Genomic DNA, 57,671 nt, shown 5'->3' on the forward strand with positions numbered 1-57,671 from the left:
GGTAGGGCTGCAGCCACGGCACCTCGCCGCCGGTCGCGGGCTCCGGGCGGCACTTGGCGAGCAGGTCCAGGCAGGCGTTGGTGGCGATCCGGTACAGCCAGGCGCGGAACGTCGAGCGCCCCTCGAAGGTCTCCCGCCGCCGCCAGGCACGCAGGAACGTCTCCTGAACGGTGTCCTCGGCGTCCTCGAACGACCCGAGCATCCGGTAGCAGTGCACGTGCAGCTCCCGCCGGTGCCGCTCCGCCAGCCCCGCGAAGGCCGGCTCGTCGACCTCGCCCAGCTCCTCCAGCTTTGTCCCCGCACTCATCACGTCATCCTTCCGCCTCGTCGTGTCCCGTCGTAGATGTGACGGGGGCGGGCGCGAGAACTCATCACTGACGGTCAGTCAGGGGCGGCCGGGCCGTCGCGGTCGAGCGTGGCCCGGAGCCGGCCGAGCCACTCCGTGCCCAGCCGGCGGCCGTCCGGGAGGTCGTCGTCCCGGTCCCAGCGCCACGTCGTGACCATCGCCAGCATGAGCAGCCGGCACTCGCGCAGCAGAGCCCGGTCGAGACCCGGATAGTGCTCGGCGACCTCGTCGGGCGCGTGGGCGAGGTCGAACTCGACGGGCCCCCGGCAGCACGTCTCGAAGTCGATGAACAGCGGCCCGTGCTCCGTGGCGAGCAGGTTGCCCGGGTGCGGCTCGCCGTGCAGCAACTGCTCGGCGGCGCCGCGTCCGGTGACGGCGCGTCTCAGGTCGCGCAACGTGTCGCCGAGCAGCTTCCGGTCCGCGTCCGCGAGCGCCGGGGTGCGGTCGTGGCCGGCCACGAGTCGCTGCGCCTGCTCGACCCGGTCGGTGAAGTGCGGCGCCGGGACGTCGATCGCGCGCATGCCGGCGTGCAGCCGCCGGAGCGCCTCGGCGTAGCCGGCCGGCGCGATCTCCTGAGCCGTCGCGGGTTCGTAGTAGGTCCACAGCGTGATCGCGAACCCGTCACGCTCGTGGACGCGCGGCTCCACCCGAGGTTCGAGGGCGGCCACGGGGCTCCCGGCCGCGGCCAGCCGCCCGGCCAGCTCGATCTCGAACCGCGCGCCCTGCTGCCCATCGGGCGCCACCCGGGCCATGACGTCACCCGGCAGCAGCCGCAGCGCGAGCTTGTTGGAGTCGTGCAGCACGATCGCGTCGTCGGCCGGCAGGCCGAGCGCCGAGGCTACCGACCGCGCCGCGGCCACCGCTCGCCGGACCTCTGACACCCGCATCGCCGCCCGCCTCCCCGCCGCCGTACGCTCCGGGCGGCACCCTAGCAAGCCGCCGGTCGTGCCGGCCTCCGGTTTATCGGGCGCTCCAGTGGACGCTCCAGGACGCGCCGGGAGTGAACTCGGCCAGCGTGCGCACCGTCCGGCCGGTGAGGTCGATCGCCTGCAGCCTGGGCGGGCTGCTCTGCTCGGTGTAGACGCCCAGATGGTCCTGGCCGAACCAGAACCAGATCACCCCGCCGGGAGGGAGCGGCACGGTGGTCGACCGGCGGCCGGTGCCGCCGTCGAGCACGCAGGCGGTGTCGGCCGCGCCGGGGCAGCGGGTGGCCAGGCGGCCGTCGGCGGAGAAGGCGGGGATCGCGTCGTCGGGCTGGTTCACCTGGTCGATCGTCCGGCGTGGGGTGCCGTCCACCTCGTAGAGGCGGATCCGCCTGCCGGTGGCGTCGGCGGTCCTGGCGACGGTGCCGTCCGGGCCCCAGACGTAGTCCGCCTTCCCCGCGCCGGAATCGGCGGCGCGGACGAACGTGGCGGTGCGCCGTTCGGCGTCGGCGATGGCGAACCCCATCGTGCGGTCGTCGTCGCCGGTGTCGTAGACGGTCACCAGGACGCGCCTGCCGTCCTCGGCCCAGGACGGCCGCCGCAGCGCGAGGGGCGGGTCCACGACGGGGACCCAGAACTCGCCGCCGAGGTCGCGCCGGGTGACGCGGATCGCGCCGGCGTTCTCCAGGGCCACGCCGGGGTTCTCGTGGACGTGGGCGGCGCGGGCCCCGTCGGGCGACACCACGGGCAGCATGCGGGTCGTGACCGGCTGGAAGCCGTCGCCGTCCGCGGCACGCAGTCCCGCGCTGAAGGCCAGGCCCTGGCTGAGATCGGTGCTGCCGCGCAGGAACGAGGTCAGCCGCAGCGGGTCGGTGGGGTGCTCGTGCAGGGTAGCCCCCAGCTCCGGCACGGTGACGGTACGGGCGTCGGCCGCCAGCGCCCCCTTCGTCGCGAGCGCGACGGTGACCGGCCCGGACGGGACCGCCGTGAGCGCCGCGGTCGCGGCGAGCAGCGCGACCGCGGTGACGACCGCGCCGGTCAGCAGCCGTCTCCTGGACGGCGTCGGGGCCAACGTGGCGAGCAGCTTCCGCGGCCCCCTGGCGGGCCGGGCCGCCGCGTGGCCCGCCGCCAGGGTCTCGGCCGGGGCGGCACCGTCCGGCGGCCGGCCGAGCAGGCGCAGGAGCACCTCGCGGGCGGCCGGACGCCCGGCGGGGTCCTTGGCCAGGCAGGCGGCGACCACGTCACGCAGATCGCCGGGCAACGGCCCGAGGTCCGGCTCGGCCGCCAGGATCCGGTTGACGATCGCGGGCAGGCTGTCCGCCCCGAACGGCGGCGTCCCCGAGGCGGCGAACAGCACGGTGGAGGCCCAGGCGAACACGTCGGCGGCGGGACCGATCGGGCCCTGGCGGAAGTGCTCGGGGGCCATGTAGGCCGGGGTGCCCATGACCGCCTCGCCGGTGGTCTCGAGGACGCCGGCGGGGCGGGCGATGCCGAAGTCGATGACCCGCGGCCCCTGCGGGCTGATCAGGACGTTGCCCGGCTTGAAGTCCCGGTGCACGACCCCGGCCCGGTGGATGGCGGCCAGCGCGGTGATCGTGCCCACGGCCAGCCGGCGCAACTCGTGCTCGCGCACGGGGCCGCGCTCCGTGACCTCCTGCTGCAGGGTGGGCCCCGTGACGTACTCGCTGACCACGTACGGCAGGGCGTCGGCCGTCCCGACCTCGATGACCTGCGCGGTGCAGAAGGCCGCCACCCGCGGGAGCACCTCGGCCTCGCGGCGCAGCGCTTCGGCGGCCTCCTCGTCGGCCGCGTGCAGCATCTTGACGGCCACCGGGGCGCCGTCGGGCGTCTCCGCCAGGTACACCACGCCCTGACCTCCGGCGCCGAGCCTGCCGCGGACGAGATAGCGGCCGACGCGCGTGGGATCGCCGGGGGACAGCGGGCTGCCGGGCATCCGGATCACCCTCGCGCGTAACGCAGGTCGACCACCGCGTCGGCCGGCGCCCGCACCTCGGCCAGCACCCGTACGGTCTTGCCCGACAGGTTCAGCAGGACCACCCGGCGACGGTCCTTCGCGGCGGACACGAGCCCGATCAGGTGGGCGTCGTCGTACCAGCCGATCACGGCCGCCTCCCGCCGGCCGGGGACGGTGGCCACCCGCTTGCCGGTCTCCGCCTGCCACACGCACGTGACCAGGGCGTCGGCGCAGCCGCTGGTGACGAACCTGTCCCCGGCGGGGGAGAACCAGTCGGCGTTGCCCTGCAGCAGCCCGACCCAGTGCAGGATGCGCGTCGTCCGGCCGGTGTCCGGGTCGAGCAGCCGCATCCCCGAGCCCCATTCCGCGGTCAGGAAGCGGGCGGCCACCGACCGTCCGTCGGGGGTCCACCGGTAGTTCGCGTAGAACCGGATCGGATCGACCCGCCCGCCGGCGGCCTCGGCGGCCTGTTTGATCTGCTCCCCGTCGTCGGTGGGGACGAACCGCGCGGTGCGCCGGGCCACGTCGATGAGCACGTAGCCCACGGTGAGCGGCCGGGTGGCGCCGTTGATCCGCTCGTACCGGTGCGCCGACAGCAGCACCCGGTCGCTCTGCCGCGACCAGGCCAGCGACATGCTCTGGAACGGCGGGCGCAGCACCGGCACGCTGAAACGCTCGCCGGTCAGGTGGTCGGTGAAGAAGACGGCCAGGTGATTCTCGGTGGCCCCGTACAGGGTGTTGAAGGTGGCCAGCCAGCGCCCGTCGGGGGAGGGCTCGGCCATCATCGAGTGCGGGCCCGCGTCGACGAACCCCCCGGTACGGGGGTCGCGGACGTACCGGCGGCTCGTGCCCACCTGGATGGAGGCGAGGCGTACCGGATCGGACGGGCGCTCGTAGGCGACGCCCAGCCCTCCCGGCAGCGGGCGCTCCGCCGCCGGGCCCGGCGAGGCGGTCACCGGCGGCACCGCGCGCGGCGTCCACCCGGCGGCGAGTGACGGGCCGGGAGCGGGCGTGGCGGCGGGGGCGTCCCGGCTCGCCGCGGCGGCCGTCACCGCGACCGTCACGGCGGCCGACCCGCCCGCGGCCACGAGGGCGATCGCCACCCCGGCGGCGGCGACGCGGAACGTCCTGCCGGTGACGGGCCGGGTCCGACGGGGTGAGCCGGTCAGGCCGGTGTGCTCGATCAGCCGCAGCAGCGCCTGTTCGGCGGTCGGCCGGACGTCGGGACGGTCGGCCAGGCAGGCGGCCAGCAGGTCGCGCAACGCCCCTGCGGTCGCAGGCGGGTCCGCCGGCCCGCCGCCCGGCCGGAACCCGTCGTGCCCCGTGGCGGCGAACATCATGGTCAGGGCCCAGCGGTAGACCTCGGCCGGGTGCCCGGCCGGTTCGCCGCGGGTCTGCTCGGGAGCCTCCCAGCGCAGGATGTGGCGCGCCGGAGTCGTCTCGCCGGGCGGCCGATCATGCGTCTCCGGCGGCACGCAGAGCAGCACGGGCCCGTGGTCCGCCGACAGGACCCGGCTCGGCCGGATCCGCGCGGGAGGCAGGCCGGCCCGCCGCACCGCGGCCAGCGCCGTCATGGTGGGGATCGCCAGGCGGTGCAGTTCGGTTCCGGTCAGCGGGCCGTCCGCGGCGACCCGGTCCGCCAGCGAACCGCCCGGGACGTACTCGGTGACCAGGTAGCCGGCGTCCCCGTCCAGCACGGGGACCGTGCCCACGGGCGCGGCCTGCCGCATCCGCTCGGCCCACCCGGGCTCGCTCGGCCGCCGCAGGGACGGCGTGGTGTAGTGGCGCAGCACCACGCGTCGGCCCGACGGCGCCGTGGCCAGGCTGGTGAGCACGCCGCAACAGCCCGTGTGGAGCCTCTCGTCCGGCGGGTAACCGGGCACGCTCGCCTCGTTCATCGGGCCGCCCTGACCAACCGCAGGCCGGGGGTGTTGTCGGCCGGCGCCAAGGTGGCCAGCAACCGCCGTGTCCGCTCCCTGAAGTCGATCGCGACGAACTCGTTCGGCGTTCTGGTGGCGTCCAGGATCATCAGGTGGTCGTCGTCGAACCACCCCCACATCTCCGCGCCCTTGATCGAGTTCACGTACGTGTCCACCCGCGCGCCGGTGCCGGCGTCCCACGCGCACAGCGAACCGCCGCTGGGGCAGTGGGTCAGGATCAGCCGGCCGGACGGTGAGAACGGGTTGCGGCCCACGCTCGTTCCCGTCCACGGCATCGTCCGCACCTCGCGGCCCGTCAGGTCGCGGACGCGCAACCCCGTGCCGCTCGTACCGCGGTAGGAGACGACGACCGCGTCACCCGCCGGTGACCAGGCGAAGGGGCCCAGACCCCGGTGCCGTTCCTCGTCGGTGTCGACCTGCCGCACCTGCCGCGAGGCCACCTCCACCACCACCCATCCCGTGGGCGGACGGTCCTCGCCCGGCCCGGTCAGCGTGAGCAGCAGCCGCGACGACGCGCGGTCCCAGACCGGGAAGGCGGCCGACGCCGGCACCTGTACGGCGAATCGTTCTCCGGTCGGCCGGGCCACGAACGTGACCTCACCCGGACGGTGCAGCGCGAACCGGGAGCCGTCCGGGGCCGCCGCCAGGTCCTCGGCCGGCACCCCGGCCGCGGCGAACCCGCCGTCCGCGCCGGTACGCAGCCACGCGCCGCGCTCGCTCGTGTACCCCACGATCCGCTGGGGGTCGGCGGTGTTCTCGTGCAGGGTCAGCGCGAGTCCGGGCGCTCGCAGCGTGCCGGCCGGCCGGGGGAGCGGGGCGGGACCGGCCGTCGTCGCCAGCAGGTCGGGCACGGACGGGGCGGCGGGGACGCCGGCGGACGGCTCGGCTGTCACGCGCAGGCCCACCAGGTGCCCGGCCGCCGAGGCCAGCACCGCCACCGCCACTCCGCCCGCCACGAGCGCGCCCCGGATCCGCCGCCCGGTCCTCTCCGGCGGGCCGCCGTGCAGCGCCATGATCGTCTGTGTCGAGTGGCCGACCAGCCGCAGCAGCAGTTCGGCCGCCTCCGGGCGTTGTCCGGGGGCCAGGCACGCCGCCACCAGAGGTCGGAGATGGTCGTCCAGCACCCGGAGGTCGGGCTCTGGTCCGGCGTCGGTCCCGGTGGCCGCGAAGAGCAGGGTGACCGCCCAGCCGAGCAGGTCCGCCTCCTGGCGCGCGCGCGATGTCACGGTGGAGGGCCGCATGTGCGCCGTGGCCAGGTCGTCGAGGCCGTGGCCGAGCACGCGGATGCCGTCCGAGCCCGCCAGCACGGTGCCCGGACGCAGGTCTCCGTGCGTGAGCCCCTGCTGGTGCAGGCTCATCAAAGCCGACGCCATCGCGATGCCCAGCCGGTGCAGCGCCGGTCCTGCCCAGGGGCCGCCCCGGGCCACCTGGTCCTCCAGGGACGTGCCCGTCACCTGCTCGCACACCGCGTACGGCCGTCCCTCATGGAGGCCGGCGGCCGTCACGCGGGCAAGCGAGGGAGCGTGCAGGGCGGTCAGCGCCTCGGTGACCCGCTGCACGGCCGGGCCGTCGGGGACCTGCCCGCGCAACCAGGTGATCTCCACCTGGTCGCCGTCGGGATCCTGCCCCAGATACACCTGTGACCGCTCATCATCACGTAAGCGACCTAATATCTCATTTCCGCCGATAGTGGGCGGATCGGGGAATCGGTCAGGAATGGTTGCCGTCCACAAATAGCTCGACAATCGACAGCGCAATTATCGGGCATCGGGCCCGGAAGGAGAAGATCTCGCAGGGCGGGAGGTTCGCCCCCTCGTCCGGTTTCCGACCGGAAATCTGTTGATCTTTTCGTTATTGTTGCCGATACTCCCTCTTGCGGACCGAGCCCGCAGCGTTGATCGCTTTCCCCGCACGAGTCGATCTCGGGAGGCGTGGTCATGACGATGACGGTGCCGCCTCCGGTGCGGCGCGGGGAGTCGGTCTCCAGGCGGGTGCGTACGCTGGCCGGGCTGTCCCTGCTGGCCCTGGCCGTGCTGCTGGGCGCGATCCTGGCCGGCGCGGCGAGCACGGGCGCCAGCCTGCGCACCATCGGGCACGTCGCCGGGCCGCAGGTGCTGGCCACCGCGAGCCTCTACCGTCAGATGTCGGAGATGGACGCGCTGGTCGCCGAGACCCTGCTGCTGGGCAGGGAGTACGGCCCGCAACGGCAGACCGACCTGGCCGGCTACGACCGGTTACGGCTGGAGACCTCCGAGACCCTGCTCAACGCCTACCGGCTGGCCCTCGACGACCCCGTCCAGCAGCGCACGGTCGGCTCGCTGATCGAGGGGCTGGGCCGCTACGAGCGGCTGGCCGCGCAGGCCCGGCTGCTGGACATCCGCTCCCGGCACACCGCCGGACCGCCGCCGGACGACGTGGTCGAGGCGTATCAGCAGGCCACCGACCTGATGCGGCGCGAGCTGCTGCCCCGGGCCTACAACCTGACCCTGGAGACCGGCACGATCGTCAGGCGCGCGCACGCCGCCGAGCGCTCGACCACCTCGACGGCCCGGGTCGCCGTCGGCGTCGCCGGGCTGCTCGCGCTGGCCTGCCTGCTGGGCCTGCAGGTCTACCTGACCGGCAGGTTCCGCCGGATCTTCGCACCGGCCCTGGTGGTCGCCACCGTGCTCGCCGGCGCCGCTCTGATCGGCGGCACCGCCCTGCTCGACCGGCAGGGCCAGGCGCTGGCGGAGGCCAAAGAGCGTGGCTTCGACTCGGTGCTCACCCTGACCAGAGCACGCGCGATCAGCAAGAGCATGCACGGGGACCAGAGCCGCTACCTGCTCGACCGCTTCCGCAGGGACACCTACGAGCACACCTTCCTGGACCAGTCGCAGACGATCGCCGCCGTCGACTCCACCAGCCTGCCCGACTACCAGACCAAGCTGCACCCGGACTTCCAAGGACTGCTCGGCAGCCTGACGAGCCAGGACCGGCAGCGGCTCTTCCCCGTCTACCAGAGGTTCCAGCAGGCCGACGCGCGCATGCGGACCATGCCGGCCGAAGCGGCGATCAAATTCTGGGACGGAGAGCTGACCCGGACCTACGAGAGCTACGACAAGGTGGTGGAGCAACTGGTCCGGCAGCACGAGACGGGCTTCGAGCGGGCCATCGGCAGCGGCGACCGAGCCCTGGAGGCGCTCTGGCGATCGGTTCCCGCCGGGCTGGCCGTCGGCGCGCTGCTCGTCCTGGCCGGAGTCTGGCCACGGCTGCGGGAGTACCGGTGAGAAGACTGCTGATCTGCCTGATCCTGCTGCTCACCGCCTGCGGCACGGCCCGGCCGGGCTCCCTCGTGGACAAGGACGAGCTGATCGTCGCCATCCGCCCCGACGTCCCGCTGATCAGCTTCCGGGGGCAGGACGGGGCCTACGCCGGATTCAACATCGACGTGGCCGGATACCTCGTCTCCCGGCTGGGCAAGCGGATCCGCTGGCTGGAGATCAAGGCCGACGACCAGCTCACCGTGCTCACCGACGGCCGCGCCGACCTGGTCTTCGCCCACATGTCGGTCACCCCGGAGCGGAAGAAGGTGATCGACTTCGCCGGGCCGTACCACGTCGACTTCCAGGACATCGCGGTCCGGCCGGCCGACAAGGGCGCCATCCGCGACGTCCGCGACCTGGAGGGCCGCAAGATCTGCTGGGTGCGTGGCACGAACATCGCGCAGCGGATCATCGACGAGCGCCGGGTCAAGGCGATCGCCGTCCCGGCGCCCGACTACAACGTCTGCCTGGAGATGATCGAGGACGGCAGGATCGACGCCATCTCCACCAACAGCCAGATCCTGGCCGGGCTGCTCACCAAGCCGGGCGTCGATCTGCACCTGGTCGGCGCGGCCTTCAACGAGCAACGCACGTCGATCGGCCTTCGCAAGGGCGACGTCGACGGTTGCGAGGAGCTCAACCGGGCCATCACCCGGATGTACCAGGACGGCACGGCCCGCAGGCTGCTGGACAAGTGGTTCGGGGAGTCGGGCATCGACCTGTCGGTGGTCTCGGTGCCGCAGTTCGAGGGGTGCTCCTGAGCGGTCCCCGTCCGTGGCCGGCGGGCGGGGACCGCTCAGGATCGAGCGTTGATCACGTGGGCAGGCCGGTCAGCGGGGCGTCGTCCGATCCGACCGCCCCGCGGGTCGGAGGGCTGACGACCCACAGGACCTCGGCGTCGAGCGAGCTGGAGTTCGTGACCTTGTGCAGGACGCTGGAGCGGTACTCGATGCTGTCGCCCGTGACGAGCGTGTGCGAACTGTCGCCGAGTTTGAGTTCCACCGTGCCCGACATGACGAGGATGACCTCGCTGGAATCGCCATGCTGGTACGCCTCGTCGCCGGTCGAACTGCCGGGCGGAAACACGGCCACGAAAACGTCGACGTCGCTGTCGGCACGGCGCGTGATCAGGGTTTTTCTCGCGCCTTTTCCCCAAGTCAGGTGCAGCCGGTCGCTTTCGTGCAGCACCGGGTCGCGCGGTTCCGGTTCCTCCGCGGCGAACAGGTCCGCCAACGGCACGCCCAGCGCGTTGGCGATCCGGTAGAGGGAGGCGACACTCGGTGCCGAGCGCCCGCGCTCGATCTGACTGATGAAACTCTCGCTTAATTCGGATCGGCCGGCCAGTTCGCGCAGGGTCATCCTGAGTGCACTCCGGATGCTGCGGATCCGCTCGCCCATCTCCTGGTGGCTGTTCGCACGAATGGGACTCACCCGAGCTTCACTTGCAGTCGGGTCGGCCGCAGGCCGGCCACGGGACGCGGTCAATGGTGGGCGCGACGCATGCTCCGGCGCAGAGTGGGTCAGCACTCATGTCGGTGACCCGAGTTTTACTGAACGTGGAATTCCGCATGCTCGATGTGATTCCTGATGAGTTGGTTGCCAAGGTTTTCCGGCCGTTTGTCGCCGCCGAACGGCATCTCGTAGGAGCCTATTGCACCGTTGCGGGGAAATCTGCCCCGACCGCAACCGTCATGCGCCCGCCCCGGCGGGGCGTACGGACGACGTGGCGGACGCCTCACCCGTCATCCATGCCGTCCCCCTCGGGGCATCGAGCGCAGCCGCCGGCGCAGGGCGGTCGACACACACTAGTGCTTCAGCCGTCTGAAGTAAACGAGAAGATCATAGCCGACCTCCGCCCGGGTCTCGTTCGCGTCACGACGGTGCGGAAACTTCCGTCCACCCTTTGACATCGGGGGGACGGGTGCCTACATTCTCCGTTACTACGACTTCAGAGAACTTTAGCGCCAGTTCAGTACCTGTGATCCTCCATGACGGAGTGCCCCGGGCCCTGGCTCGTCCGCTGGAGGAGAAGGACCCCCCTATGACCACTCTCCCCACCGCCCGTCACGATCCGACCAGCCCCCAAGAAGCAGTGACCCGGCCTGGCAGCACCCTCCTGCGGGGCCGCTTTCTCGACCCGAAACGCGAGCGGCTGCTCGACGCCGTCCTCGTGGCGGAGGGAACGATCCAGGAGGTGACCGAGCGGGGAGCGCGGCCCGGCCCTCTGTCGGACCGGGCCGGAGCGGTCGTCGACCTCCGCGCGCACGGCGACGTCGTGCCCGGCTTCGTGGACGCGCACACCCACCTCGAGATCGGGGCGAAGGTCCTCGGCCTGAACGTCCCGGTGCACAGCCCGCCGATGACGTCGATCGACGACATCGTCGAGGCGCTGCGCGGCGCCGACCGGGCGAAACCGGGACCCGGATGGCTGGAGGCGCAGGGAAACCTCGGGCAGAGCTACCGGCTGCCCGAGCGTCGTTACCCGACCCGGCACGACCTCGACCGGGTGAGCGCCGAACGGCCGGTCATCGTGCGGTTCGGCGCCCACGTCTGGTGCTTCAACTCCGCGGGCCTGCGCCGGCTGGGCATCGACCGCACGACCTCGCTGCCCGACCCCGCGCACCTGGACTTCGACGCCGACGGCGAGCCCACCGGCATCACGAACGACCTCATCATGATCCGCAGGCAGCGCCCGGATCTGGCACTCCCGCAACCTGACGCCGACAGCTTCCGTGCCGCGCTCGTGGACGCGGCTCGTACGTACTTCACGTCCAGGGGAGTGACGACGATCGGGGAGATGAGCGACGGCGTCGGCGAACTCACCGAACTGCGCGCGCGGCTGGACGACGGCGCGATCCCGCTGCGCGTGGTGCTCTACGCCATCGATCCGGCGGTGACCGAGTTGCTCGCCGCCGGCCGGCTGGACGACTTCCGCACCGCCACCGACCGGCTGCTCGTCGGCGGCTACAAGCTCGCCGCCGACGGAGGGATCTCCGCACGTGAGGCCGCGGTGTGGCAGCCCTACCCCGACCGTCCGGGGCACCGGGGCAAGCTGGGCCTCACGCTGGAGCAGATCGCCGAGGTCGTCCGCCGGGCGGAGGAGCAAGGGCTCCAGGTGCTCGTGCACGCCGCCGGCGACCGTGCCATGGACCTGGCCCTCGACGCCTTCGAACAGGTCCGCGGCGAGCTCGGCTCATGGCGGAGCCGGCACCGGATCGAGCACCTGGGCAACGTGTTCGCCACCGACGAGCGGCTCGCACGGTGCCGTGACCTGGGCATCCTGCCGGTCGCCAACATCGGGTTCCTGCACGGGATCGGTGACTCCATGCGAGGCGTCGTGGGCGAGGGATTCGAGAACGCCCCGCTCTACCGCCTGCGCGCCATCCTGGATCACCGGATGCCGGCGGTGGGGGCCAGCGACTTCGCGGGCGGCCTGCCCGAGATCTCCGACCCGCTGTTCCTCATGCGGGTGATGCGCGAGCGCCGCACCTTCGGGGGCGTGCTGCTGGGCCCCGGCGAAGCGCTGACGCCGTGGGAGGCGCTGCGCTCGGTGACGACCGACGCCGCGTCCGGGCTCCAGCTCGACGACCGGGTCGGCACCTTCGAGCCCGGCGCGCACGCCGACTTCGCGGTGCTCTCCGGCAGCCTCCTGGACGCCTCTCCCGAGCAGTTGACGGACGGCGCCATCCGCGTCGAGCAGACCTGGCTGGCCGGCAACCCGGTCTGGCGAGGTGAGACAGCGTGAGGCGGGCCCGCACACGTCACCGGTGCTGCGCAGCAACGATCATCCGCGGCGTCCGCCGCCAAACCGACAGGGAGTCCATGTGACAGTCAACGGCGACGTGTCCTTCTGGTACCGGGAGCCGGGGCTGCCGACGCCCCGTCCCGCGCTCGCCGGCTCCGTCGAGGCCGATGTGTGCATCGTGGGCGCCGGCTTCACCGGGCTGTGGACCGCCTACTACCTGAAGAAGGCCGATCCCGGGCTGGACATCGCGGTGGTCGAGCGGCGGTTCGCCGGGTTCGGCGCGTCGGGCCGCAACGGCGGCTGGCTGACCGCCGCGCTGGCGGGATCGCCGCGCCGGTTCGCCGAGACCCACGGCAGGCCGGGCGTACAGGCGCTCCAGCAGGCCATGAACGCGACCATCGACGAGGTGATCGGGGTCGCCGCGGCCGAGGGGATCGACGCCGACATCGTCAAGGGCGGGATTCTCCGCGTCGCGCACGTTCCCTCCCAGGTGCCCAGGCTGCGGGAGGGCGTGGACAGCGCCCGCGCGTGGGGCGACGAGGACGTCGAACTGCTCGACGCCGCGCAGACCAGGAAGCGCATCGGCATCCCCGCGGCCCTGGGCGCCTCGTTCAACCCGCACTGTGCCCGGATCCAGCCGGCCAAGCTCGTCCAGGGGCTGGCGAGGGTGGTGGAGGAACTGGGGGTGCGGATCTACGAGTCCACACCCGTCACCGAGATCGTGCCGCACGAGGCGCGTACGCCGTCCGGCACGGTACGGGCGAAGTACGTGCTGCGCGCGACGGAAGGCTTCACCGCCGGTCTGAACGGCGAACGCCGGACGTGGCTGCCGATGAACTCGTCGCTGATCGTCACGGAACGGCTGCCGGAGGCGGTCTGGGACGAGATCGGCTGGGAGGGCAGGGAACTGCTCGGCGACCTGTCGCACACCTACATCTACGCGCAGCGGACCGCCGACGACCGGATCGCGATCGGCGGGCGCGGCGTCCCCTACCTGTTCGGCTCCCGTACGGACGTGGACGGGCGCACGCACGCCGCGACGGTGCGCGCGCTGCGCCAGGCCCTGGTCCGGCTCTTCCCCATGCTGCGGGACGTCGCGATCGAGCACTCGTGGTGCGGCGTGCTCGGCGTGCCCCGCGACTGGTGCTCCACCGCCGTGGTCGATCAGCGGACCGGGCTGGGCTGGGCCGGCGGGTACGTGGGGCACGGGGTGGCGACCACCAACCTGGCCGGCCGTACCCTGCGCGACCTGGTCCTCGGCGCTGACACCGAGTTGACGGAGCTGCCCTGGGTCGGCCGCGAGGTACGCAGGTGGGAGCCGGAGCCGCTGCGCTGGATCGGCGTGCGTGCCATGTACGCCGCCTACCGCGTGGCCGATCGCGTCGAGATAGCGCGCGGCCGGCCGGCGACCTCCCTCATTGCCCGGGCGGCGGATCTCGTCGCGCGCCGCAACTGACCCATGCTGAACGAGAGAAAGGCATACATGAGTATTTTTCTGCCCGACGCATTGACCGCCGACCTCGGCTCGTCCGGGCCGAAGCCCACCTCGATCGCCGGCGACCAGGTGGAAGCGGTCCTGAAGGTCTGGACGGCCCATGACGACGCGGCCGCCACCGGCGTGTGGGAATGCACGCCCGGCACCTTCACGGCCGTCCGCGACGGACACCATGAGATCTGCCAGATTCTGGTGGGCCGCGCGACGGTCGTGGAGGAGGGCGGCACGCCGATCGAGATCGGCCCCGGCAGCACGCTGGTCCTGCCGGACGGCTGGCGCGGGGAATGGCGGGTGCACGAGACCATCCGGAAGGTCTACGTGACCGTGCGCACCTGACCGCCGTTTCGAGCGCCTGCCCTTCACCTCTGCTTCAGCAGCATTTCCGGCTGCCCGTCGGCAAAACGCCTGGTGAGGCCACCGATCCAGCGGTAATCGCGCAGCTTTGTTAAGACGACTTTGCTAATACAGCAGAGGTATTGCCTATAGGTACAGCTCTCTGTACTGTCATCTCACCAATAGGAGGTCTTTCGTCCGATGGATCGCGAATTGCCGGCATCGCCCGGGAAGCCGAGCGGCGACGGCAGCGACTCGATCGGGTCTCGGCTGCGGCGGCGCAGGCGGGCGAAGCGGATGACCTTGCGCGAGGTCGCTCAGCTCACCGGTCTGTCGGAGGGATACATCTCCCAACTCGAGCGAGGTCGCGTGACCGGCAGCATCGCCAGCCTGCAGAAGCTGACGAAGGCGCTCGGCCTGAACGTCGGCGAGTTGTTCGTCGAGACGACGGACGAGGCGCCGGCGGTCCTCCACGCGAGCGCGGCCCGCGGGTACGCCTTCGGCGTCAACGCCCGGAAACTGCGACTGACCCCGACCTCCCACCAATTTCTCGAGGCGTTTCTCGGCGAGTTCGAACCCGGCGGATCGACGGGCGACGCCCCCTACAGCCACGGGGACTCCGAAGAGCTCCTGCTCGTCCTGGAAGGCGAGATCGAAACCGTCATCGACGGGGTCACTCACCGGCTCTCCGCGCTCGACTCCATCACCTATTCCAGCCGGAGTCCTCACAAGGTCACCGCCGTGGGAGAACGACCCGCCCGCGTGCTCTGGGCGATCGCCCCGCCCAGTTACTGAAATTCGGAGAAAGACCTATGGCCACCACAGGTTCCAGTAGTCCGCAAAGGGGCGGACGGATACCGCGACCCCGGCGGAAGCAGCGATCCGAGGCCGGTTCTGAAGGAGAAATCATGACGAGGAGACTCACCGCCGGCAGGCGTTCTCGGCTGGCCACGTTCGGTGCGATCACGGTGGTGGCGACGCTGTTCCTGACCGCCTGCGGCGGCGGCGACGGCGCCGGCGGCAAGAGCGCGGACGACGGGATCGTGGTGATCGGAGACCCGGCCGAGGCCGTCAGCCTGGATCCGGCCGACGACACGAGCGTCTCGGGATACGCGCGCAAGTACCTGTTCTACGAGACGCTGCTGGAGCGTACCGAGAGCGGCGAGATGAAGCCGGTGCTGGCCACCGAATGGAAGCAACTCGACAAGCGCACCTACGAGTTCACCCTGCGGCCCGGCGTCACCTTCCACGACGGTGCGAAGCTGACCGCCGAAGACGTCGTCTTCAGCATCGAGCGGCTGATCAAGGGCGACTACCAGGACACGGTGAACACCGAGCCGTACTTCGCCTCCGCCGAGGCCGTGGACGACCTCACCGTGAAGGTCTCGTCGATCGACCCGCTGGGGACCTTCCTGCCGCGTGTCGCGGGCATCCGGATCGTGCCGAAGCACGTGGTCGAGAAGGTCGGCGACCAGCAGTTCGCCCGCAGCCCCGTCGGCACCGGCCCGTTCACGTTCACGTCCTGGACGCGTGACTCCGAGCTGCGCGCCACCGCGTTCGCCGGCTACTGGGGCCAGAAGCCGGTCGCGAAGGGCATCACCTACCGCGTCCTTCCCGAGGCGTCGGCCCGGATGTCCGCGCTGACCAGCGGCGAGATCGACGTGGCGCTGAACCTGCCCAAGGAGACCACGGCCCAGCTCGAGTCGGCCGACTGCTGCAAGGTCGCGACCACGCCGACCAACCGCGTGTTCTTCATCGGGATGAACACCAACCAGGAGCCGCTGAACAAGCCCAAGGTCCGGCAGGCGCTCAACTACGCGATCGACAAGGAGACCCTGAGCCGGACCATCATGTCCGGCAACGTGAAGCTCCACGGCGACGGCAAGTCGCTGATGTTCGGCGAGAGCATCACGGGGTTCGACCCGGACGTGACCGGCTACCCGTACGACCCGGAGAAGGCCAAGGCCCTGCTCGCCGAGGCCGGCTACCCCAACGGGATCGACATCACCTTCGCCGGGCCGCGGGCCCGCTACCCCAACGACGCGGCACTGGTCGAGGCCATGGCCGAGATGCTGAAGAAGGCCGGGGTCAACGCCAAGGTCGATCTGACCGAATGGAACACGTACTGGCCGAAGACGCAGGCCGGTGACCAGCCGGGGCTCTGGGTGCTCTCCCTGGGGAACTCCGTCTGGGACGCCGAGTACTACCTGACGACCTACCTCTCCTCGCTGGGCCGCGGCTACTTCTCGACGCCCGAGACCGACGCCGAGATCAAGGCCCAGCGCGCCGAGACCGATCCGGAGGCCCGCACCGAACGGCTACGCAAGATCACGAAGGAACTCGTCGAGCAGCAGGCCCCGTGGATCTTCCTGTGGGACATGGTCGATCTGCACGGTGTGAGCGCTTCCGTCCAGGGCTTCAAGGTCGGCCTGGACCAGCGCATCGACGAGAAGACGATCTCGGTGTCGGGTTCATGATCCGCATCCCCCCGACCACCCCGCGGACGGGCTGGAGGCGGTCGTGGCCCTGTTCATAGCCGGCCGGACCGCCCAGGGCGCACTGGTGCTGCTGGCCGTCTCGGTGGTCGTCTTCCTGCTGTCGTTCCTGTCCGGGGATCCCGCGGCGCTGATGCTGCCCGCCGAGGCGACCCCCGCCCAGATCGCGGAGTTCCGCCAGGAGATGGGCTTCGACCAGCCGGTGTTCGTCCAGTACTGGGACTTCCTGGTCGGCGCGCTGACGCTCGACTTCGGCGTCTCGTACTTCCACGGTGACGACGCACTCGGGATGGTGCTCGAACGGACGATCCCGACCCTGCAACTGACGCTCGCGGCCATGGTGGTCGCGCTGCTCATCGCGATCCCGCTGGCGACGGTCGCGGCGCTGCGGCGCGGCTCGGTCATCGACCGCCTCGTGGGCGCCGTGGCCATGCTCGGCCAGTCCCTGCCGCACTTCTTCGTCGGGATCGTGCTGCTGATCGTCTTCACCGTACGGCTCGGCTGGCTGCCCGCGATCGGCAGCCCGACCGCGCGGGGGCTGGTCCTTCCGGCGCTGACCCTGGGGCTGTACGCCACGGCGGAGACGATGCGGCTGCTGCGCTCCAACCTGCTGGAGGTCCTGCACGAGGACTACGTGCGGACCGCCCGCGCGAAAGGCGTCAGCCGGGCGGGCGTGATGGTCCGGCACGCGATGCGGAACGCCGTCATCCCCGTGATCACCGTCCTGTCGCTGCAGGTCGGGACGTTGCTCGGCGGAGCGGTGATCACCGAGACCGTCTTCTCCTACCCGGGGATGGGCCTGCTCGCCGTGCAGTCGATCGCCAACCGCGACTTCCTGGTGATCCAGGCGTTCGTGCTCATCGTCGCGGCGATCGTCGTCTTCCTGAACGTGGTGCTGGACATCGTGTACGGGCTCGTCGATCCGCGCATCCGGTTCGAGGTGAGGCAGTCATGAGAACGTGGAGCCGGGTCCGCGGCGTGCTTCGTGATCCCGGAGGGCTCTTCGGCGCCCTCGTGATCGCCCTCATCCTCATCGCCGCGATCGCGGGCCCCGCGCTGGCCCCGTACGACCCGTCGGCGCAGTCCCTGGAGACCCGGCACCTGCCGCCCTTCTGGATGGACGGCGGGAGCACGGCGCACCTGCTGGGCACCGACCAGTTGGGCCGCGACCTGGCCAGCCGGGTGATCCAGGGCGCGCGGGTCTCGACGATCGTGGGCGTGGCCGCCGTCCTGATGCAGGTGCTGGTGGGCGTGACCCTCGGCCTGCTCGCGGGCTACTGGCGGGGCGCCCTGGACGCCGTGATCATGCGACTGGCGGACGTCTGGCTCGCCGTGCCCTTCCTCGTGCTGGCCATGGCGCTGGCCGTCGTGCTCGGTCCCGGGTTGTGGAGCACCGTCCTGGTCCTGGGGGCGGTCGGCTGGGTGACGTTCGCGCGGATCGTCCGGGCGCAGACGTTGTCCATCCGGGAACGTGACTTCGTCCTGGCCTCCCGCGTCGCCGGCGCGCGGCCGATCCGGACGATGCGGGCGGAGATCCTGCCGAACGTCGCGGCGTCGGTCATCGTCGTCGCCACCCTCCAGGTGTCCCAAATGATCATCGCTGAGGCCGCGCTGAGCTTCCTCGGCCTGGGCATCCAGCCTCCCGACGTGGGCTGGGGCAGCATGATCGCCGAGGGGCGCGACAGCCTGTCGTCCGCGTGGTGGGTCGCGGCCGTCCCGGGAGCGGCCCTCGTGATCGCGACCCTGGGGATCAACCTGTTCGGCGACGCCCTCCGCGACGAACTCGACCCGAGGATCCGCTGACATGGCCATTCGACAACAGCAGGAACGCGGCGCGCCCGTCCTCGAGGTACGCGACCTCACGGTCGAGATCCGGACCAAGCGCGGCACCATCACCCCCGTGGACCGGCTCTCGTTCACGCTGCGCGGCGGCGAGGTCCTCGGCCTGGTCGGCGAGTCGGGGTCGGGGAAGTCGGTGTCGATGATGGCGCTCATGGGCCTGCTGCCGGCGGGCGCCGCGCGGGTCACCTCGGGCACCGCCTTCCTGGGCGGCACCGACCTCCTCTCGGTCTCGCCGAAGCGCCTGAACAGCATGCGCGGCGGCGTCGTGTCCATGGTCTTCCAGGATCCGATGAGCGCGCTGAACCCCGTGATGCGCGTGGGCGACCAGGTCATGGAGGCGGTTCGCGTCCATCACCGCGGGCTCGGCCGCAAGGGCCTGCGGGCCCGCGCGGTGGAACTGCTCGAACTCGTGGGGATCACCGACGCCGGCGAGCGGATGAACGCCTACCCGCACGAGTTCTCCGGCGGGATGCGGCAGCGCGTCATGATCGCGATGGCCGCGGCCAACGAACCGGCCGTGATCATCGCGGACGAGCCCACCACCGCGCTCGACGTCACCGTGCAGGCGCAGATTCTCGAACTGCTGCAGGACATGAAGGAGCGCATCGGGTCGGCGATCATCCTCATCACGCACGACCTCGGCGTCATCGCCGAGATCGCGGACCGGGTGATGGTCATGTACGCCGGCGGCAAGGTCGAGGAAGCGGCCGTCCAGCCGATCTTCGACGCGCCCCGTCACCCCTACACCGCGAGTCTCCTGGCGAGCATGCCGAAGCTGAGCGGCGCGGTCACCACCATGCGGACCATCCCCGGCGCGCCGCCCGACCTGCTCGCGCTGCCGCAGGGCTGCCGGTTCAACCCCCGATGCCCGCTCGCCGACGGCCGGACGGAGTGCCACACCCGCGCCCCGGAACTCGTCCACCTGGACGGCGGACAGCAGAGCGCCTGCCACTTCCCGGCGGAGGTGGAGAAGGCGTTCTCCCGAAGCTCCGACCAGATCGAGGAGGGCGGCGAGCGTGCCTAGGATCCTGGAGGTCACCGGCCTCAAGAAGCACTTCCCGCACCGATCGCGCAACACCCTGCCGTGGCGGCCGCGGACGATGGTGAAGTCCGTGGACGGCGTCGACCTTGACCTCGAGGTCGGCGAGACGCTCGCGATCGTCGGAGAGTCCGGATCGGGCAAGACCACGCTGGCCAGAACCGTACTCAAACTGTACGAGCCGACAGCCGGCCGGATCGTGCTCGACGGAGCCGACATCACGGAGCATTCGCTGCGGCGGATGACCCCGATCCGCCGGAACATGCAGATGGTGTTCCAGGACCCGGTCGGCTCGTTGAACCCGCGCGCCGAAGTGGCCGCCATCGTGGAGGAGCCGCTGCGCGTCCAGGGGATGCGACCGGCCGAACGCAGACGACGCGTCGCCGAGATGCTGGAACTCGTCGGCCTCAACCCCGGCTACGGCTCCCGCTACCCCCATGAGTTCTCGGGAGGCCAGCGGCAGCGGATCGCCATCGCGAGGGCGCTGTCCGTGGACCCGAAACTCGTGGTCCTCGACGAGCCCGTGTCGGCGCTCGACGTCTCCATCCAGGCGCAGATCATCAACCTCCTGGTGGAGCTGCGCCGCGAACTGTCCATGTCGTACCTGTTCATCTCGCACGATCTCGGCGTCGTCCGTCAGATCGCGGACCGGATCGCCGTCATGTACCTGGGCCGGATCGTCGAGGAGGGCGCACGGGACGACGTGCTGCTCGCCCCGAAACATCCCTACACGCAGGCGCTGCTGTCGGCCGTCCCGATCGACAACCCCGCCCTGCGCGGCGTACGGCGGCGGCGGGTGCTCGCCGGTGACACGCCCAACCCCGCCAATCCGCCGACCGGCTGCCCCTTCCGGACCCGCTGCTGGCTGGCGACCGACACCTGCGCCACGACCGCCCCCGAACTGCTGAGCGTCTCCCCGACCCAGCGGGTCTCGTGCCACGTGGCCACCGAGCCGCCCCAGACGCGGTGACGCCGCCGCGCCGTCCGTTCCTGTCCGTCCCACCAGGAGGTCAGATGTCTCACCCCTACGAAGCCGACGCCGTCTACGTCAATGCCGTCGTCCACACGATGGACCCCGCACAACCCGAGGCCGACGCCTTCGCCGTACGCGACGGCCGGATCACCGCCGTCGGCGCGGCGAGCGACCTGCACGGCCTCGCCGCACCGTCCGCCGTGGTCGATCTCGCGGGGCAGACCGTGATCCCCGGCCTGACCGACGCGCACACCCACCTCGCCTGGGCCTCGGACTCGCTCAACTTCTGGACCGGGATCCACGTGCCGCCCTACGGGGACATCCCCAGCCTGCTCGGCCGGCTCCGCGAAGCCGCCGCGGGCAAGGCGGCCGGCGAATGGATCCTGGGCATGGGCAACCTGATGCACGAACAGCGCCTGGCCGAGCGCCGGTACCCGACCCGGCGCGAGCTGGACACCGTCTCGACCGACCACCCGATCCTGCTCCGGCTGGCGGGCCATGTCCACGTGCTCAACTCGCTGGCCATCGAGCGGATGAACATCCCGGACGACGTGGTGGCGCCGCCCCAGGGCCACATCGGCCGCGAGGCGGACGGCAGCCTCGACGGCGTGTTCCTGGACGCGCACCACGTCCTGACCCTGCCGGCGTTCGACCAGCAGGAACGGGTCGAGGCGATCGCCCAGGCGGCACGCCACTACTTCCTGCGCTTCGGCATCACCGCGATCGGCGACATCGTCTCGGACGCCTGGCAGGTCCGCGCCTTCCAGGACCTCAAGGCCCGCGGCCTCCTTCCCCTGCGCATCGGCTACTACCCGGTCGTCCCGGACGCCGTCCGGTTCGACAGCGTCCTGGACTTCTCGACGAGCAGCGGACTCGGCGACGACTCCCTCTACTTCGCGGGCCTGAAGGTGTTCGCGGACGGCGGCGTCTCCGCGAAACAGGGCGCGATGCACGAGCCGTACCGGGGCACCGAGGAACGGGGCGGGCTCGGTTACGAGGAGGCGGAGTTCCGCGCGATCGTACGGGCCTGCCTGGCGAACCGCATCCAGCTCGTGACGCACGCCGCCGGCGACCGCTCCTTCGACTTCGTCCTCGACGCCTACGAGGGCGAGATCCCGGCGGTCGGCTGGGACGACCACCGCTTCCGCGTCGAGCACGTGTCGCACCCGTACCTGACGGACGAGCGCATCGCCCGGCTGCGCGACTCGGGCAGCGTCGGCGTCCCGCAGGCGCCGCACCTCTACTCGATGGGCGACTTCTACGCCGAACTGCTCGGTGACGAGAAGCTTCCGCTCGCGCTGAGACTGCGCTCGATGATCGACCAGGGGCTGACCATCCCGGGATCCTCCGACCTGACCGGCTCGCAGCCGGAGTCGAGCAACCCGTTCCTCGGTATGTGGACCAGCGTCGAGCGCGAGGCGGTGTTCGGCACCAAGTACGGCACGAGCGAGGCGATCACCCCGTACGAGGCGCTGCGCAGCTACACGATCGACAGCGCCCACGCGATCAACCAGGACCACGTCCGGGGCTCCATCTCGGCCGGGAAACTGGCCGACTTCGCCGTCCTCGACCGGGACCTGCTGGCGATCCCGACCGGCGAACTGCGGGACGTGACCGTCCGCAGGACCTTCATCGGCGGAACGGAGGTCTACTCGGCCGACTGACCTGCCGGGGCCCGCGATTAGCGGCCGGCTCTCGTGGTAGAGGGCGGCTGGAGGTGGGCGATGTCGCAGGTCAGACCGATTCTCGTGACGGGGGCCGCCGGCAGTGTCGGAGCCGTCGGCCGGACCGTCGTGGAGACGTTGCGGCGCCGGGAACTGCCGGTCCGGGCGCTGGTCCATCGCGAGGACGCGCGGGCCGAGGCGCTGCGGGCCACCGGCGCGGAGGTCGTCGTCGCCGACCTGACCCGCGCCGCCGAGGTCGTCCCCGCCATGCGAGGCGTGGGCCGGGTGTTCTTCACCATGAGCGTCTCGCCGTCCTACCTGGAGGCCGCCGTGGTGATGGCGACGGTGGCCCGCGAGAGCCCCGGCATCGAGGCGTTCGTCAACCTCTCGCAGCTCACCGTGTCCGGGATGAGCACCACGAGCACCGAGGAGTCGCGCCAGCAGCGGCTGCACTGGCTGGCCGAGCAGGCGCTCACGTGGTCGGGGCTGCCGCTGGTGCTCGTCCGGCCCACGGTCTTCCTGGAGCATCCCTTCTTCACCCGCTTCGCCGCCGCCTCCATCGCCGTCGGGGACGAGATCCGCCTGCCGTTCGGGGCGGCGCGGACCTCGCCCGTCGCGGCCGGCGACGTCGCCGACGTGGTCGCGACCGTCCTGGCCGATCCGGCCGCGCACCTCGGGAAGGCGTACGAGCTGACCGGGCCGCGCTCGGAGGACATGAACGCCGTGGCCGCCGAGTACTCCGAAGCCCTGGGACGGCCCATCCGGTACGTGGACGTGCCCATGGAGCGGTGGCTGAAGGAGGACCTGAACCAGGCGCGGCTGCCGGACCACCTGGCCGAGCACATCGCCACCATGGCCCGGCTGCACGCCCGCGGCCGGTACGCCCGCCTCACCCACGACGTCGAGAAGGTCACCGCACGACCGGCCACGAGCGTCCGGGACTTCGTGGCCGGCCACGCGGCCCTGTACGCCGGCCGCGCCCGCTCGGCGTGACCTGTTAGAGCGTCGGGAGGCCGACCGCGTTGGCGGCGTCGGCCTCGAAGTAGTCGGTCGTGGCGTGGCGGCCGGCGTGCTCCTCGAAGAAGCTCCGCACCCCGTCGACCGAGTCATGGACGATGACGTTCACCGCCCTGGTCCCGTCGGCGCTCGCCACCGCCACCGTCCACCGGGCCCCCTCGGGAAGCCGGCCGTACGCCTGCTTGATGGAGTCCCAGAAACCGTCGTGGTCGGAAATCGTGGAAACGGCCATGACGTGCACCGTGGCACTCTCCTCGTCGATTCGCGGATGCACCCGGCAGTTGGTGTGCAGGTACCGCGCGGAGCCGTTCTCGAATTCGTAGATCGCGACGGTCTGCGGGTCCTCGATCGGGTCGTCGGACGTCATCAGGAAATGGGTCTCGCTGATCGGGGCCAGCTCGTAGTCGAGCTGTTCCGGTTTGTCGAGGAGCTGCGCCTCCATGGGGTTCAGGGTGAACCTGAGATGCAGCTTGCCCTGTTCGGCGGCCACTTCGTAGCGGGTGCCGGGACGTCCGTAGGAGCCCTCGTACCTGGCCGGATCGAGGGCCAGGGCCGGGTCGGGCTCCGGCAGGGCGGGGATCGTGACCGCGCCGAGGTCGGCCAGGATCTCGTTGAACACCTTCCGGTAGAAGCTGTCGCGCGGCCCTGCGTTGGCCAGCATCGCGACGGCGATGCCCGATTCGGGGAGGATGCGCAGGCGGGCGCTCTGGCTGACCGTGCTGCCGTCGTGGGCGTAGACGGTCTGGCCGTGCCAGTCGCACACGATGAGACCGAGCGCCCATTCCGGCCCGAACAGGTACGGGTCGGGAACGGGGACCCGCGACTCCGTCATCTCGCGGACGATGCCGGGCGAGACGATCCGGGTCCCGTTCGGCGCCCTTCCGTCGTCGAGGAAGACGTGCGCCATCGTGAGCAGTTCCCGGGCCGTCGTGCTGACGTTCCCTCCGGGGCCGAAGGAGCGCGGCAGGTGGTCCAGCGGTGTGAGCACGGGCCCTTCTTCGAGGGATCGGACCAGGTAGCCGGTCGCGGCCCGGCCGCGGTCCACGTGCTCGCGCCGGCTGCTCGTCGAGGTCAGCCCCAGGGGGCCGAACAGGCGGTCCGTCATGATGTCGTCCCACCGTCTGCCGTCGGTCACCTCCATGACGCGGGCGAGGATCGCGTAGCCGAGGGCCGCGCTGTAGCCGTGGGTGTGGCCCAAGGGGTGGACCTGCCGCGCGTCGGCGATGTTCGCCACCATGCGCTCGTAGACGTCGTCGTCCTCGCCCGGATCTCCGTAGCTCTCCTCGATGCCGCTGGTGTGGTTGAGGAGATGGCGGGGGGTGACCTCGGCGCTGACGACGGGGTCGGCGACCCGGAATCCGGGCAGGTAGCTGCGCACCGGCTCGTCGAGGGCGATCTTCCCCTCGTCCACGAGCCGCATGAAGGCGAGGGCGGTCCACGTCTTGGACACCGAGCCGCACTGGTAGACGGTGCCGGTCGTCGCGGGCTCCCGCGTGGCGACGTCCCTGACGCCGACGGCGAAGTCGGTGATCTCCCCGTCGTGCAGGACGCCGATCGCGGCGCTCGGGATCCGGTACTCCGCGAGCAACTCGGCGACGCGCGCTCGCATCCGATTCACGTTCAACGCTCTTGTCACAAGGAGCTCCTCGTCCTGCCCTTATCTTTCCAAGTGAGAAAAAGCTACGTTGCATTTCAAGTCTCGTCAACGAAAATATGGCTGTTTGCTGGGCTTTCGTGTCGATCGTTGCAACGATGGTGTGGATCAATGCAACACGCGCCGACCGGGCGTTGCAATGTACTGTTGGTGAACGCACCCGAACCGACAGAGGGCGAGCCGATGCCCGGAGACAGGCTGACCCACGACGATCGCCACCAGATCGCGAGCTGGCTGGCCGAAGGGCTGGGCTACGCCGAGATCGCCAGGCGGCTGGGCCGGCCCACCTCCACGATCAGCCGCGAGGTAGCCCGCAACGGCGTGCCCGGCGGCTACCTCGCCGACCGCGCCCAGCGGGCCGCCGGGCAGCGCGCCCGCCGTCCCCGACCGGCTCAGGTCGCGGAGCCACCGGCCGGCGGAGGTCCGGCCGCGTCCGTACGCGCCTTCGTGGCCCGGTTCGCGACGCTGCTGGCCGCGACCGGCCTGCCCCGGATGCCCGCCCGCGTGCTCGCCTGCCTGCTCACCTCCGGCTCCGAGGGCCTGCGCTCCGCCGACCTCGTCGTCCTGCTCCGGGTCAGCCCGGCGTCGGTGTCCAAGGCGATCGCCTACCTGGAGGCGATCGAGCTGGTCAGGCGCGCACGGGAGGCCGGCCGCCGCGAGCGGTACGTCATCGACGACGACGTCTGGCTCCGCGCGTTCAAGGCCGACACCGGGGCGCACACCGAGGTCGCGGCGGCCGCGTGGCAAGGGATCGAGCTCTTCGGCGCGGGCACGCCCGCAGGCGCCCGGCTGCGCCGGCTGGCGGAGTTCTTCACCTGGATCAGCGAGCAGATGAACGGCAGCGGCCTGGCCGACGCCGCCGTCCACGACGCGCTGACCGTGCTGGCCGCGCTGGTGCACGCCGCCCGGCCGCTCGCCGTGGCCGAACTCGCCACGGCACTGGACTGGCCGGTCCGGCGGACCGCCGCCGCCCTCGACGCGCTCATGCTCCATCCGGCCCTCTCCGACCCGCTCGCCGTGGAGCGGGCCGGGCGCGGCGCGTTCGCCGTCACCCCGAGGCCGGACCGCCTGAGCCCCGCACAACGCGACGCGCTGACCGTCGGCCCGCGCTCGGCCCGAGGGGCGCGGGCACAACCGTCACCTCACGGACAGTAGTTGGGCAACTACTCATCGCATAGGCTCCCTCTGGAATCCGGTCATCCGAGAGGAGAACACCCATGAGTGCAACACGGCAGGCACGCCGGGCGGTGGGCGCAGCCCTGACGATCGGCGCGTTCGCCGCCGCCCTCGCCGCCACCCCGGCAGCCGCCACCACGCAGACGTCGGCGGCGGCGCGGGCAGGCGAGGTCTTCGTCTGCGGGGAGGTGGCGGCGGAACTGCCCAACGTCTTCGCCCGCGACTGCGACACCACCCACTGGGGCCCGGTGGCCAACTTCGTCGTCATCCACCGCCACTCCAGGGCCGCCTTCCACTGCGCGACCGGCTGGGCCGAAGGCAGCCTGTGGCTCAACGGCCAGAACTGCCGCCGCATCCCCGCCACCTGACACCAGGGCGCCGGCCGTCCTGCCGCGTTCGCGCACGAGTCATGGGGCGCGAACGCGGTCGGCCCGATTCACGACGACGCAGCATCTCGGACATCTCACGAAACGGCGGACCCACATGACCGACGACCCGTGCTCCGGCCGGCGATGAGACCCGTCATCGCCTGCCTGGGGGCCATGGCGCTGATCGCGCCGGCGCCGCCCGGCGTCGCCCAGGCCGCGTCCACGTATACGACCGCCGCGGCGGCGGTCGAACCGCAGCAGGAGGTGCCGGAACTCGACGCCCCGGGCGCGGAGCAGCCGGTCACCTTCCCGCCGGACCGCCGCACCCGCCCCTCCCCGGGCACGTACGTCTTCACCGCCCCGCGCCACACCCGCATCACCCGCCTGGAGATGAACTGCCGCCCACCCTGCGCGGAGGCCATCGCCACCGACGGCTCCACCGCGACCGTCCGCACGCCGCCGGGGCGCTGGCGGTGGAGCCTGCCCGTACGCGTCTGGCTCCAGGCCGGCCTCAACGCCCCCGTGCCCCGCGCCCGCTACAGCGGCAGCCTGACTGTAGACGGCGAGCGGCAACCCCTCGACGTGATCATCACCGAGGGCCGGCCGGGGCTGTTCGGCATCGTCCGCGCCGACACCCCCGACAACAGCGGCGCGCTGGTGTCCGCCGTCACGCCGGGCGGCCCGGCGGACCAGGCGGGAATCCGGGCCGGCGACGTCATCGTCTCCTTCAACGGCAAGACCGTCACCAACGCGCGCGAGCAGCGGGCCGCCCGCATGGCGGTACGCGGGGGAGCCACCGTCCCCGTCACCTACCGCAGGCCCGACGGCAGCGTCAGAACCACCGAGGTCACCCTGGCCGACGCGCCGCCTGGAACGCCGGCGTAGCCCGGAACGCGTGCCCTGGAGCTCAGCGCCCGTCGTGGGTGACGAGCCCTTCGATGGTCCGGAGTTCCCGGTCGATCTTCGCGAGGGCGGCGCGGCGGTCCGGCTCGCCGGGTTCCAGGGTCTGCCCACGCCGGTGTTCGAGATGCGCCAGCAGGGTCTCACCGCCCAGATCGCGGGCGGCGAAGGCCACGACGATCGTGGCCGACTGCATCACGCACCAGCCCGGCCGCAGCCTGGCCTCCATCGTGTCCTCGTGGCCGGAGACGTCCCGCACCAGCAGGCGCAGAGACTCGCCGCGCTGCTCGACGACGCGCACGTGGGCGACGCCGGGCTCGTAGCGGGGAGTGGCGTTCTCCAGGTCCGCGACGACCTGCCACACCGCCTCGAAGGGCGCGGCGATGCGGCGCCGCCCCACGACGGAGCCCGGCAGTCCGGCCGAGAGCACGGCCAGGCGGTCGATCGGGTCGATGGCGGGGTACGCCACAGGATCGGTCATGACTCCCAAACCTCCCGGAACGCGGCCCTGGCCCGATGCAGCCGGGACTTCACGGTTCCCAGCGGGATCCCCAGCGTGTCGGCGATCTCCGGTTCGCTGAGACCCTCCCTGGTGCGCAGGACCAGCACGACGCGCTGGGGGACCGGCAGCCGCGCCAGGGCGTCGTCGATGTCCACCAGCCCTTCCAGCGCGGCGGCGGGACGGTCCACGAGCGTCTCCTCCGCGGGGACCTCCAGGTCGTGCCGCCGGGCGAGCCTGACCGCCGTCCGGACCGTGACCGACCGCACCCACGTCATGATCGCCTCAGGGGCACGCAGCGACGGCAGGCCCCGGAAGATCGCCAGCAGGGCCTCCTGCGTCGCGTCGTCGGCCGCCGCCGGGGCGATCCGTGCGCACAGCCGGCGGACGTACGGGGCGAGGTCGTCGAGCAGCCGGTCCAGCGCGAGCGCGTCCCCCTGCTGAGCGGCGGCGACGTCCTCGGGATCCACGCCAGGAAGGTTACAAGAACATCGGCCGGAACCTTTCGCGGGATCTCCGCCACTTTCCCACCAGGAGGACATCACGCAGAGAGGACTGTCTCGTGAAACCAGACCTGCACATCGTCGGGGCCGGCCTGACCGGGCTCACCGCCGCCATCGAGGCGGCCGAACGCGGCCGGCGGGTGACCGTCGCCGAGGCGCACACCCGGCCGGGCGGGCGAGCGCGCACGTCCGCGGCTCCCTACCGGGCCAACCTCGGCGCGCACGCGATCTACGTGGACGGGCCGTGGTGGGCGTGGCTGGAGCGCCGCGGCCTGACCCCGCCGATCGTGGCGGCGCCGCCCCGGGCCGGCCTCGTTCGGACCGGAGGCCGGCTCGGACCATGGCCGGACGACCTCGGCCGGGCCATCGCCGCACTGCCCGCCGAGGCCCCGGCAGGGGAGCCGTTCCGCGCCTGGCTGCTCCGGCACGTCGACGCCAGGACGGCGGAGGCCGTCATCGGACTGACGTTCATCTTCACCTTCGACCACGACCCCGGACGGCTCTCGGCCGCGTTCGCCCACGAGCGGCTGCGCCGGGCGCTGGCCGGCGGCGCCCGGTACGTGACCGGCGGCTGGTCCACCCTGGTCGACCTGCTGGCCGCGCGAGCCGCCGCCCTCGGCGTGCGGATACACACCCGGACCAGGGTGCCCGCCCCGCCGGATGGCCCGACGATCCTGGCCACCAGCCTGGCCACCGCCCGCCGGCTCACCGGCGACAGCACGCTCACGTGGCCGAGCGCCCGCCTGGCGACGGTCGACCTGGGCCTGCGGGCCGACCGCGCCCCCGGCTGGTTCCGGATCATGGACCTCGACGAGCGCATCTACGCCGCCCGCTACAGCCTCGCCGACCCCACCCTGGCCCCGCCCGGGCACGAACTCGTCCAGATCGCCGCGGCCTGCGCCCCGGACGAGCGAAAGGCCGACGCCGAACGCCGCGTGCGAAGCCTGCTCGACGCGTCCTGGCCCGGCTGGCGCGACGCGGTGCGGTGGTACCGCAGCGCCGTGCGTACCGACTGCACCGGGGCCCTCGACCTGCCCGGGACGACCTGGCGCGACCGCCCCGCCGTCAGCCGCGAGGGCACCCTCGCCGTGGCCACGGACCAGTCCGCCGCGCCTGGACTGCTCGCCGAGGTCGGCATCGACGCCGCGCGCCGCGCCCTCCGGGAATTCGGTGGCCTGTGCCGCTAAACCGGTGGCGTTCGCGCGGACGGGCCTCGTAGCTTGTGCGTTCGTGACAGACGATCCGAAGACACGCCAGAATCGCCAGGACATCGGCCGCGTGTTCAACGAGGTGCCGGAGATCTACGACCGGGTCCGTCCCGGCTACCCCGACGAACTCTTCGCGGACCTCCACGCCATCACCGGCCTGGACGAAGGGTCGTCGGTGCTGGAGGTGGGCTGCGGCACCGGTCAGGCGACGCGGCCCCTGGCGGCGCTCGGCTGCTCGGTGACCGCCGTCGAGCCGGGCGCGGACCTGGCCGCACTCGCCCGGCGGCGGCTCGCCGACTTCCCTGACGTCGAGATCGAGCTGTCCACGTTCGAGGAGTGGGACGACCGCGGCCGGCGCTTCGACGCCCTCGTGGCCGCGTCGTCGTGGCACTGGGTCGACCCGTCGATCGGCTGGCCGCGCGCGCACCACGTCCTCCGGCCCGGGGGCTGGATGGCGCTGCTCGGGAACATCGTCATCCGCAGGCCGGGGGAGCCGGAGGTCTACGCCGAGACCGCCGATCTCCACGAGCGCTTCTGCCCCGGGAACCCCGGCTGGGGCCATCCGCCGCTGGAGGACGAAGTACGGCTGGAGGACGACGGCTGGGGCCTGGCCGACGGCCCCGGGGACCTGTTCGGCCCGGTGATCGTGCGCTGGTACCCGACCGTCCAATGGTTCGACGGGGCCGGCTTCGCCGATCACCTTCGCTCGATGTCGCTGTATCGACGCCTCGACAGCGACGTCCGCGAGCCCCTGCTCGACGCCATCGCCGAGCGGATCCGGACACGGATGGGCGACCGGGCGTCACGCTGTTACCTGAACGTCCTCCGCGTCGGACAGCGGCGAACGGGGCGGTAGGGCGTTGACCCCGGGGCCGGACGGTGGTGAGCCGGCTGATGGGGTGTTGGTTCTGATGGGTGGCGGGGGCGCATGCGGGACGGCCACTGGAACGCCACTGCGCCTGCGCCGCCACGCCCGCGCCATCCCCCTGCGCGCCACTGCGCCCCCGTGCTGCGCCTGCTCCCTCGCGCCTGCTCCCTCGCGCCTGGGCCCTCGCGCCTGCTCCCTCGCGCCTGCTCCCTCGCGCCTGGGCCCTCGCGCCTGCTCCCTCGCGCCTGGGCCATCCGCGTGCGCCCCGCGCTCCCGCGCTCCCGCGCTCCCGCGCTCCCGCGCTCCCGCGCTCCCGCGCTCCCGCGCTCCCGCGCTCCCGCGCTGGCGCTGCCTTGCGCCAGCCTGCGCTTGCGCTCCCGCGCCTGGGCCATCCGCGCTTGCGCTTGCGCTGGCCTGAGCCTGGGCCGCCTGCGCGCTCCCGCGCTCCCGCGCTCCCGCGCCTGGGCCATCCGCCTGCGCGCCCCGCGCTGGCGCTGCCCTGCGCCGGCCTGCTCTTGCGCCCCCCGCGCGCCTGCGCCGCCGCGCGCGTTGGCCCGCGATCAAGGGCGTGCGGTGGTCTTGCGGGAGTGTGAGGCGCTGGCTTTGGCGCGGTTCCCGCAGACGTCCATCGAGCACCAGGTCCGGCGCCGGTTGCGGGAGAAGCTGCACCCGTACGTGCGGCCGGTGCTGAACCGCGAGCTGTTCACCGACCACACGCGCGGCCCGATCGATACACGGACGGGACGCCGACGAGATGACGGCCGGCAGGACGGGAACCGCTCGACCAGCAACTCCCGCATCCAGCGGAGAACTCGGCCGGCTGCCGGCCCGGCGATGACCCGTGCGATGGGCCGGACCGCGACCCGGCGACCTCGCCGACGCGGTGCGGCGACCTCTTGCCGGTCGTGCGACCTTCCGCTACGCGGCGACCGGCCCGTCCACGTGCCGCTGGGATCGCGGATCGTACCGACGGACCGATCGACACCACGATCACGCGGAACCTGGCCACCTCCGGCCCGGTTACCGCACGCGACATGCGAACCTGGCGTCGCCTCACCCGCCTGAAGGCCGTAGCCCACTGGCTGCGGCCTCGCCCGGCCACGTTCCGCGACGCGAACGGGACGGACCCGGTCAACCTGCCCGGCACACGGATCAGCGTTCCCGAACGACTTCGACAGCCTGCCGCTGTCACACCAGGCCCACCGAGACAGCCCGCAGCCCGCACCGTCCCCCGGACCAGGCCCTACCGGAGCGCTCCCCACCCGCAATGCGCACCGCAGACACCGCCCGAACGCGACCCGCCCCGCTCGTCCTGAGACCAGATCGGGCCCGCCCGGCCCATCACACCCAGAACGTGCGGCCTCAGTCCACCCGCGGGATCCCCGCAGCCAGATCCCGCACGACCTGAATCAGCTCAGCCGGATCGAACGGTTTGGTGAGATACGCGTCCACCCCGATCCGCCGCCCCCGTGCCTTGTCGTCGTCCTGCGCCCTGGCCGTGATCAGCACGACCTTGATGTGCCGCGTAGCCTCCCCGTCCCTCAGCATCTGCGCCGTCGTCCACCCGTCCAGGAACGGCATCATCACGTCAAGCGTGATGACATCGGGCATGACGTCGAGCACCCGATCGAGGCAGTCCTGCCCGTCGGTGGCGGTCGTGACCTCGAACCCTTCCAGGTTCAGGTTGACCGCGATGAGCTGCCGGATGACCTCGTCATCGTCTACGACCAGTACTTTCCCAAGAACGTCGCCCACGGCCGCAAAGTTAACTCGTAGCGAGCCGGTCACGAGGGGTTTTCGCTGGAAGTGTTCAAGGAGCTTTATCTGGTGCCGAGCGGTCCTCAGGAGCTGGTAGCCTTAACACTCGTCGAGCCCCCTTAGCTCAGGGGATAGAGCACCGGCCTCCGGAGCCGGGTGCGTAGGTTCGAATCCTACAGGGGGCACTCGCGATCTACATCGTAAGATGGGCAAGGACCTGCGGAAACGCAGGTCCTTCTGCGTTCCGGGGGGTGCCAACCGATGCCGCCGATGGCAAGCATTTGCCCATGATCACGTACCAGACACGTACCGATCATGGGTCGTGGCTTCGTTTGCGCGCCAAGCTCAATGAGTCGGGACAGTGAGTCTGAGCAAGCATCCGCACTAGACAGCAACCGATCATGTCCCACTCGGTGGCAGCGCATGTCGAACTCGCGTTCGTGAGGCCCGCGAAGTACTCCAGGATGACATCCCTAAACCCGTCCCGCCATGATCCGTTCGGATTGACGTATCCGGTGCCGGCGATCTTGCCACCTTCCACGCCCTCGATCGCGGCGGACTCGTGTAGTGCGTGATCTCGGCGTCGGGCAGCTCGATGAGAAGGGACATGCGGACCAGAGATAGTCGCAATGATTACTGTTGCCCGGCTGCAGGCCCACCGTGCCTTGCACAGCTCGTAGATCGTGGTCCGCGTCGGGTGGGAGCAGGAGCACGCTGGCCCGCTCCTCCAGTTGATCAACTCCTCGTTCCCCCACTCGGGGACCTTGAACACCAAGACGTAGGCGACGACGGAGGCAAGGAGTGCCAGGTACACGAAGAACGGCCACCTGCTCCGCCTTGCGAGTCCCCTCATCGGCACCGAAAATCAGGGCTCATGGGCCCACTGATTGCCGTAGTTGGCAGCGCGTCGCCGCAACGCAGCTATGAGCCACCGCTAGCAGACGTTGCCCAGATGATCTCGGCTGCCGAGTCCCTGGGGCGCGAGCTGGCGATCAACAGTTTCAGGATCGCTGTCTTCTCTAGCCACCCCGATTTCATCGAATCTAGCGTGGTCAAGGGCTATATCGGCTCGGGCTCCGCAGAGCTGCGATCCATTGAGGTTCACAGCCGCTTCGGGAAGGAAGCAGATTTCGCCGAGATCATCGCCTTCCGAGACTGCTTCGATGTACGACCGGACCCAGGCGACGACTGGGAGGTTGGTTACTATCGAGCACTGCTGTCTGCTGACGGCGTGCTGATCATCGGAGGAGGCCGTTCGGCATTCACAGCGGGTTTGATCGCCATTTCCCGCGGGATTCCCATCGTCGCGGCAGCCTCACTGGGAGGCGCCGCCCAGCGCGTTTGGCGACGCTTCGCTGAAGCACACGATCTTGTCAGCGACGAAGACGCCTATGCCATGGCCGAAGCTTGGCAGGCTCAGTCCCCCACCCGGCTTGTAGCGTCGCTCAGCCGTCAGTGCGATCTCCGCACATCACGGCTCCAAGAAGCCGAGGCCGAACAACAACGTGCAGGGTGGCGCGCAACGGTAAGTCTCGCGGTGGGAGTGCTGTTCCTACTGCTGGCATTGGCCGCGATCCCGCTGTCCTACTCTCAACCACCGGGAACTGCTCTCGGGATCACCGCGCTGGTAGGTGCCCCTCTTCTCGCAGCAGGCTGTGGCGCGATCATGCGCAACGCCTTCGATGTCGTCAAGAATTGGGTACGTACCGCCGTACTGGGCTCAGCCGCCGGAGCCATCACCGCCCTCCTCTTCCTCGCTGCCCAACTGACCACGACCCCAGACATTCTTACCGCAGAAGGGTCTCGCCGACTCCTCTTCTTCATTCTCCCGATCGGATTCGTGTCAGGTTTGACTTTCGATGCGGTATACAGCCGGCTCAGGGCGCAGGATGTCTCTCTCACTGCGAGTCTGGATCGTTCTCCTCCTGCATAGATTCCTCGTCGACGCCCTCGAGTTCCTCCCATGGAGTATGGATTCCGAACTTACGGCGAATCTCCTCCGCGTGCTCGCTTCGGTCTGCCTTCTCCATGTAGTTGGCCACCCGGTCCACAAAAGTGATCCCCTCGTCGCTGTCCGCAGCCAGGTTCATTCGGGCCATCAAGTTCTCGAGGCAGTCGGCGGCTGTTAAGTCCGTATCGACGTGACCGCCTCCGTTCGCCTTGCGGATAAATTCACCGCGAATTGATTCATCGTCGTTCGCAGCAGCCGATAGTCGCGCAAGGGTATCGATCAGAGCAGCAGCTTGGTCCACCCCTTCTTCTTTCGTTGCCAGCCACCAGACAACTGCGCTTCCGGGGGATTTCAGTACGTCCTCGCCCAAGTACTCGCGCCGATTCTTCTCGTAACGCCGTTGCTCCGCCCAGAGAGCCTCTTGCTTGCGAATCTCGGCCATCTTCTCGAGGCGCTGCACATCCTCTGAAGGCAGCCTTAGAGAGACTTCGCTTGCCATTGCCTCGACCTCACCTGAACGATCGGGTCTCGGCACGCCGAGGGTCACATTCAGTTGTTGCGAAAGGACAGAAACTGTTTCTGGCATCTCCGCTGAGACGATGGTTCGAGCCCGCTGGGTGATGTTCTCGATCGCCAGCGCGGCAGGGTTTGCATGAGCACTGTTTCGGAGCCTCCGCCATCGTACGGTGGCCGAGAACTTGAAAGTGTAATCGCGCAGCGAGCTTGGTAGAGCGACTTCACTGACTTGCACCTCATGGAACACCGTAGTAACGCTCGGCCGATCGTCCCGCGTTCGCGGTTCGCTCCGGGGAACGAGGAACCATATCGCGACAGCGCAGAGGGCGAGCGTCACCATGAGAAGTAATCGAAGCCAGACGGACCATGCTCCGATCTGTGCAAAAACCAACAGCAGGGCGGCAACTACAGCAATGCTCGTCAACGTGACGTTTCTAACGTTCATGGGCCTCCGTTACAGGCCTTGCAGTTCATTGATCTGCCGACAGAAGTGGTTGGCGACCGCCATACGCTCTCGTAGGTGCGTAACCTGGCCCTGGCGCCACCGAACAGTTGTGGCGTAGAGGCGGCTCAAGGCATCATCTTTCCGTGCAGCCGCATCGAGGAGAATGTCCAGGGTGCCTTCATCAAGGCGCGCGTCGCTGACTGCCCCAAGCCATTTCTGGACGTTCTGGCGCCAAGTAGGATGCTCGCTTTGGGTCATGGCCAAATGCCATCCATGAGTCAGCAACAGTCGGAGGCCAGGAGACGAAACGATCGCCGCGCACTCGTCCGGATCCGTGACGTGCAGAAAAATCTCAATGTCGGCCGGCGAGACGACCCGCGCGGAATCCATCCGCGTGATTAGCAGGTGCATAAACTCCCGGCAGAACCAGCGATCCTGGCGGCAGAGTGTACTGATTGCCTCTCTCGCGGCGTCAGAGATTCTTCGGTCCGCCTGCCGGGCGAGATGGCGTAGGCGTATGGCGGCGCTCATCGGGTCGTTCCGCGCAAGCACGTCCGCGCAGACCTCTACCAGCACTTGGCCTCGCTCGGCCGGGAGGTCCTGTTGGATCGCCCATTGTCTGATCTTCCTGCGGATCACGCTGCTATGGCGTGGATCTTCCAGTCCCAACTGCAGGACCCTGACTGCGTCCGGCCAGCGTGCTGCCGAAGCTCCCTTGGCGGACCAGCCTTCCGCCAAGGAGGTGAGATCCGTTGGCCGTCCGGTCCTCAGTGCCTGCTCCGCAAAACGTGTGATGACTCTGTCACGATCGCCGCCACTCAACGTCGATTGGCTGACAACGTCCCCGATCCACTGCCGGAACTGCATGCGCAGACCCGGATAGTTAGACCAGAAGTACGTACGAATCATGGCATCGTAATCAAAGTCTGCAAAGGAGATGCAGCCGCTCGTATCGTCGACAGTTACGTCAAATCCATCCAGCTGCTGTATAAGTCCTTCCTGCTCCAACAGTGGCGTATCGTCGCCAGCCAAATCTACGTGCTCATGAAGTGATCGAGCGGCATCGTAAACCGCATCGGCGTGCGCGTCGTTCAACACCCCTGCAGCCAGGAACAGTACGCGCTCCGATCCCTTCATCTTCGCGGCTCGGTCAGCAACATTCTTGGCGTGTTCCGAAGCAGCCTTAAGAGCGCTCTCAACCCAGTCGCGAATGTCTCCGACACCCTTATTCTTCGCATCACCTATCGACTGCGCGAGTCTATCTATGGCCCTCATGGGCTTGGAGTGAAGTGCTGGATGATCCAGATCGGCGAGCGTAACATCGATACCATCGCAAGCCAGATAACGATGGAGTACCACCTGCGCCGCAGGCTTTTCGATATGGATAATTCGACGACCTAGGTCACCGTGTATCACAGCGCTGATATCGTCCGGAACGGCGACTGCCATGTAGGCGCCGACATCACAGACGTTAGCTTGACGTGCGGCTAATCTGTCATAAAGAGCTGGATACATTTCATCCTTTACGGAGGAGACATCGATCAGGACTCTGTCCCCGGACTGCACCTCGAGACCCCTGTCGTCCTCCGCTGGATCTAAGGGTATTTCTCTATATGGACCCTCCACGCCTGGCAAGTTATGCAGCAGCATCTGGGCTGTGCTGCGCCTACCGCTTCCGGACTGGCCTGCCACCAGGACAACATTCCACTCGCGCAAGCTTATAGCTGCCTCTAGATATTTCTCCGGTTCAATGAATCGGTCATCGAGCCAGTTCAGATCTTTGCGGATAGCAGCGCGAGGTGACCGAACCGGACGCTGCGACTGTGGATCGGAGATGTAAGTCGGTCCGTTGTATACATATTGATTGCCGCTACCGGTATGCGTAGTGCCACTCGGCCTAGTTACTATCGTGCCGATAGCCTCACCCACAATCGTCACCTGCCCCCATCCGGCGGATAACCTTCGTAGCGTATGTGTTGATCCCCACTGCCAGTGTGAATCGGCCCGTTTGCGCCATAGATAATCGTGCCTATGGTTGGACTATCGCGACCTGGTCTTATTTCAGGGCGGCCCTGGTCGACAAGATGTGGGATCAGTTCGGCTAGATCATCTCCGAGGCGGGTCAGGCCGGGAGTTGGGTCGTCTAGGTCGATACGACGGTTTTGCAATGCCGCCAGAGCTGTGAGAGCGTCAGGTAGATCGCGTGTCCGTAACGATGGTGTCCGCCGACCGATAACAACGGGCACTATATGCACCTCATTGGTGAGGGCCTCGATAATTTCCCGGCGAACCCAATCGGACTCATCATCAATCAACCTTTGCCCCTTTGTGGTCGTCCCTGCTAGCCAATTTGGCCCGATAAGTGCCAGTAGTACGCTGCAGTTCCTGACGGCCCCAAGGAGTGCTTCAGAGAATTTCCTGCCTGGCTTGATCGATCTCTTAGCCAAAAAAATCTGAGCTGACCCGAATCGTCTCGATAGCTCACTGTCCAGCAACGCTGCCGCAGCCGCCGTATCATCCGATCGGAAATTGATAAAGATGTCAGCCATTAACTGCGTCCCATCCACGTCGCAGGCAGCAACGCAAAGTAGTCTGGCACAGCGCTGAAGGATGACAAGTAACCCCGCACGGATGTCTCCGTTTCCTCGCAAGACATGGATGCCGTCGCCCTCAACCGAAGCCGTGCCCCTCTGAAGGCAGTACCTACCAGGCGCAGACCAGTCAAATGGCTGGTCTGCGTCTGGTCAATAAGCTTCTCATCCTGAATAGCGGTCAGCTTCGATGGCGCAGAGGCCGAGGAGGGCTTTACCGATCGTCGTCGACCTCCAAGCCAGAACTCTCTCCGAGCGCGCCATCCAGCATGGTGCGCCAGACATGGTCTTGCCCGTGGATACACTTTGCGTAGATCTTCAACAACACCTCCACACTGTGACCCGCCCATTGAGCCACTTGGGTCGCAGGGACACCTGCATTCAGACGTAGTGATACGCCAGCGTGACGGAGATCGTAAGGCCGCTTGGCAAGTTGGGAAGCGGCCAACGCAGGCGTTAGAGCCAGCGCGCGGGCGGTTTTCCAGGTCCGTACGTAGCCGGACTTGTAGAGGGTGCCGCCGCGTTCCGTGCGGAAGAGTCGGCCGTCCTGCGCCACGCCGTGGCGGCGGATGTGGTTGAGGTGCCCAGCAGATTCCGGACAGTCGGCTACATAAGCTGACAGAAGTCTGGAAGAGGTAGGTACGTGACGAGGCGTCGCAGGCAGTTCTCGCCCGACGATGACGCTCGCCAAGTACGAGCTGATCGATGCGGAGAAGGCCCACCATGCGATCGCTCGGATGTGTGTCTGGCTGGACGTGTCCCGCTCGGGCTACTACGAGTGGCGTGAGCGGCCGGCCTCGGCCACCGCGCAACGCCGCGTGTTCCTGGCCGGGCTGGTGGCCGAGGTGTTCGCCAACGCGCACGAGACCTACGGCTACCGGCGGGTGCACGCCGCCCTGCTGCGCGGTGGCGAGCGCTGCTCGGCCGAGTTGGTCCGGGCGTTAATGCGCGAGCAGGGCCTGGTCCCGGCTCAGGTGCGGGCTTTCCGGCCGGTCACCACCGTGCAGGGCGATTTTCGCGGCATCCCCGACCTGAGCAGGCGCGACTTCACCGCCGAGCAACCGGGCACCAAGCTGGTCGGCGACATCACCTACATCTCCACCTGGGAGGGATTCCTCTACTTGGCGACCGTCATCGACTGCCACAGCAAGGCGGTCATCGGCTGGGCCATGGCCGACCACTACCGCACCGAGCTGATCAAGGACGCGGTCCGGATGGCGGCCGGCACCGGCCTGCTCCAGCCCGATGCGGTGTTCCACTCCGACCGCGGCTCGAACTACACCTCAGAGGAGTTTGGCCGCTTCCTGGCCGGTCTGGGCATCCGGCGCTCGGTCGGCCGCACCGGGGTCTGTTACGACAATTCGATGGCCGAATCGTTCTTCAGCGCGATCAAGAACGAGTGGTTGCACCGCTTCGTCTTCACCACCCGAGCCAAGGCGAAACGGCAGGTCATCCGCTACATCGAAGGGTTCTACAACCGGCGGCGCCTGCACTCGGCGCTCGGCTACCGGCCGCCCCTTGAAGTGCTCAACGAGTCCCTTTCGTCCCAAGCAGCCGCATAGGCTACGCCCATAAGACGGCTGTCCGGAATCTCCGTGGCCCCTCAGTGCCAGCCTGCACCGGTCCAGGCGTACGCCGTCGGCCCCGGCGTCAGAGCGCCTGCCAGCCTGGCGGCAAGCGCCCAGGTTCGTACTACCATCCGTTCTCCTGTCTCGCTGGTTTGCGCGAATCGGGGAGGCTAACTTTAAGTAATCAGTCAACTTCGTCAAGTGTTGGCAGGGTATGAAGCGTCCCTGGATGATCCGTTGCAGGCATTTCTGGGCATGCGAATTCGGCATGCCCGCTTCACTCCGAGCCGGGGCGTGTCGGCCGTGGAGTGGGTGATCATCACCGCGGTCATCGCGGGAGTTGCGCTCGGACTGGCGACCGTGATCAAAACCGCGGTGGAGAGCCGTCAGACCGAAATCGTGACCAAGTTGAATGGCGACCAGGCTTTGCTTTCGACTCCTGCCCTGGAAGTTCTCCTCAAGTGGCGGATGCCGGCTGATCTTGTGCGCGCGCGCCCGTTCGGGTCGAGCGACCGGTTGGTCTGGGGAAGGCGGTTTTGAACCGCTCCGACTTTCTTGGAGATGTTGGGGTGTCCCAGGCCCGACGCCACCGCCCCGGATCGGATCGGATCCCAGACGCTGATGTCAGCGCACATCGGCGGAGGACTCATCTTCGGGCTGTTCACCCGCGAACTGCTCACCCTCCGCGATGAGATCATCATTCGCCTCGCCGCCGACCCGCCACCATGGATTCCGGTGAACAGCGTTGGAATCCAACTCGCTCACGCGATGGGGCGGAAGGTGCCGGGGCCCGGTTTCTGGGTCGCCAGGAGGGTCTGGAGTTCGATGACCTCTGGGGTTCCGGAGATGGCGGGTGTGCCGTTGATGACGAGCGTGGGGACCTGGTGGACGCGGAGTCGGGTCGCGCGTTCCTCGTCGGCTCGTACGTCGGCGGCGTAGGCGTCGGTGTCGAGGACTGCACGGGTCACGGGAGCGGGCAGGCCGGCCCGCGTGGCGAGGGTTTGGAGGATCTCGGGGTCGGCGACGTTGACGTTGTCGGTGAGGTGGGCGTGGAAGAGGCGTTCGACCACGATGTCGGCCAGGTCATGGTCGGCGGCCAGGTGGATCAGGCGGTGGGCGTCGAAGGAGTTGACTGGACGGGCGGTGGCGGGGTTCAGGTCCAGCCCCTCGGCTGCTCCCAGCCGCCGGATCCGCTGAAACATCGCGGTGAGGTCCGGTGTGCCCAGGTCGAAGCGTTGCGCCATCATCTCGGTCAAGGTGGCGCCGGGGGTTGATGGCTGGCTGGGACGAAGTTCGAAGCTGCGCCAGGTGACGCGAACTTGATCGAGGTGAGCGAGGGTTCGATCCAGGCGCTTCTTGCCGATGTAGCACCAGGGACACATCACGTCCGACCAGATCTCCACGTCAATCACGGGTCTTCTCCTTGAGGAAGAGAGCGAGGACCAGACCGGCGGCCATAACGCAGCCGACCACGACGAAGACGGTGTTCATCGCGCTGGCCATGCCGTCCAGCACGGGGTGGGCCAGGCGGGCGTCGAGGTGGTCGAGGTAGGAGGTGTCGTTGAGGTCGATGCCCGGTCCGCCGTGCAGGCTCGCTATCAGGTGCTGTGCGCCGGGATCGCTGGTCACCGCAGGGTCGTGCAGTGCGGACTGGAATGCGGGGGTGCTTTCCGTTCGGCGGAGAGCGGCGGCGATGCGGTCCTCGGCCAGCGCGAACAGGATCGACAGGTACAGCGTGGTGCCGGCGGTGCCTCCGATTTGGCGGAAGAAGGTGTACGAAGCGCTGGCCGCGCCCATGGCGCCCGCGGGAGCGGACGCCTGGATGGCGATCAGCATGACTTGGAAGCACAGGCCGATGCCCAGGCCCATGGCGGTGGTGATGAGGCCGGTAAGCCACAAGGACGTGCCGGGAGTCAACCGCGCGAAGGCTAGGGCGCAGACGGTCATGACGGCCAGCCCGAGGACCAGGAGGCCCTTGTAGCGGCCCGTACGGGTGACGAAGGGGCCGCATAGCCGGCCCGCCGCGACGATTCCCAGGGTCTGCGGCAACAGCATCAGTCCCGCCGTGGTCGGGGACAGGCCCTTGACGATCTGCAGGTAGAGCGGCAGGACGCTGAGACCGCCGAACACGCCCATGCCGACGACGACGTTTACCGCGTTGCTCATGGTGAACAGCGGGCTGGCGAACAGCCGCGGCGGCAGCAGCGCCGCATCGCCCATCCGCCGTTCGGTCAGGACGAACCCCAGCAGCCCGGCGACGCCCACACCGATCAGGGCAAGCGTGCGCGGCGATTCCCAGCCCCAGCCGGAGCCCTGCTCGGCCACCACCAGCAGGGGCACCAGTCCGATCAGCAGCGTCACGGCGCCGCCGTAGTCGATGCGGTGATCGGTGCGGGTGTGCGGCAGCCGGTAGAGCGTGACCACGAGCACGAGGGCGACGAGCCCGATCGGCAGGTTGACCAGGAACGCCCAGCGCCAGCCGGCCATGCCCAGGAAGCTGCCCATGCCGGCGAACAGGCCGCCGAGTACGGGGCCGGCGACGCTGGCGATTCCGAACACCGCCCCGAACCATGCCTGGTACTTGCTGCGCCGCTCCGGCGGGAGCATGTCGGCCAGGATCGCGAACGCCAGCGCCATCAGGCCACCGGCGCCGAGCCCCTGCACCGCGCGGAAGGCGGCCAGTTCGTACATCGACTGCGCCGCCGCGCACAGCAGCGAGCCGAGCAGGAACAGCGAGATCGAGACCAGGTAGAGGGGCTTGCGGCCGTAGATATCCGACAGCCGGCCGTACAGCGGAGTGGACACCACCCCGGCGATCAGGTACGCGGTCGTCGCCCAAGCCTGCAGGGTCAGGCCGTTGAGTTGGTCGGCGACGGTCCGCATCACCGCGGCGACGATCATCTGGTCGAGCGCTCCCAGCAGCAGGCCGAGCATCAGCGCCGCCGCCACCGCGGTCACGGCACCGCGGCCGAGCCGCGGCGCGGGCGCCGGTGGGGCAAGGGATTCGGTCATGAGGAGATCTCCATGGCTCGATAGTTAGGTTCCATATATTATGGAACCATACATCTATGAGTTCGTATCATTAGGAACCTGACGGTTAGGATCCGAATATGAGCACCGAGGTCGAGGTGGAGCAGGCGGTCGCCGCGATGTTTGCCGCGTTCCGGCGCAAGCGCGGCCGCGAACAGCAGAGTGGCGGCGGCCTGTCCGGAACTCAGTTGCGCGCGCTCGACGGTCTGGCCGACGCGGGGCGGGCCACCGCCCGGCAATTGGCCGACTATGCCGACGTCACCCCGGCGACTATGACCGGCATGCTGGACGCCCTCGAGAACAGGGGGGTGATCAGACGCGAGCGCAGCCTCACCGACCGGCGCGCCATACAGATCGTGCTGACGGATCAGGGCCGCGAGATGGTCGCGGAGGCGCGCGAACGCTGGCGGCGGCGATGGCAGGAGGCGATGTCGGACGTGCCGTCGGAGGACCTCCAGGCAGCGATCCGGGTCCTCGGCAAGGTCACCGACATGTTCGACCAGATGTAGCGGGACCACAGCGGCCGACCGAGCCGACTGACATCAGGAGATGGCAAGCAGGATTCGCCCGCACCATGGCCGAGGCCGACCAGATCCGCACCGATCTGTCCTACCGTGGTGCGCTGGGCAGCCGGCGGCATCGTCTCCACCGCCGCCGACCTCAACCGTTTCTATTACTTCCTCACCCGCAACGAAGTCGTTCCCGCCTCCCTGCTGGCACAGATGAAGCAGACCGTGCCCGGCCCCGGCCTGGACTACGGCCTGATGAAAGCTCACCCTTCCGTACGGCACCCAGGTCTGGGGACACAAGGGCCACGTCCCGGCTACGCCACCTGCAGCTTCCACAACGACCGGCGCGACCTCACCGTCACCGCCAACGCCCTGTACTCCCGTAACGACGAACGAGGCGGGAATGCCCCGCCCCGTTCGGCTGGTCGTTCACGTCATGGGGGCCGGCCCCCTCAGAGCCTGCTGACGAAGGATTTGGTCGGTGCGGCCGCGACCAAGGATGACCTGGTAAGTGCCGCTGCCGAGTGGTTCGCCTGCGGAAGCAGCGGGCTGCCGATAGCTGAGGTGTTGCCTACGCAACTCGGCGACCAGGAGCCCGTGGTTGTCTGCCTACACGTCCGCGCGCGTGAGCGCCAGTGGTGCTGGAGGGTGAAGCACAGGGGGTGATGGCCGAGCTGGTTGCGCCCCCGCCCTACCGCCTTGCTGGACCTCCGCCCGGCCGACCGCCGCTTCGGTTACCCACTGGGGATGGTGCTACGTGCCGTGGCCGGCGGCTGGCGCATTGCCGAGACCAAGGTTGATTACCTGCTCAGGAAGGGGCGGTCCAAGGGGGCCGGCACCCTGCGCGGAACCATGCGTGCGGTCTTCGACATGCGCCGCGTCATGACGTCTGCTGCCCGCGGCGAGTCTGCTTCTTCTCGCGGATGACCGCATGGGTGTCGGCGACGGGGCCGAGGTGCCCGAGCTTGTCGGGATTGACGATCGAGCGGATGGTCTGGAGACGTCCGTCCAGGATGTCGAGCGTCCAGGTGCTGACGATCCGGCCATCGCGGTCGCGGATGATCGCGCCCGGCTGGCCGTTCACCTCGTGCGCCTCCAGCACCGCGCCGATCTGGGCGAACGGCGGGATGGTGACGGACAGCACCCGGGCGACCTTCGCGACGCCGAAGATGGGGAGCGTACTCCCGATCTTGCCGGCGCCGTCGTTGACCAGCTGGACATCGGCGGCCAGCAGTTTCTGCAGCCCTTCGACGTCCCCCTCACTGAGCGCGTCGAAGAACCGCTCGGCAAGCTGGTCGCGCGACCGGCGATCCGCCTCGAAGCGGGGCCGGCCCGCGTCCATGTGGCGGCGCGCCTGCACCGCGAGCTGGCGGCAGGCCGCCTCCGACCGCTCCACGGCGGAGGCGATCTCCCGGTAGCTGAAGGCGAAAACCTCGCGTAGCACGAAGACCGCACGCTCGAGCGGGCTGAGCCGCTCCAGCAGGATCAGCGCCGCCATCGACACCGAGTCGGCCAGTTCCGCGGACCGCTCCGGGTCCTGGTAGGGGTCGGTGAGCAGCGGTTCGGGGAACCATGGCCCGACGTAGGCCTCGCGCCGGACGCGGGCCGAGCGCAGCACGTCGATCGAGATCCGGGTCACCGTGGCCGACAGGAAGGCCTTGGGCGACTCGGGCTGGGTCGCGGAGCCCTCGTAGCGCAGCCAGGCCTCCTGGACGGCGTCCTCGGCCTCGCTCACACTGCCCAGGATCCGGTAGGCGATCGCGAACAGCAGCGGCCGTAGCTCCTGGAACTCCTCAATGCGGGTCACGCCGACCATTGGTATCACCATAACCGAACAAAACTGACAAGGTGTCGCAGGTCACACTCGGCCGAGCTCACATCCGTGCCGGGCTGTCTCGTCCAGGGGGTTGTAACGGCTGAAACCGGCAACAAGGAGCACACCATGCAGAAGGTCTGGTTCGTCACCGGCTCGTCCCGCGGCCTGGGTCGCAACTTCGTGGAGGCCGCCCTGTCGCGCGGTGACAAGGTCGCCGCCACCGCCCGGAGCACCGCAGGTCTGAAGGAGCTGGTCGACACCTATGGCGACGCGGTGCTCCCGCTGGAGATGGATGTGACCGACAGGGCCGCCGTCTTCGAGAGCGTGAAGCGCGCCAAGGAGCACTTCGGCCGGCTCGACGTCATCGTGAACAACGCCGGCTACGCCCAGGTCGGCGCGGTCGAGGAGCTGACCGAGCAGGAACTGCGCGCCCAGCTCGAGACCAACCTGTTCGGCGCGGTGTGGGTGGTCCAGGCCGCGCTGCCGTACCTGCGCGAGCAGCGCTCGGGGCACATCATCCAGATGTCCTCGGCCGCCGGGGTCATCGCCATGCCGCTCGGCGGCGCCTACCATGCCTCCAAATGGGCTCTGGAGGGCCTGAACGAGGCGCTCGCCGGCGAGGTCGCCGAGTTCGGCGTCAAGGTGACCATCATCGAGCCCGGCGGCTTCGCCACCCGGGACGGCAACAACCCCGACCCGCTCGCCAACGGCCACATGGCCAAGACCGACCCGGCCTACGACGGTCTCCGTCGGCGCCTCGGCGCGATGACAGGGAAGATGCCGGCAGGAGACCCGGCCGCCGCGGCGCAGGCACTTCTGAAGCTCGTCGACTCCGCCAACCCGCCGGTGCGGGTGCTGTTCGGCAAGGGCTTCCACCCACTGATCCAGCAGGCCTACGCTGACCGGCTCAAGACCTGGGCCGACTGGCAGGACCTCTCGATCGAGGCGCACGGCCGGCTCGAAGCTCGCTGACCTCGGTCAGAGGTCGTGCCACTGGCGAGTGGCGGCCAGGTGGTCCGGGCGGCCGACGGCGCTGAGGATGGAGCGGTAGAGACCCGGTCCAGTTCACGGCAGATCATCCAAGGACGGCTCGCCCAGACCGTCCCGGCCCGGTTGCAGCGACCGAAGCCTTTGCCAGCAGGCCCTCAGCCCGTAGCATCACGCTCCGGATACCCCGACAGGCCGTTCTCCTGTCCGACTGTTCGCTGCACGGCCACGTGGCACGAGCGATGTCGTCGGCACACGGCGCAGGGGCGCTGCTCGCCCGGCCTCATGGAAAGCCTCCTGCAGGCCCGCACCGTGCATCACATCTCCGTACGCTCTTTGCACCTCCTCTTTCGGACCGGGGGCAGAGCATCGGCCAGTAGATCCGCGGGCAGAGGCTGGAGCGCTGCCGCGTTGATCTGGCCGACCCGCTGCTGAGCGGCCAGACGGTCGCACAAATCGCGGCGCGCTGGGGATTCCCGGACGCTGCCTCGTTCAGCCGCGCGTTCAAGACCGTCTTTGGCATGCCCCTGCTGAGCCGCTGACACCGCTGTTCTCGAAGACTCTGACGACCTGGACAAAGCCCCTGGCTGATCACCCGCTGGGAATGATGAGGCCGTAGTGGCCGCTGTAACGGTGGTAGGCGAGGCTGCCCCGCCCAGTGCCGGCGTCGGCGAAGAAGACGAACGGCATACCGGTGGTTTCCAGACGCTCGACCGCTTCACTGACGGTGAGGACGGGTGCCGGAACAGAGCTGACCGTGAGTGGGATCGCCACCGGGCCGAGTTTGTGGGGCATGGGAGCGATCTGTGCGAGCCGGTAACCGTCCCGGCTGTGATAGATGACGCTGTCCTGGCCGGTCCCCGCCTCGGTGAACAGGTAGAAGTCGTAGTCGAACTGTTCCATGTCGAAGGCCGCCTCATCGGGCGTTGCCAAAGTCAGCTCGTAGGCCTTGTGCCGGACGATCTCTCGTTCTCCTCCGGCTCGGGGGGAGTAGGGCAGCGGGCGACGGTGCGGACTGGAGCGCCGCCATTCGTGGTCGACGTCCTCTGGACGTCGGCCACGAAGGTTCTCCGCGTCCCTGCCAGTGTGGCGCAGCCGGACCCGGAGCCGGTCGCCGAGCAGCCGGAGGGCTTGGTCCATGGACTGGGCGACCGCCTGAGCGCGGACCAACTGCCCGCTGACGTTGATGTTCGCCTGTGCGGTGCACGGACAGTACACGACTGGATCGGCCGTGGCGCTGAGCTTGACCCGGGCAGAGAGCACCGGCTCGTTAGCGAACGACGTCGCTGCCGCTACCACCTCGCGGGCATAGTCGACCGCGCCGGGAGGAATGGCGTCGCGTGTTTCCACCTGCACCTCGCGGGGGTCAAGCGTTATGGAGGTGTGTCGATCGCTCATGCCGTTTCACGTCCCTTCTGGTGAAGCCGACAGCAAGCAGCAGTTCGTGGGCGAGCCGGGCGGCCTCACGGCCACGGCGGGCGCGGTCATCCGCTGCTCGACCGCGGTCCCAACGGCCTTGCGCTGGCGGTCGGGTCCTTCGTCGGGCAGGCGGGCGCGCAGCGGTGGTTCGTGGCCCTCGGTGTGGCAAGCTCCGTGGCACTCCTCCTTGCGCAGCAGATCCGCCTCAGACGTCACACTTAGAAAACGGTTCTCAACATCAACCACCGGCACGGCGTTCACGCCGTGCACCATGAGCACTTCGGCGATGTCCTTGAACGGCGTGCTGCCGTTGACCGAGACGACTTCGGTGGTCATGATGTCCTGAACTTTGACTCGCATGGCCGCTCATCCCCTCAAGACATCCCTGCCCTCATCCCAGCTCGGGACGCGTCGTCGGTACAGGGCTTACGGCGTCGTTCAGGCACGCCACCCATCCCATGTGTTTCGCGCCGACTGACAACAAGCCGTCGGCGGCGAGGGCGATGGGAGCCGCAGCCGTCCAAGCGGGCAGGTTGTGGCGGCCATGACTCAGCGCGGGTCCATAAAGACTCGGCACGGGTTCATAAAGCAGGACCTCAGGTCCTGCTTCTGCAGTCTCTTACCCCAGATGGTGGTGAGGGGTGTCCTTCACCTTGCAGGAGGGCTTGAGGAGGCGTGAGGCGTCATGTTCGTTGATCGTCATGATGCGGGTGCTCGGCTGGGCCGACGTCTGGCTGGACTCGTCACCGGTGCGGATGTGGTCGTCCTCGGGCTGCCCAGAGGGGGTGTACCTGTGGGATTCGAGGTGGCTCAGGCGCTGGATGCGCCGCTTGATGTGATCGTGGTTCGGAAACTGGGAGTGCCGTTCCAGCCCGAGCTGGGATTCGGTGCCCTCGGAGAGGGTGACGTACATGTGATCAATGCGGATGTCGTCCGGTTGGTGGATGTGACGCGCGAGGAGATGTCCGAGGTGGAGGAGCGTGAGCGGGCCGAGGTACTGCGCCGTGTTCGTCGCTTTCGTGGCGATCGCGCACCGGTCGATCTTGCGGGTCGTACGGCCGTCGTGGTGGACGACGGGATCGCCACAGGCAGCACCGCTCGCGCCGCTTGCCAGGTGGCTCGTGCGCGCGGGGCCGCGAGAGTGATCTTGGCGATCCCTGTCGGTACGCCGGACGCGATTGCGAGCCTGCGTCAGGACGCCGACGAGGTGATCTGTTTGGAGACACCCACCGTTCTTTGGGGCATCGGCACCTGGTACGTCGATTTCACCCAGATCGCCGACGAACGGGTGGTCGAACTGCTCCAGCGGGCCGCACCGCCAGCCGCCGGGGGCGCAGTGCCTCGGGAAGAGCGCACGGTGAAAAGATCTGATCCGCCGGAGCCTGCCGACGAGGTGGCGGTGGACGTTGGTCCTGTCCGGCTGCTGGGGCAACTCGTCGTTCCGGAGCAGGCTGACGGAATAGTGATCTTCGTGCACGGTAGCGGTAGTAGCCGGCACAGCCCGCGTAACCGGTACATGGCCTCGGTGCTCAACCGTGCGGGTCTGGGTACTTTGCTTCTCGACTTGCTTACGGCCGAGGAAGAGTACGAGCGTGGCACTGTGTTCGACATCGAGTTGCTGGCCGGAAGGCTCGCGCAGGTGACGAACTGGCTGAGTGATCAGCCGTGGGCCGCGGTGCTGCCGGTTGGCTATTTCGGGGCCGGCACCGGGGCGGCGGCCGCGCTGTGGGCCGCCGCAGAGCCGGGCAGCAGGGTGGCCGCTGTCGTCTCACGAGGCGGACGGCCAGATCTGGCTGGAGCGCGACTGGCGGCGGTGCGGGCGGCGACGCTGCTGATCGTGGGGGGCTGCGACGAACTGGTGATGGAGCTCAACCAGGCAGCACAAGAGGGGCTGACCTGTGAGAACGGGCTCGAGATCATCCCCGATGCCACACGCCTGTTTGAAGAGCCCGGGGCCCTGGAATCCGTCGCCGACCTGACACGAAACTGGTTCACCGACCATTTCGGCAGGACACGCGTGGGATGAGAGTTCCCCACGCTCGCATCCGCGCCATCGGCGAATGGCGAGTTGCTTGGCCTCTTGGAGGGTGGGCATGCGGGAGGTGATCTGCTCGTGTCCGGGACGGTTGGGCTCCACCGCTGCCATCGCGGGACGGCCGCGCACGAAACGTCCCTTGCGCTGCTGGGACTCGATCCGGCCTGGTTCTCGCAGCACTCGCAGCGCCGCGACCACCGGCCAGGCAGGCAGGACAGGACTGTTTCGCTGGTCCGTATAGCTGCCAGGCTGTAACCGTGAACCCTACAGGTAGTGAGGTCTGGGATCCGTTCGGCACTTTGCGCGGCGTCCTGTGGATCGGAGGTGGCCAATGGGCCGGCAAATCCACCGTCGCCAGGCTGCTGGCCATCCGGTACGGGCTGACCGCGTACCACTACGACTATCACGACGCGCGTGCGCACAATGACCGTCGGATCGCACGTCGAGCGCGACTTGGCGAACCCATCGCGGACCCCGACCCGGACAGCGTCTGGGTGAACACCAGTCCTCAAGAGATGGCCGACGAGACCCTGGCCGGCTTCCCCACGCGGTTCGAGTGGGCTTTGGACGACCTGCGCGGCCTGGTATCGGGGCGCCCCATCATCGCCGAGGGCTGGGGACTGCGTCCCGAACTGGTCGCCGCCGTCATCGACTCACCCCGGCGAATGATCGTGATGGTGCCGAGCGAGGAATTCCGTGAGCGTCAGCTCCGCGAACTGCCCCGTGCCGCCTCCGTCGATCGCGCGGTCAGCGACCCTGATCGAGCACAGCGCAACCGACTCGCCCGAGACCGTCTCGTCGCCGACGAGGCCGCCCGCTCCGCTCGTCACCTGGGCATACGGGTCCTTGAGGTTGATGGGCTCGACGATGCGGAGGCCGTGGCGGACATCGTGGCCGATCACTTCAGCTCCTATCTGCCGCGGTAGAGCGTCTACGGGCCGTGACCACGCGGTGCAGGTGATCGCCGTCCGCCTGACAGCCGGCCGGCCGCGCTCGATCACGTTCTCCGCGACGTTCGGCAGCCCGCGGCGGGCGACCCGCTCCAGCCCGGACGGGGCCACGATCTCGCTCGACGGCGGCTCAGGCGGCATGGAGGCAGTGGCCGGGTCTCGCGCCGGCTCGGGCCGTCGTCGACGGCGGCAGCGTCAGCAGTTCCGGCGGCATGGCCCACCGGTGTTGCACGTTCGTGATCGTCCACTCCGGGATGTGGCCCACCCTCCCTCAACCTCCCCGCCGGGGCCGAGGAAGGGCCGCACCAGGGAAGCGGTCAGCAGCTCACGCGCTGCTCGGGTTGTAGGTCCACTTCTGGTTGTTGCCTCCGTGGCAGTTGTAGAGCTGCAGCCCGGTGCCGTTGGCGGTGCCGGCGCTGACCGCGTCCAGGCACAGCCCGGACTGCACGCCCACGATCGTGCCGTCGGAGTTGACGCGCCACTTCTGATTGTCGCCGCCCCAGCAGGAGTAGATCTGGATCCTGGCGCCGTTGCCTGTGCCCCCGGCGTCCAGGCACTTGCCGCTGGACCTCAGCTCCCCGGACGAGCTCTGCGTCCACTGCTGGTTGGACTGGCTGTTGCAGTCCCACAACTGCACCGCGGTGCCGTCGGTGGTGTTGCCGTTGGGGATGTCCACGCAGCGGCCGGAGGCCACACCCTTGAGCTGCCCCGCGTCGCCTCCGCCGGGCGGCGGGGTGGTGCTGCCGCCGTTGAGGGCGTTGAGTACCGCGGTGTAGGCGGCCTTCTTGTTGCCGTTGCCGTCGAAGAGCAGCGGGGCGGCCCCGGAGCCGAGCCAGGAGTCGGAGTCGCGTACCCCCCACGTCGTGATCCCGGTGCAGCGCGGCACCGCCAGGCAGTCGTTGACGACGTTGGCGTACGTGGTGGCCGAGCCGCCCTGGATGTCCAGCTCGGTGATCTGCACGTCGACCCCCAGGGCGGCGAAGCTGGAGATCGTGGTGCGGTAGTTGGCGTTGTAGGGGCTGTTGCCGTTGAAGTGCGACTGCAGGCCGACGCAGTCGATCGGCACGCCGCGCGCCTTGAAGTCCCGCACCATGTTGTAGACGCCCTGCGTCTTGGCCCAGGTCCAGTTGTCGATGTTGTAGTCGTTGTAGCAGAGCTTGGCAGCCGGGTCGGCGGCGCGGGCGGTACGGAAGGCCACCTCGATCCAGTCGTTGCCGGTGCGCTGGAGGTTGGAGTCGCGCCGGCCGCCGCCGCTGTCGGCGTAGGCCTCGTTGACCACGTCCCAGGCGTAGATCTTGCCCTTGTAGTGGCCCATGACGCCGTTGATGTGGTTGATCATGGCCTGGCGGAGCGAGTTGCCGGACATCGACTGCATCCAGCCCGGCTGCTGGCTGTGCCAGGCGAGCGTGTGCCCGCGCACCCGCTTGCCGTTCTGAACCGCCCAGTTGTAGACCCGGTCTCCGGCGGTGAAGTTGAACTGCCCCTGGTTGGGCTCGGTGGCGTCGATCTTCATCTCGTTCTCGGCGGTCACCATGTTGAACTCGCGGTTGGCGATCGTGGTGTAGGCCGAGTCGCCGAGCTTGCCCTGGGCGATGGCGGTGCCGAAGTAGCGGCCGCTCTGCGCGGCGGCCGCGCCGAGCGTACTCTCCGCGGCGCCGGCGGGGAGCGCCGTCGCCAGCGCCGTCACCAAGCCGAGCGTGCCGAGGGCGGCGGTGATCAGCGCCCGGCGGTGCGCGCCGAGCGGCCGTCGGGCGGGGGGTGGGGACATGGCGTTGACACGCATGCTTGAGCCTCCATTGGCGAATCACGGGGGGAAAGGCTCGGTGGGGAAGACCACCACAGACGGCAGTCCCCCTGTTGAGCGCCACCGAGCCGGTGGGGGAGATCACCTCGGGCACTCAGTGTGGAAAGCGTGCCGAAAATTGTCAAGAAAGAACTGAAAACTTTCGGGCCAGTCTGACCTCTGCTGGTCCGATTGTGCTGCGCACTGTGGGGGTTGTCGCTCCTGAAACTTTCGGCTGCTGTCACCGGGTGGGTGGGAGATGAAAGTTTCATGGCGACGCACCCCCTGGTCGAGCCTGGCAAGGAGGGGAAACCGGAGGTGAGCGCGTTCGGCTGCTGTCTCCCTGAACTCGCCGCAAGCTAAGGCGCTCTTGACAGTACGTTTCACTCTCGTATGTGCTCCGTTCCGCCACGCCATGACCGGCCAACGGTTGTTAGCGCTAACAGCGGGAGGCGGAACAATGAAGCGAAGCGAACCGCGTACCAGCGGGTACGCGGGCATCGGAGTCGCCCTGGCGGCTCTGATCACGGCGGTGGTCACCGCACTGTCCGTGTTCCTCACGGCCGCGCCGCAGGCGTCGGCGGCGGCCCTGACCGAGGTGACGAACTTCGGCACCAACCCCGGCGGTCTGCGGATGTACCTCTACGTGCCCGACAGACTGGCGTCCCAGCCGGGCGTCCTGGTGGCGATGCACGGTTGCAACGGCTGGGCGCCTGGCTTCCACCAGGGCACCGAGTTCGCCTCGCTGGCCGACCAGTACGGCTTCATCGTCATCTACCCGCAGGCCAACAAGAGCGCCAACGGCATGTCCAACTGCTTCGACGTGTGGTCGAACGAAGCCCTGCGGCACGGTGGCGGCAGCGACCCGGTGTCCATCGTGTCCATGGCGAACTACGTGCTGCAACGCTACAACGGCGACCCGCAGCGGGTGTTCGCCACCGGCTTCTCCTCCGGCGCCATGGAGACCCTCAACCTGCTCGCCACGTACCCGGACGTGTTCAAGGCCGGCGCGCCGTTCGCGGGCGTCCCCTACGGGTGCCTCGGCCCCGCCGGGTGCGGTGACAAGACCCCGCAACAGTGGGGTGACCTGGCCAGGAACGCGTATCCCGGCTACACCGGACCGCGCCCGCGCGTGATGGCCTGGCACGGCACCGCCGACTCCGTCCTGCCGTACACGATGCTGCAGGAAGAGGTCGACCAATGGACCGACGTTCACGGGCTGAGCCAGACCCCCGCCTCCACCGACAGCCCGCAATCCGGCTGGACCCGCCGGGTCTTCGGATCCGGGCAGGTCGAGGCGTACACCATCGTCGGAGCCGGCCACAACCTCCCGCACGCCGGGATGGCCGCCTACGCCATCCGCTTCTTCGGCCTGGACGGAGGTTCGTCCACTCCCACGCCCGGCGGGCCGATCAAGAGCGTTGCCTCCGGGCGCTGCCTGGACGTGCCGAACGCCGCCAACGCCGACGGCACCGCGGTGCAGTTGTGGGACTGCAACGGCCAGGCCAACCAGCGGTGGGCCGCCACCTCGGCCGGCGAACTGCGGGTCTACGGCAACAAGTGCCTGGACGCCGGAGGCACCGGCAACGGCGCCGTCATCCAGATCTATTCCTGCCACGGCGGCGCCAACCAGCGGTGGCGGCTGAACGCCGACGGCACGATCACCGGCGTGCAGTCCGGGCTGTGCCTGGACGCCGTCGGCCAGGGCACCGCCAACGGCACCCGGCTCCAGCTCTACACCTGCCACGGCGGCGCCAACCAGCGATGGACCCGTACCTGACAGGTGGAGGGTGATCATGAAACGTGGGCTGGTGCTCATGGCATTGCTCAGCGTCGTGACGGCGATTCCGGGCACGGCCAGGGCCGACAACCCGATCGTCCAGACGATCTACACCGCCGACCCCGCCCCCTTGGTGCACAACGGCCGCGTCTACCTCTACACAGGACACGACGAGGACGGCTCGACGTACTTCACCATGAAGGAGTGGCGGGTCTGGTCGTCCGCGGACCTGGTGAACTGGACCGACCATGGCTCGCCGATGAGCGTGGCCACCTTCAACTGGGCGAGCGCGGACGCGTGGGCCGGCCAGACCGTGTACAGGAACGGCAAGTTCTACTGGTACGTACCGGTGAAGGACCGGGCGAGCGGTCAGATGGCCATCGGCGTCGGAGTCTCCACCAGCCCCACCGGGCCCTTCACCGACGCCATCGGTCGCCCCCTCGTCAGGAACGGCGAGATCGACCCCACAGTCTTCATCGACGACGACAGGCAGGCCTATCTGTACTGGGGCAACCCCAACCTCTGGTACGTCAGGCTCAACGCCGACATGATCTCGTACTCCGGCAGCCCCACCCAGATCCCGCTCACCACCGCGGGCTTCGGCACCCGTACGGGCGACACCAGCCGCCCCACCCTGTACGAAGAGGCCCCCTGGGTCTACAAGCGCAACGGCCTCTACTACAACGTCTTCGCGGCGAAATGCTGCTCGGAGTTCATCGCCTACTCGACGGCCCCGGGCCCCACCGGACCCTGGACCTACCGCGGGACGGTCATGCCCACACAGGGCAGCAGCTTCACCAACCATCCCGGCGTCATCGACTTCAACGGCGGATCGTACTTCTTCTACCACAACGGCGCCCTGCCGGGCGGCGGCGGCTTCACCCGCTCCGTGGCCGTGGAGAAGTTCACCTACAACGCCGGCGGCACCATCCCCACGATCAACATGACCACAACGGGAGCGCCCCAGGTGGGCACGCTGGACCCCTACGTCCGCCAGGAGGCCGAGACGATCGCCTGGGAGTCCGGCGTGGAGACCGAGCCCGCCGGCGAGGGCGGCATGAACGTCGGGTGGATCGAGAACGGCGACTACACCAAGGTCAAGGGCGTCGACTTCGGCTCCGGTGCGACGTCCTTCAGCACGCGGGTGGCCTCGGCGACCAGTGGCGGCCGAATCGAACTGCGCCTGGACGGGGTCAACGGCACGCAGGTGGGGACGTGCACCGTGCCGGGCACCGGCGGCTGGCAGACGTGGACGACGGTCACCTGCCCGGTGAACGGCGCGACGGGCACCCATGACCTGTACTTCAGGTACACCGGCGGCAGCGGCAATCTGTTCAACGTGAACTGGTGGCAGTTCACCGGCGGCACCGGCGGGAACCTGCCGGCCAACGACGACATGGAGAGCGGCACCCCCAGCGCGAAGGCGACCTCGCGGTGAGCGCCGGGGGCACGACGAGCCAGCTCCGGCTCACGCCCGCCACGCCGGTGAGCTCCGGCGGCTGGACGCGGCTCACCGGCACGGCGACCGTCTCGTGGAGCGGAACGCTGACCGGCGCCACCTTCTACGTCGAGACGACCGCAGGCACCGAGTGCTTCTCGATCGACGACGCCTCGTTCGAGTAGCTCCATGGAACGTATCGGAATCCGCACCGAGATCGGAGTCACGTGATCAGGGTCATGAGATGGTTCCTGGCGGCGGTGCTGGCCGCCGGTTCGCTGGTCGCGACCGGCAGCGGCGCCTCGCCCGCCTTCGCGCTGGACAACGGGCTCGCCCGTACCCCCCAGATGGGCTGGAACGACTGGAACACCTTCTCCTGCAACGTCAACGAGAGCCTCATCCGGCAGACCGCGGACATCATGGTCTCCAGTGGCATGGCGGCGGCGGGCTACACGTACGTCAACATCGACGACTGCTGGTCCACCAGGAGCCGCGACGCCGGTGGCAACCTGGTGGCGGACCCGCAGAAGTTCCCCAGCGGTATGAAGGCCCTGGCGGACTACGTCCACACCAAGGGGCTCAAGCTCGGCATCTACTCCTCGGCGGGCACGACCACGTGCGCGGGCTACCCGGCCAGCCTCGGCTACGAGCAGCGCGACGCCGCACTGTGGGCGTCCTGGGGGATCGACTACCTGAAGTACGACAACTGCGGCGACCACCAGGGCAGAACGGGACAGCAGCGCTACACCGCCATGCGCGACGCACTGGCCGCCACCGGCCGCCCGATCGTCTACAGCCTGTGCAACTGGGGCCAGGAGAACGTGTGGACCTGGGGGATGCCGGTGGGCAATTCCTGGCGCACGACCGGCGACATCGCGGCGAACTGGAACTCCATCATGGGCATCCTGGACCAGCAGGTCGGGCTCGAGGCGTACTCGGGGCCCGGCGGCTGGAACGACCCCGACATGCTGGAGGTCGGCGTCGGCGCGCTCACGGCGACCGAGGGACGGGCGCACTTCAGCCTGTGGTCGCTGCTGAACGCGCCGCTCATCGCGGGCAACGACCTGCGGTCGATGAGCGCGGAGACCCGCTCCATCCTGACGAACACCGAGGTCATCGCGGTCAACCAGGACTGGGGCGGCAGACAGGGCCACAAGATCAGCGACAACGGGAACCTGGAGGTGTGGCGCAAACCGATGTCCAACGGCTCGGTCGCGGTCGTCCTGCTCAACCGGGGCACCTCTGCCTCGACCGTCTCCACCACCGCCTCGGCCCTGGGCCTGGGCTCGGCGTCCTCCTATTCGGTGCGCGACCTGTGGGCGCACACGACGTCCTCCTCGTCCGGGACGATCAGCGCGTCGGTGGCCGGGCACGGGGCAGTCATGTACACCGTCACCGGAGGAGGCATCGTCCCCGCGGTCGCGCTCAGAGGGGCCGGCTCGGGCAAGTGCCTGGACGTCACCGGCGCCTCGCAGGCCAACGGTGCGCAGGCGCAGATCTGGGACTGCGGCGGCCAGCCCAACCAGCAGTGGACGCCCACCGCGAGCGGTGAGTTACGGGTGTACGGCAACAAGTGCCTGGACGCCTACGACCAGGGCACCGCCGACGGCACCCAAGTGATCATCTGGGACTGCAACGGACAGGCCAACCAGCAGTGGCGCCTCAATGCCGACGGCACCATCACCGGGGTGCAGTCGGGCCGGTGCCTCGACGTGCCGGACAACGCCACCGCCAACGGCATCAAGCTGGTGCTCTGGTCCTGCAACGGCGGCGCCAACCAGCGGTGGACCCGCACCTGAGACCCTTGGAGGCGTGGCGGTCGTGCCGACCGCCACGACCGACTCGAGATCCGGCCGGCCCGGCGAAGACCGTCAAGGGTTTGGACGCCGTCCTCGTCCACCGGTGGTCCATCGTGGTGTTGATGTCGCGATGGCGGGGTCGCACGGGTGCTCGGTTTGCGACCGGCCGACGGTCAGGGCATTTCGCGGGTGACGATCCCGTGTTCGTGTGCGTAGATCGCCGCGTGCACGCGGGTCCGGAGGCCGAGTTTGGTGAGGATCCGGTTGACGTGGGTTTTGACCGTGCCTTCCTCGATGGTGCACGCGGTGGCGATCTCGCCGTTGCTCAGTCCCCGGGCCAGGAGGCGTAGCACGTGGTGTTCGCGTGGGGTCAGGAGGTCGAGTTCGGAGGTGGCGGGGCGCGGGGACAGTGCGGCGAAGCGGCTGATCAGGCGGCCGGTGACCTGTGGGTCGATCAACCCCCGGCCCTGATGCAGCTCGCGGATCGCCGCGATGAGCACGTCGGGGTCGCTGTCCTTCAGCAGGAAACCGGCCGCTCCCGCGCGTAGCGCGCCGAACAGGTACTCGTCGAGGTCGAACGTGGTCAGGGCGAGCACGCGGGGGGCGGATTCGGCGGCGGCGAGGCGGCCGATGGCGGCGATGCCGTCCATGCCCGGCATTCGCAGGTCCATCACCACCACGTCCGGCCGGCGCAACAGCGCCCGGTGCACCGCCTCGGCGCCGTCGGCGGCCGTGGCGATCACGTCGATGTCGGGTTCGCCGTCGAGGATGAGCCGCAGCGCCTCCCGCGCCGCCTCCTGATCGTCGGCGACCAGCACCCGGATCGTCACCACACGTTCCTTTCCCTGGGCAGGTCGGCGCGGACCCGCCAGCCGCCCGTCGCCGTCGGTCCCGCCGACAGGGTGCCGTCGAGCAGGCGCACCCGTTCCCGCATGCCGCGGATGCCCTGGCCCTCGACCTCAGGCGGATGGGCGGTGGCGCCGTTGTCGAGAACCTCGATGCGCAGGCCGCGGTCGTCCTGCCGCAGGTGG

General features: G+C 69.2%; 54 protein-coding genes and 1 tRNA gene (2 of these 55 running past the window's edge). 32 read left to right on the plus strand and 23 right to left on the minus strand.

The features are described from left to right. The 5 genes from FAF44_RS05485 to FAF44_RS05505 all read right to left on the minus strand — a co-directional run. On the minus strand, positions 1-307 hold the beginning of the coding sequence (locus FAF44_RS05485) for an RNA polymerase subunit sigma-70 (RefSeq protein WP_237101900.1). It extends 677 nt beyond the left edge of the window; 307 of the gene's 984 nt are visible here — the first part of the coding sequence; it begins with the start codon at positions 305-307; the stop codon falls past the left edge of the window. 74 nt (positions 308-381) lie between these two features. Continuing rightward, entirely contained in the window at positions 382-1,233 is an 852-nt protein-coding gene (locus tag FAF44_RS05490; protein ID WP_237101901.1) for an aminoglycoside phosphotransferase family protein, read from the minus strand. Between the two features lie 73 nt (positions 1,234-1,306). Beyond that, a complete protein-coding gene (locus FAF44_RS05495) occupies positions 1,307-3,223 on the minus strand; it encodes a serine/threonine-protein kinase (RefSeq protein ID WP_237101902.1) in 1,917 nt (638 codons plus the stop codon). A 5-nt stretch (positions 3,224-3,228) separates the two neighbouring features. Further along, positions 3,229-5,142: a hypothetical protein gene (locus FAF44_RS05500; RefSeq protein WP_237101903.1), complete on the minus strand. Its 1,914-nt coding sequence runs from the start codon at positions 5,140-5,142 to the stop codon at positions 3,229-3,231. Beyond that, positions 5,139-6,821, minus strand: a complete 1,683-nt coding sequence (locus FAF44_RS05505) for a hypothetical protein (protein WP_237101904.1) — start codon at positions 6,819-6,821, stop codon at positions 5,139-5,141. The genes FAF44_RS05500 and FAF44_RS05505 overlap by 4 nt, the downstream gene beginning before the upstream one ends. 300 nt (positions 6,822-7,121) lie before the next feature. Here FAF44_RS05505 and FAF44_RS05510 point away from each other — a divergent pair, with 300 nt between their 5' ends. Continuing rightward, positions 7,122-8,450 carry a hypothetical protein gene (locus FAF44_RS05510; RefSeq protein WP_237101905.1) on the plus strand — a complete coding sequence of 443 codons (1,329 nt, stop codon included), beginning with the start codon at positions 7,122-7,124 and terminating at the stop codon, positions 8,448-8,450. Next, positions 8,447-9,247: a transporter substrate-binding domain-containing protein gene (locus FAF44_RS05515; RefSeq protein WP_237101906.1), complete on the plus strand. Its 801-nt coding sequence runs from the start codon at positions 8,447-8,449 to the stop codon at positions 9,245-9,247. Before FAF44_RS05510 ends, FAF44_RS05515 begins: the two co-directional genes overlap by 4 nt. Before the next feature lie 52 nt (positions 9,248-9,299). On the opposite strand, the gene FAF44_RS05520 is transcribed toward FAF44_RS05515, so the two are convergent. After that, positions 9,300-9,884, minus strand: a complete 585-nt coding sequence (locus FAF44_RS05520) for a helix-turn-helix domain-containing protein (protein ID WP_237101907.1) — start codon at positions 9,882-9,884, stop codon at positions 9,300-9,302. Between the two features lie 643 nt (positions 9,885-10,527). Here FAF44_RS05520 and FAF44_RS05525 point away from each other — a divergent pair. From FAF44_RS05525 to FAF44_RS05575, 11 genes are all read left to right on the plus strand, one after another. Continuing rightward, positions 10,528-12,231: an amidohydrolase gene (locus FAF44_RS05525; protein WP_237101908.1), complete on the plus strand. Its 1,704-nt coding sequence runs from the start codon at positions 10,528-10,530 to the stop codon at positions 12,229-12,231. Between the two features lie 79 nt (positions 12,232-12,310). Further along, positions 12,311-13,687 (plus strand): FAD-binding oxidoreductase, encoded by a 1,377-nt coding sequence (locus FAF44_RS05530; RefSeq protein WP_237101909.1) that lies wholly within the window; start codon positions 12,311-12,313, stop codon positions 13,685-13,687. A gap of 27 nt (positions 13,688-13,714) precedes the next feature. Then, positions 13,715-14,062 (plus strand): cupin domain-containing protein, encoded by a 348-nt coding sequence (locus tag FAF44_RS05535; protein WP_237101910.1) that lies wholly within the window; start codon positions 13,715-13,717, stop codon positions 14,060-14,062. A 198-nt stretch (positions 14,063-14,260) separates the two neighbouring features. Next, on the plus strand, positions 14,261-14,854 hold the full coding sequence (locus FAF44_RS05540) for a cupin domain-containing protein (RefSeq protein ID WP_237101911.1): 594 nt from the start codon (positions 14,261-14,263) through the stop codon (positions 14,852-14,854). Between the two features lie 113 nt (positions 14,855-14,967). Next, positions 14,968-16,536 carry an ABC transporter substrate-binding protein gene (locus FAF44_RS05545; RefSeq protein ID WP_237101912.1) on the plus strand — a complete coding sequence of 523 codons (1,569 nt, stop codon included), beginning with the start codon at positions 14,968-14,970 and terminating at the stop codon, positions 16,534-16,536. 43 nt (positions 16,537-16,579) lie between these two features. Then, positions 16,580-17,509 carry an ABC transporter permease gene (locus FAF44_RS05550; RefSeq protein WP_237101913.1) on the plus strand — a complete coding sequence of 310 codons (930 nt, stop codon included), beginning with the start codon at positions 16,580-16,582 and terminating at the stop codon, positions 17,507-17,509. Then, entirely contained in the window at positions 17,506-18,357 is an 852-nt protein-coding gene (locus FAF44_RS05555) for an ABC transporter permease (RefSeq protein ID WP_237101914.1), read from the plus strand. Before FAF44_RS05550 ends, FAF44_RS05555 begins: the two co-directional genes overlap by 4 nt. A gap of 1 nt (position 18,358) precedes the next feature. Next, the gene (locus tag FAF44_RS05560; RefSeq protein ID WP_237101915.1) at positions 18,359-19,420 is read left to right on the plus strand and encodes an ABC transporter ATP-binding protein; all 1,062 of its coding nucleotides are present in this window, start codon (positions 18,359-18,361) and stop codon (positions 19,418-19,420) included. Beyond that, positions 19,413-20,405, plus strand: coding sequence for an ABC transporter ATP-binding protein (locus FAF44_RS05565; protein WP_237101916.1), 993 nt, complete (start codon positions 19,413-19,415; stop codon positions 20,403-20,405). Before FAF44_RS05560 ends, FAF44_RS05565 begins: the two co-directional genes overlap by 8 nt. Before the next feature lie 44 nt (positions 20,406-20,449). Beyond that, a complete protein-coding gene (locus tag FAF44_RS05570) occupies positions 20,450-22,072 on the plus strand; it encodes an amidohydrolase (RefSeq protein ID WP_237101917.1) in 1,623 nt (540 codons plus the stop codon). Positions 22,073-22,132: 60 nt separating this feature from the next. Continuing rightward, positions 22,133-23,065 carry an NAD(P)H-binding protein gene (locus tag FAF44_RS05575; protein WP_237101918.1) on the plus strand — a complete coding sequence of 311 codons (933 nt, stop codon included), beginning with the start codon at positions 22,133-22,135 and terminating at the stop codon, positions 23,063-23,065. A gap of 4 nt (positions 23,066-23,069) precedes the next feature. Here the strand turns inward: FAF44_RS05575 and FAF44_RS05580 are convergent, their stop codons facing one another. Further along, positions 23,070-24,698, minus strand: a complete 1,629-nt coding sequence (locus FAF44_RS05580; RefSeq protein ID WP_237101919.1) for a serine hydrolase — start codon at positions 24,696-24,698, stop codon at positions 23,070-23,072. Positions 24,699-24,926: 228 nt separating this feature from the next. Here FAF44_RS05580 and FAF44_RS05585 point away from each other — a divergent pair, with 228 nt between their 5' ends. From FAF44_RS05585 to FAF44_RS05595, 3 genes are all read left to right on the plus strand, one after another. Beyond that, on the plus strand, positions 24,927-25,898 hold the full coding sequence (locus FAF44_RS05585; protein ID WP_237101920.1) for a helix-turn-helix domain-containing protein: 972 nt from the start codon (positions 24,927-24,929) through the stop codon (positions 25,896-25,898). Between the two features lie 62 nt (positions 25,899-25,960). Further along, positions 25,961-26,287 (plus strand): hypothetical protein, encoded by a 327-nt coding sequence (locus FAF44_RS05590; RefSeq protein WP_237101921.1) that lies wholly within the window; start codon positions 25,961-25,963, stop codon positions 26,285-26,287. 144 nt (positions 26,288-26,431) lie between these two features. Then, a complete protein-coding gene (locus FAF44_RS05595) occupies positions 26,432-27,172 on the plus strand; it encodes a S1C family serine protease (protein ID WP_237101922.1) in 741 nt (246 codons plus the stop codon). Between the two features lie 22 nt (positions 27,173-27,194). On the opposite strand, the gene FAF44_RS05600 is transcribed toward FAF44_RS05595, so the two are convergent. Beyond that, a complete protein-coding gene (locus tag FAF44_RS05600; protein ID WP_237101923.1) occupies positions 27,195-27,668 on the minus strand; it encodes an SRPBCC family protein in 474 nt (157 codons plus the stop codon). Continuing rightward, a complete protein-coding gene (locus FAF44_RS05605; protein ID WP_237101924.1) occupies positions 27,665-28,156 on the minus strand; it encodes an RNA polymerase sigma factor in 492 nt (163 codons plus the stop codon). Before FAF44_RS05605 ends, FAF44_RS05600 begins: the two co-directional genes overlap by 4 nt. Before the next feature lie 92 nt (positions 28,157-28,248). Between FAF44_RS05605 and FAF44_RS05610 the strand changes: the two genes are divergently transcribed. After that, positions 28,249-29,376: an FAD-dependent oxidoreductase gene (locus tag FAF44_RS05610; RefSeq protein WP_237101925.1), complete on the plus strand. Its 1,128-nt coding sequence runs from the start codon at positions 28,249-28,251 to the stop codon at positions 29,374-29,376. A 43-nt stretch (positions 29,377-29,419) separates the two neighbouring features. Then, positions 29,420-30,253, plus strand: a complete 834-nt coding sequence (locus tag FAF44_RS05615; protein ID WP_237101926.1) for a bifunctional 2-polyprenyl-6-hydroxyphenol methylase/3-demethylubiquinol 3-O-methyltransferase UbiG — start codon at positions 29,420-29,422, stop codon at positions 30,251-30,253. 572 nt (positions 30,254-30,825) lie between these two features. Here the strand turns inward: FAF44_RS05615 and FAF44_RS54430 are convergent. Continuing rightward, positions 30,826-31,065: a CGNR zinc finger domain-containing protein gene (locus FAF44_RS54430; protein ID WP_272894088.1), complete on the minus strand. Its 240-nt coding sequence runs from the start codon at positions 31,063-31,065 to the stop codon at positions 30,826-30,828. A 562-nt stretch (positions 31,066-31,627) separates the two neighbouring features. Further along, positions 31,628-32,053, minus strand: a complete 426-nt coding sequence (locus FAF44_RS05620; protein WP_237101927.1) for a response regulator transcription factor — start codon at positions 32,051-32,053, stop codon at positions 31,628-31,630. Positions 32,054-32,136: 83 nt separating this feature from the next. Between FAF44_RS05620 and FAF44_RS05625 the strand changes: the two genes are divergently transcribed. Then, positions 32,137-32,208, plus strand: a tRNA-Arg gene (locus tag FAF44_RS05625). Between the two features lie 689 nt (positions 32,209-32,897). After that, positions 32,898-33,956, plus strand: a complete 1,059-nt coding sequence (locus tag FAF44_RS05630; RefSeq protein WP_237101928.1) for a hypothetical protein — start codon at positions 32,898-32,900, stop codon at positions 33,954-33,956. On the opposite strand, the gene FAF44_RS05635 is transcribed toward FAF44_RS05630, so the two are convergent. The 3 genes from FAF44_RS05635 to FAF44_RS56320 form a co-directional block, all read right to left on the minus strand. Beyond that, the gene (locus FAF44_RS05635; protein ID WP_237101929.1) at positions 33,922-34,737 is read right to left on the minus strand and encodes a hypothetical protein; all 816 of its coding nucleotides are present in this window, start codon (positions 34,735-34,737) and stop codon (positions 33,922-33,924) included. The genes FAF44_RS05630 and FAF44_RS05635 overlap by 35 nt on opposite strands. Positions 34,738-34,944: 207 nt before the next feature. Continuing rightward, positions 34,945-36,501 (minus strand): hypothetical protein, encoded by a 1,557-nt coding sequence (locus tag FAF44_RS05640; protein ID WP_237101930.1) that lies wholly within the window; start codon positions 36,499-36,501, stop codon positions 34,945-34,947. A 368-nt stretch (positions 36,502-36,869) separates the two neighbouring features. Next, a complete protein-coding gene (locus FAF44_RS56320; protein WP_368857753.1) occupies positions 36,870-37,484 on the minus strand; it encodes a toll/interleukin-1 receptor domain-containing protein in 615 nt (204 codons plus the stop codon). Positions 37,485-38,203: 719 nt separating this feature from the next. Between FAF44_RS56320 and FAF44_RS05650 the strand changes: the two genes are divergently transcribed. Both FAF44_RS05650 and FAF44_RS05655 read left to right on the plus strand, forming a co-directional pair. Further along, positions 38,204-39,088: an IS3 family transposase gene (locus tag FAF44_RS05650; RefSeq protein WP_237101931.1), complete on the plus strand. Its 885-nt coding sequence runs from the start codon at positions 38,204-38,206 to the stop codon at positions 39,086-39,088. 207 nt (positions 39,089-39,295) lie between these two features. Then, positions 39,296-39,634 carry a hypothetical protein gene (locus tag FAF44_RS05655; RefSeq protein WP_237101932.1) on the plus strand — a complete coding sequence of 113 codons (339 nt, stop codon included), beginning with the start codon at positions 39,296-39,298 and terminating at the stop codon, positions 39,632-39,634. An 84-nt stretch (positions 39,635-39,718) separates the two neighbouring features. Here FAF44_RS05655 and FAF44_RS05660 read toward each other — a convergent pair whose 3' ends face one another. Genes FAF44_RS05660 through FAF44_RS05670 form a run of 3 tightly spaced genes read right to left on the minus strand, consistent with a single transcriptional unit; the run spans position 39,719 to position 42,043 of the window. Next, on the minus strand, positions 39,719-39,859 hold the full coding sequence (locus tag FAF44_RS05660; RefSeq protein ID WP_237101933.1) for a hypothetical protein: 141 nt from the start codon (positions 39,857-39,859) through the stop codon (positions 39,719-39,721). Then, positions 39,856-40,506 (minus strand): DsbA family oxidoreductase, encoded by a 651-nt coding sequence (locus FAF44_RS05665; RefSeq protein ID WP_237101934.1) that lies wholly within the window; start codon positions 40,504-40,506, stop codon positions 39,856-39,858. Before FAF44_RS05665 ends, FAF44_RS05660 begins: the two co-directional genes overlap by 4 nt. Continuing rightward, the gene (locus FAF44_RS05670; protein WP_237101935.1) at positions 40,499-42,043 is read right to left on the minus strand and encodes an MDR family MFS transporter; all 1,545 of its coding nucleotides are present in this window, start codon (positions 42,041-42,043) and stop codon (positions 40,499-40,501) included. Before FAF44_RS05670 ends, FAF44_RS05665 begins: the two co-directional genes overlap by 8 nt. A gap of 161 nt (positions 42,044-42,204) precedes the next feature. On the opposite strand from FAF44_RS05670, the gene FAF44_RS05675 reads away from it, so the two are divergent. Next, a complete protein-coding gene (locus FAF44_RS05675; RefSeq protein ID WP_237101936.1) occupies positions 42,205-42,633 on the plus strand; it encodes a MarR family winged helix-turn-helix transcriptional regulator in 429 nt (142 codons plus the stop codon). Between the two features lie 27 nt (positions 42,634-42,660). Beyond that, the gene (locus FAF44_RS05680; RefSeq protein WP_272894111.1) at positions 42,661-43,299 is read left to right on the plus strand and encodes a serine hydrolase; all 639 of its coding nucleotides are present in this window, start codon (positions 42,661-42,663) and stop codon (positions 43,297-43,299) included. Between the two features lie 214 nt (positions 43,300-43,513). Here FAF44_RS05680 and FAF44_RS05685 read toward each other — a convergent pair whose 3' ends face one another. Next, complete coding sequence (locus FAF44_RS05685; protein WP_237101937.1) at positions 43,514-44,440, minus strand: RNA polymerase sigma-70 factor; 927 nt, start codon at positions 44,438-44,440, stop codon at positions 43,514-43,516. A gap of 135 nt (positions 44,441-44,575) precedes the next feature. On the opposite strand from FAF44_RS05685, the gene FAF44_RS05690 reads away from it, so the two are divergent. Then, complete coding sequence (locus FAF44_RS05690; protein WP_237101938.1) at positions 44,576-45,421, plus strand: SDR family NAD(P)-dependent oxidoreductase; 846 nt, start codon at positions 44,576-44,578, stop codon at positions 45,419-45,421. A gap of 410 nt (positions 45,422-45,831) precedes the next feature. Further along, positions 45,832-45,978: a helix-turn-helix domain-containing protein gene (locus tag FAF44_RS56325; RefSeq protein WP_368857754.1), complete on the plus strand. Its 147-nt coding sequence runs from the start codon at positions 45,832-45,834 to the stop codon at positions 45,976-45,978. A 49-nt stretch (positions 45,979-46,027) separates the two neighbouring features. Here FAF44_RS56325 and FAF44_RS05695 read toward each other — a convergent pair whose 3' ends face one another. Then, on the minus strand, positions 46,028-46,834 hold the full coding sequence (locus FAF44_RS05695) for a sigma 54 modulation/S30EA ribosomal C-terminal domain-containing protein (protein ID WP_237101939.1): 807 nt from the start codon (positions 46,832-46,834) through the stop codon (positions 46,028-46,030). 6 nt (positions 46,835-46,840) lie between these two features. Then, positions 46,841-47,215 carry a CBS domain-containing protein gene (locus FAF44_RS05700; RefSeq protein ID WP_237101940.1) on the minus strand — a complete coding sequence of 125 codons (375 nt, stop codon included), beginning with the start codon at positions 47,213-47,215 and terminating at the stop codon, positions 46,841-46,843. A 325-nt stretch (positions 47,216-47,540) separates the two neighbouring features. On the opposite strand from FAF44_RS05700, the gene FAF44_RS05705 reads away from it, so the two are divergent. After that, a complete protein-coding gene (locus tag FAF44_RS05705; RefSeq protein ID WP_272894090.1) occupies positions 47,541-48,881 on the plus strand; it encodes a phosphoribosyltransferase family protein in 1,341 nt (446 codons plus the stop codon). 266 nt (positions 48,882-49,147) lie between these two features. Then, positions 49,148-49,816, plus strand: coding sequence for a DUF2125 domain-containing protein (locus tag FAF44_RS05710; RefSeq protein WP_237101942.1), 669 nt, complete (start codon positions 49,148-49,150; stop codon positions 49,814-49,816). A 349-nt stretch (positions 49,817-50,165) separates the two neighbouring features. On the opposite strand, the gene FAF44_RS05715 is transcribed toward FAF44_RS05710, so the two are convergent. After that, positions 50,166-51,623 carry an endo-1,4-beta-xylanase gene (locus tag FAF44_RS05715; RefSeq protein WP_237101943.1) on the minus strand — a complete coding sequence of 486 codons (1,458 nt, stop codon included), beginning with the start codon at positions 51,621-51,623 and terminating at the stop codon, positions 50,166-50,168. 460 nt (positions 51,624-52,083) lie between these two features. On the opposite strand from FAF44_RS05715, the gene FAF44_RS05720 reads away from it, so the two are divergent. The 4 genes from FAF44_RS05720 to FAF44_RS05735 are packed head-to-tail and all read left to right on the plus strand — an operon-like array spanning position 52,084 to position 56,640. Beyond that, entirely contained in the window at positions 52,084-53,403 is a 1,320-nt protein-coding gene (locus FAF44_RS05720; protein ID WP_237101944.1) for a PHB depolymerase family esterase, read from the plus strand. Positions 53,404-53,419: 16 nt separating this feature from the next. Continuing rightward, positions 53,420-54,841 carry a glycoside hydrolase family 43 protein gene (locus tag FAF44_RS05725; protein ID WP_237101945.1) on the plus strand — a complete coding sequence of 474 codons (1,422 nt, stop codon included), beginning with the start codon at positions 53,420-53,422 and terminating at the stop codon, positions 54,839-54,841. Continuing rightward, positions 54,838-55,026, plus strand: coding sequence for a hypothetical protein (locus tag FAF44_RS05730; protein ID WP_237101946.1), 189 nt, complete (start codon positions 54,838-54,840; stop codon positions 55,024-55,026). Before FAF44_RS05725 ends, FAF44_RS05730 begins: the two co-directional genes overlap by 4 nt. A gap of 54 nt (positions 55,027-55,080) precedes the next feature. After that, positions 55,081-56,640 (plus strand): lectin, encoded by a 1,560-nt coding sequence (locus FAF44_RS05735; protein WP_237101947.1) that lies wholly within the window; start codon positions 55,081-55,083, stop codon positions 56,638-56,640. A 173-nt stretch (positions 56,641-56,813) separates the two neighbouring features. Here FAF44_RS05735 and FAF44_RS05740 read toward each other — a convergent pair whose 3' ends face one another. Both FAF44_RS05740 and FAF44_RS05745 read right to left on the minus strand, forming a co-directional pair. Next, complete coding sequence (locus FAF44_RS05740; protein WP_237101948.1) at positions 56,814-57,470, minus strand: response regulator transcription factor; 657 nt, start codon at positions 57,468-57,470, stop codon at positions 56,814-56,816. Continuing rightward, on the minus strand, positions 57,467-57,671 hold the 3' portion of the coding sequence (locus FAF44_RS05745; RefSeq protein WP_237101949.1) for a sensor histidine kinase. It continues 869 nt past the right edge of the window; only the last 205 of its 1,074 coding nucleotides appear in the window; the start codon falls outside the window, past its right edge; it ends in the stop codon at positions 57,467-57,469. The genes FAF44_RS05740 and FAF44_RS05745 overlap by 4 nt, the downstream gene beginning before the upstream one ends.

Source organism: Nonomuraea sp. MG754425 (assembly GCF_021699195.1).
GTDB lineage: Bacteria > Actinomycetota > Actinomycetes > Streptosporangiales > Streptosporangiaceae > Nonomuraea.

Coding starts and splice junctions, on each gene's coding strand:
- FAF44_RS05490 (WP_237101901.1), bottom strand. CDS start 1,233: ATGCGGGTGTCAGAGGTCCGGCGAGCGGTGGCCGCGGCGCGGTCGGTA.
- FAF44_RS05495 (WP_237101902.1), bottom strand. CDS start 3,223: ATGCCCGGCAGCCCGCTGTCCCCCGGCGATCCCACGCGCGTCGGCCGC.
- FAF44_RS05500 (WP_237101903.1), bottom strand. CDS start 5,142: ATGAACGAGGCGAGCGTGCCCGGTTACCCGCCGGACGAGAGGCTCCAC.
- FAF44_RS05510 (WP_237101905.1), top strand. CDS start 7,122: ATGACGATGACGGTGCCGCCTCCGGTGCGGCGCGGGGAGTCGGTCTCC.
- FAF44_RS05520 (WP_237101907.1), bottom strand. CDS start 9,884: ATGGGCGAGCGGATCCGCAGCATCCGGAGTGCACTCAGGATGACCCTG.
- FAF44_RS05525 (WP_237101908.1), top strand. CDS start 10,528: ATGACCACTCTCCCCACCGCCCGTCACGATCCGACCAGCCCCCAAGAA.
- FAF44_RS05535 (WP_237101910.1), top strand. CDS start 13,715: ATGAGTATTTTTCTGCCCGACGCATTGACCGCCGACCTCGGCTCGTCC.
- FAF44_RS05540 (WP_237101911.1), top strand. CDS start 14,261: ATGGATCGCGAATTGCCGGCATCGCCCGGGAAGCCGAGCGGCGACGGC.
- FAF44_RS05545 (WP_237101912.1), top strand. CDS start 14,968: ATGACGAGGAGACTCACCGCCGGCAGGCGTTCTCGGCTGGCCACGTTC.
- FAF44_RS05555 (WP_237101914.1), top strand. CDS start 17,506: ATGAGAACGTGGAGCCGGGTCCGCGGCGTGCTTCGTGATCCCGGAGGG.
- FAF44_RS05560 (WP_237101915.1), top strand. CDS start 18,359: ATGGCCATTCGACAACAGCAGGAACGCGGCGCGCCCGTCCTCGAGGTA.
- FAF44_RS05570 (WP_237101917.1), top strand. CDS start 20,450: ATGTCTCACCCCTACGAAGCCGACGCCGTCTACGTCAATGCCGTCGTC.
- FAF44_RS05575 (WP_237101918.1), top strand. CDS start 22,133: ATGTCGCAGGTCAGACCGATTCTCGTGACGGGGGCCGCCGGCAGTGTC.
- FAF44_RS05580 (WP_237101919.1), bottom strand. CDS start 24,698: ATGCGAGCGCGCGTCGCCGAGTTGCTCGCGGAGTACCGGATCCCGAGC.
- FAF44_RS05585 (WP_237101920.1), top strand. CDS start 24,927: ATGCCCGGAGACAGGCTGACCCACGACGATCGCCACCAGATCGCGAGC.
- FAF44_RS05590 (WP_237101921.1), top strand. CDS start 25,961: ATGAGTGCAACACGGCAGGCACGCCGGGCGGTGGGCGCAGCCCTGACG.
- FAF44_RS05595 (WP_237101922.1), top strand. CDS start 26,432: ATGAGACCCGTCATCGCCTGCCTGGGGGCCATGGCGCTGATCGCGCCG.
- FAF44_RS05600 (WP_237101923.1), bottom strand. CDS start 27,668: ATGACCGATCCTGTGGCGTACCCCGCCATCGACCCGATCGACCGCCTG.
- FAF44_RS54430 (WP_272894088.1), bottom strand. CDS start 31,065: ATGCGGGAGTTGCTGGTCGAGCGGTTCCCGTCCTGCCGGCCGTCATCT.
- FAF44_RS05630 (WP_237101928.1), top strand. CDS start 32,898: ATGGGCCCACTGATTGCCGTAGTTGGCAGCGCGTCGCCGCAACGCAGC.
- FAF44_RS56320 (WP_368857753.1), bottom strand. CDS start 37,484: ATGGCTGACATCTTTATCAATTTCCGATCGGATGATACGGCGGCTGCG.
- FAF44_RS05650 (WP_237101931.1), top strand. CDS start 38,204: ATGACGCTCGCCAAGTACGAGCTGATCGATGCGGAGAAGGCCCACCAT.
- FAF44_RS05675 (WP_237101936.1), top strand. CDS start 42,205: ATGAGCACCGAGGTCGAGGTGGAGCAGGCGGTCGCCGCGATGTTTGCC.
- FAF44_RS05690 (WP_237101938.1), top strand. CDS start 44,576: ATGCAGAAGGTCTGGTTCGTCACCGGCTCGTCCCGCGGCCTGGGTCGC.
- FAF44_RS05695 (WP_237101939.1), bottom strand. CDS start 46,834: ATGAGCGATCGACACACCTCCATAACGCTTGACCCCCGCGAGGTGCAG.
- FAF44_RS05700 (WP_237101940.1), bottom strand. CDS start 47,215: ATGCGAGTCAAAGTTCAGGACATCATGACCACCGAAGTCGTCTCGGTC.
- FAF44_RS05705 (WP_272894090.1), top strand. CDS start 47,541: ATGTTCGTTGATCGTCATGATGCGGGTGCTCGGCTGGGCCGACGTCTG.
- FAF44_RS05715 (WP_237101943.1), bottom strand. CDS start 51,623: ATGCGTGTCAACGCCATGTCCCCACCCCCCGCCCGACGGCCGCTCGGC.
- FAF44_RS05720 (WP_237101944.1), top strand. CDS start 52,084: ATGAAGCGAAGCGAACCGCGTACCAGCGGGTACGCGGGCATCGGAGTC.
- FAF44_RS05725 (WP_237101945.1), top strand. CDS start 53,420: ATGAAACGTGGGCTGGTGCTCATGGCATTGCTCAGCGTCGTGACGGCG.
- FAF44_RS05735 (WP_237101947.1), top strand. CDS start 55,081: ATGAGATGGTTCCTGGCGGCGGTGCTGGCCGCCGGTTCGCTGGTCGCG.